Annotated in this window: 52 protein-coding genes (1 of these 52 cut by a window edge); 36 read left to right on the plus strand and 16 right to left on the minus strand. The window is 63.7% G+C overall.

The features are described from left to right. Positions 1–310 precede the first annotated feature (310 nt). The 8 genes from BVH01_RS02290 (at position 311) to BVH01_RS02325 (ending at position 7,307) form a co-directional block, all read left to right on the plus strand. Complete coding sequence (locus BVH01_RS02290; protein ID WP_075928772.1) at positions 311–1,969, plus strand: OFA family MFS transporter; 1,659 nt, start codon at positions 311–313, stop codon at positions 1,967–1,969. Positions 1,970–2,292: 323 nt separating this feature from the next. After that, on the plus strand, positions 2,293–2,886 hold the full coding sequence (gene hisB / locus BVH01_RS02295) for an imidazoleglycerol-phosphate dehydratase HisB (protein WP_013793001.1): 594 nt from the start codon (positions 2,293–2,295) through the stop codon (positions 2,884–2,886). Further along, a complete protein-coding gene (gene hisH, locus BVH01_RS02300) occupies positions 2,886–3,524 on the plus strand; it encodes an imidazole glycerol phosphate synthase subunit HisH (protein ID WP_075928773.1) in 639 nt (212 codons plus the stop codon). Before hisB ends, hisH begins: the two co-directional genes overlap by 1 nt. Further along, a complete protein-coding gene (locus tag BVH01_RS02305; RefSeq protein WP_013792999.1) occupies positions 3,525–3,779 on the plus strand; it encodes a DUF2164 domain-containing protein in 255 nt (84 codons plus the stop codon). 39 nt (positions 3,780–3,818) lie between these two features. Further along, entirely contained in the window at positions 3,819–4,556 is a 738-nt protein-coding gene (gene hisA, locus BVH01_RS02310) for a 1-(5-phosphoribosyl)-5-[(5-phosphoribosylamino)methylideneamino]imidazole-4-carboxamide isomerase (RefSeq protein ID WP_075928774.1), read from the plus strand. Between the two features lie 89 nt (positions 4,557–4,645). Continuing rightward, complete coding sequence (gene hisF / locus BVH01_RS02315; protein WP_075928775.1) at positions 4,646–5,416, plus strand: imidazole glycerol phosphate synthase subunit HisF; 771 nt, start codon at positions 4,646–4,648, stop codon at positions 5,414–5,416. Between the two features lie 203 nt (positions 5,417–5,619). Continuing rightward, the gene (locus BVH01_RS02320; RefSeq protein WP_075928776.1) at positions 5,620–6,375 is read left to right on the plus strand and encodes an ABC transporter substrate-binding protein; all 756 of its coding nucleotides are present in this window, start codon (positions 5,620–5,622) and stop codon (positions 6,373–6,375) included. Positions 6,376–6,551: 176 nt separating this feature from the next. Then, on the plus strand, positions 6,552–7,307 hold the full coding sequence (locus BVH01_RS02325; RefSeq protein ID WP_075928777.1) for an ABC transporter substrate-binding protein: 756 nt from the start codon (positions 6,552–6,554) through the stop codon (positions 7,305–7,307). A 505-nt stretch (positions 7,308–7,812) separates the two neighbouring features. Here BVH01_RS02325 and BVH01_RS02330 read toward each other — a convergent pair. From BVH01_RS02330 to gpmI, 3 genes are all read right to left on the minus strand, one after another. Further along, positions 7,813–9,126, minus strand: a complete 1,314-nt coding sequence (locus tag BVH01_RS02330) for a S41 family peptidase (protein ID WP_075928778.1) — start codon at positions 9,124–9,126, stop codon at positions 7,813–7,815. A 32-nt stretch (positions 9,127–9,158) separates the two neighbouring features. Beyond that, complete coding sequence (locus BVH01_RS02335; protein WP_075928779.1) at positions 9,159–10,409, minus strand: murein hydrolase activator EnvC; 1,251 nt, start codon at positions 10,407–10,409, stop codon at positions 9,159–9,161. Between the two features lie 150 nt (positions 10,410–10,559). Then, positions 10,560–12,095, minus strand: a complete 1,536-nt coding sequence (gpmI, locus tag BVH01_RS02340) for a 2,3-bisphosphoglycerate-independent phosphoglycerate mutase (protein ID WP_075928780.1) — start codon at positions 12,093–12,095, stop codon at positions 10,560–10,562. 214 nt (positions 12,096–12,309) lie between these two features. On the opposite strand from gpmI, the gene BVH01_RS02345 reads away from it, so the two are divergent. Genes BVH01_RS02345 through secB form a run of 3 tightly spaced genes read left to right on the plus strand, consistent with a single transcriptional unit; the run spans position 12,310 to position 13,489 of the window. Further along, positions 12,310–12,723 carry a rhodanese-like domain-containing protein gene (locus BVH01_RS02345; protein WP_075928781.1) on the plus strand — a complete coding sequence of 138 codons (414 nt, stop codon included), beginning with the start codon at positions 12,310–12,312 and terminating at the stop codon, positions 12,721–12,723. 1 nt (position 12,724) lies between these two features. Beyond that, positions 12,725–12,979: a glutaredoxin 3 gene (grxC, locus tag BVH01_RS02350; RefSeq protein WP_075928782.1), complete on the plus strand. Its 255-nt coding sequence runs from the start codon at positions 12,725–12,727 to the stop codon at positions 12,977–12,979. A 48-nt stretch (positions 12,980–13,027) separates the two neighbouring features. Beyond that, positions 13,028–13,489 carry a protein-export chaperone SecB gene (gene secB, locus BVH01_RS02355; RefSeq protein WP_075928783.1) on the plus strand — a complete coding sequence of 154 codons (462 nt, stop codon included), beginning with the start codon at positions 13,028–13,030 and terminating at the stop codon, positions 13,487–13,489. A gap of 144 nt (positions 13,490–13,633) precedes the next feature. Here the strand turns inward: secB and trmL are convergent, their stop codons facing one another. Next, a complete protein-coding gene (trmL, locus tag BVH01_RS02360) occupies positions 13,634–14,095 on the minus strand; it encodes a tRNA (uridine(34)/cytosine(34)/5-carboxymethylaminomethyluridine(34)-2'-O)-methyltransferase TrmL (protein ID WP_075928784.1) in 462 nt (153 codons plus the stop codon). On the opposite strand from trmL, the gene BVH01_RS02365 reads away from it, so the two are divergent. Continuing rightward, positions 14,094–14,534 (plus strand): hypothetical protein, encoded by a 441-nt coding sequence (locus BVH01_RS02365; RefSeq protein WP_075928785.1) that lies wholly within the window; start codon positions 14,094–14,096, stop codon positions 14,532–14,534. The two genes, trmL and BVH01_RS02365, sit on opposite strands and share 2 nt — an antisense overlap. Before the next feature lie 546 nt (positions 14,535–15,080). Here BVH01_RS02365 and ntrC read toward each other — a convergent pair. From ntrC to glnA, 5 genes are all read right to left on the minus strand, one after another. Next, entirely contained in the window at positions 15,081–16,517 is a 1,437-nt protein-coding gene (ntrC, locus tag BVH01_RS02370; protein ID WP_075928786.1) for a nitrogen regulation protein NR(I), read from the minus strand. Then, positions 16,514–17,599: a nitrogen regulation protein NR(II) gene (gene glnL, locus BVH01_RS02375; RefSeq protein ID WP_075928787.1), complete on the minus strand. Its 1,086-nt coding sequence runs from the start codon at positions 17,597–17,599 to the stop codon at positions 16,514–16,516. Before glnL ends, ntrC begins: the two co-directional genes overlap by 4 nt. Positions 17,600–18,352: 753 nt before the next feature. Beyond that, positions 18,353–18,976, minus strand: coding sequence for a DUF4124 domain-containing protein (locus tag BVH01_RS02380; protein ID WP_075928788.1), 624 nt, complete (start codon positions 18,974–18,976; stop codon positions 18,353–18,355). Between the two features lie 5 nt (positions 18,977–18,981). Beyond that, positions 18,982–19,512 carry a DUF4124 domain-containing protein gene (locus BVH01_RS02385; RefSeq protein WP_075928789.1) on the minus strand — a complete coding sequence of 177 codons (531 nt, stop codon included), beginning with the start codon at positions 19,510–19,512 and terminating at the stop codon, positions 18,982–18,984. A gap of 243 nt (positions 19,513–19,755) precedes the next feature. Beyond that, positions 19,756–21,162, minus strand: coding sequence for a glutamate--ammonia ligase (gene glnA / locus BVH01_RS02390; RefSeq protein ID WP_070880561.1), 1,407 nt, complete (start codon positions 21,160–21,162; stop codon positions 19,756–19,758). Positions 21,163–21,492: 330 nt separating this feature from the next. On the opposite strand from glnA, the gene thiI reads away from it, so the two are divergent. Together thiI and typA are read left to right on the plus strand one after the other, a co-directional pair. Further along, positions 21,493–22,947, plus strand: coding sequence for a tRNA uracil 4-sulfurtransferase ThiI (gene thiI, locus BVH01_RS02395; RefSeq protein WP_075928790.1), 1,455 nt, complete (start codon positions 21,493–21,495; stop codon positions 22,945–22,947). Positions 22,948–23,119: 172 nt separating this feature from the next. Further along, entirely contained in the window at positions 23,120–24,940 is a 1,821-nt protein-coding gene (typA, locus tag BVH01_RS02400; protein WP_075928791.1) for a translational GTPase TypA, read from the plus strand. A gap of 79 nt (positions 24,941–25,019) precedes the next feature. Here typA and BVH01_RS02405 read toward each other — a convergent pair whose 3' ends face one another. The 3 genes from BVH01_RS02405 to BVH01_RS02415 form a co-directional block, all read right to left on the minus strand. Beyond that, entirely contained in the window at positions 25,020–26,081 is a 1,062-nt protein-coding gene (locus BVH01_RS02405) for a serine hydrolase (RefSeq protein WP_083659409.1), read from the minus strand. A 10-nt stretch (positions 26,082–26,091) separates the two neighbouring features. After that, entirely contained in the window at positions 26,092–27,165 is a 1,074-nt protein-coding gene (locus BVH01_RS02410) for a serine hydrolase (RefSeq protein WP_075928792.1), read from the minus strand. A 95-nt stretch (positions 27,166–27,260) separates the two neighbouring features. Further along, the gene (locus tag BVH01_RS02415) at positions 27,261–27,653 is read right to left on the minus strand and encodes a YkgJ family cysteine cluster protein (protein WP_075928793.1); all 393 of its coding nucleotides are present in this window, start codon (positions 27,651–27,653) and stop codon (positions 27,261–27,263) included. A 352-nt stretch (positions 27,654–28,005) separates the two neighbouring features. Between BVH01_RS02415 and BVH01_RS02420 the strand changes: the two genes are divergently transcribed. From BVH01_RS02420 to BVH01_RS02440, 5 genes are read left to right on the plus strand one after another with little or no spacing between them, the layout of a single operon-like run. Next, complete coding sequence (locus BVH01_RS02420) at positions 28,006–29,694, plus strand: histidine kinase N-terminal 7TM domain-containing protein (protein ID WP_075929129.1); 1,689 nt, start codon at positions 28,006–28,008, stop codon at positions 29,692–29,694. Between the two features lie 35 nt (positions 29,695–29,729). Next, entirely contained in the window at positions 29,730–30,740 is a 1,011-nt protein-coding gene (locus tag BVH01_RS02425; protein ID WP_075928794.1) for a class 1 fructose-bisphosphatase, read from the plus strand. A gap of 3 nt (positions 30,741–30,743) precedes the next feature. Further along, a complete protein-coding gene (locus BVH01_RS02430) occupies positions 30,744–31,343 on the plus strand; it encodes a DUF924 family protein (RefSeq protein ID WP_075928795.1) in 600 nt (199 codons plus the stop codon). Between the two features lie 44 nt (positions 31,344–31,387). Next, positions 31,388–31,642 (plus strand): hypothetical protein, encoded by a 255-nt coding sequence (locus tag BVH01_RS02435; protein ID WP_075928796.1) that lies wholly within the window; start codon positions 31,388–31,390, stop codon positions 31,640–31,642. After that, positions 31,642–32,205 carry a lipocalin family protein gene (locus tag BVH01_RS02440; RefSeq protein WP_075928797.1) on the plus strand — a complete coding sequence of 188 codons (564 nt, stop codon included), beginning with the start codon at positions 31,642–31,644 and terminating at the stop codon, positions 32,203–32,205. Before BVH01_RS02435 ends, BVH01_RS02440 begins: the two co-directional genes overlap by 1 nt. Positions 32,206–32,263: 58 nt before the next feature. Here the strand turns inward: BVH01_RS02440 and BVH01_RS02445 are convergent, their stop codons facing one another. Then, on the minus strand, positions 32,264–32,698 hold the full coding sequence (locus BVH01_RS02445) for a hypothetical protein (protein ID WP_075928798.1): 435 nt from the start codon (positions 32,696–32,698) through the stop codon (positions 32,264–32,266). A gap of 100 nt (positions 32,699–32,798) precedes the next feature. On the opposite strand from BVH01_RS02445, the gene pip reads away from it, so the two are divergent. From pip to yegQ, 13 genes are all read left to right on the plus strand, one after another. After that, positions 32,799–33,770, plus strand: a complete 972-nt coding sequence (gene pip, locus BVH01_RS02450) for a prolyl aminopeptidase (RefSeq protein ID WP_075928799.1) — start codon at positions 32,799–32,801, stop codon at positions 33,768–33,770. After that, entirely contained in the window at positions 33,767–34,204 is a 438-nt protein-coding gene (dtd, locus tag BVH01_RS02455) for a D-aminoacyl-tRNA deacylase (RefSeq protein WP_075928800.1), read from the plus strand. Before pip ends, dtd begins: the two co-directional genes overlap by 4 nt. 204 nt (positions 34,205–34,408) lie before the next feature. Continuing rightward, the gene (locus BVH01_RS02460) at positions 34,409–35,200 is read left to right on the plus strand and encodes a transporter substrate-binding domain-containing protein (protein ID WP_075928801.1); all 792 of its coding nucleotides are present in this window, start codon (positions 34,409–34,411) and stop codon (positions 35,198–35,200) included. Positions 35,201–35,287: 87 nt separating this feature from the next. Beyond that, positions 35,288–36,250, plus strand: coding sequence for an amino acid ABC transporter permease (locus BVH01_RS02465; protein WP_075928802.1), 963 nt, complete (start codon positions 35,288–35,290; stop codon positions 36,248–36,250). Then, entirely contained in the window at positions 36,243–36,977 is a 735-nt protein-coding gene (locus tag BVH01_RS02470) for an amino acid ABC transporter ATP-binding protein (RefSeq protein ID WP_075928803.1), read from the plus strand. Before BVH01_RS02465 ends, BVH01_RS02470 begins: the two co-directional genes overlap by 8 nt. 284 nt (positions 36,978–37,261) lie before the next feature. Continuing rightward, a complete protein-coding gene (locus BVH01_RS02475; RefSeq protein ID WP_075928804.1) occupies positions 37,262–37,762 on the plus strand; it encodes an ATP-dependent zinc protease in 501 nt (166 codons plus the stop codon). Positions 37,763–37,867: 105 nt separating this feature from the next. Then, the gene (locus tag BVH01_RS02480) at positions 37,868–39,895 is read left to right on the plus strand and encodes a methyl-accepting chemotaxis protein (RefSeq protein ID WP_075928805.1); all 2,028 of its coding nucleotides are present in this window, start codon (positions 37,868–37,870) and stop codon (positions 39,893–39,895) included. A gap of 755 nt (positions 39,896–40,650) precedes the next feature. Continuing rightward, positions 40,651–41,328 carry a two-component system response regulator CreB gene (gene creB, locus BVH01_RS02485; RefSeq protein WP_075928806.1) on the plus strand — a complete coding sequence of 226 codons (678 nt, stop codon included), beginning with the start codon at positions 40,651–40,653 and terminating at the stop codon, positions 41,326–41,328. Between the two features lie 28 nt (positions 41,329–41,356). Continuing rightward, entirely contained in the window at positions 41,357–42,778 is a 1,422-nt protein-coding gene (creC, locus tag BVH01_RS02490) for a two-component system sensor histidine kinase CreC (protein ID WP_075928807.1), read from the plus strand. Between the two features lie 120 nt (positions 42,779–42,898). Continuing rightward, positions 42,899–43,336, plus strand: a complete 438-nt coding sequence (locus BVH01_RS02495; protein WP_075928808.1) for a CBS domain-containing protein — start codon at positions 42,899–42,901, stop codon at positions 43,334–43,336. A 148-nt stretch (positions 43,337–43,484) separates the two neighbouring features. Further along, positions 43,485–44,834: a cell envelope integrity protein CreD gene (gene creD / locus BVH01_RS02500; RefSeq protein WP_075928809.1), complete on the plus strand. Its 1,350-nt coding sequence runs from the start codon at positions 43,485–43,487 to the stop codon at positions 44,832–44,834. A gap of 45 nt (positions 44,835–44,879) precedes the next feature. After that, positions 44,880–45,182, plus strand: a complete 303-nt coding sequence (locus tag BVH01_RS02505; protein WP_075928810.1) for a hypothetical protein — start codon at positions 44,880–44,882, stop codon at positions 45,180–45,182. A gap of 212 nt (positions 45,183–45,394) precedes the next feature. Beyond that, the gene (gene yegQ / locus BVH01_RS02510) at positions 45,395–46,702 is read left to right on the plus strand and encodes a tRNA 5-hydroxyuridine modification protein YegQ (protein ID WP_075928811.1); all 1,308 of its coding nucleotides are present in this window, start codon (positions 45,395–45,397) and stop codon (positions 46,700–46,702) included. 108 nt (positions 46,703–46,810) lie between these two features. Here the strand turns inward: yegQ and BVH01_RS02515 are convergent, their stop codons facing one another. Both BVH01_RS02515 and BVH01_RS02520 read right to left on the minus strand, forming a co-directional pair. Next, complete coding sequence (locus tag BVH01_RS02515) at positions 46,811–47,518, minus strand: PolC-type DNA polymerase III (RefSeq protein ID WP_075928812.1); 708 nt, start codon at positions 47,516–47,518, stop codon at positions 46,811–46,813. Continuing rightward, positions 47,515–49,446 (minus strand): putative nucleotidyltransferase substrate binding domain-containing protein, encoded by a 1,932-nt coding sequence (locus BVH01_RS02520; protein WP_075928813.1) that lies wholly within the window; start codon positions 49,444–49,446, stop codon positions 47,515–47,517. Before BVH01_RS02520 ends, BVH01_RS02515 begins: the two co-directional genes overlap by 4 nt. A gap of 534 nt (positions 49,447–49,980) precedes the next feature. Between BVH01_RS02520 and BVH01_RS02525 the strand changes: the two genes are divergently transcribed. After that, on the plus strand, positions 49,981–51,024 hold the full coding sequence (locus tag BVH01_RS02525; protein WP_075928814.1) for a glycoside hydrolase family 5 protein: 1,044 nt from the start codon (positions 49,981–49,983) through the stop codon (positions 51,022–51,024). Between the two features lie 87 nt (positions 51,025–51,111). After that, positions 51,112–52,155: an acyltransferase gene (locus tag BVH01_RS02530; RefSeq protein WP_075928815.1), complete on the plus strand. Its 1,044-nt coding sequence runs from the start codon at positions 51,112–51,114 to the stop codon at positions 52,153–52,155. 73 nt (positions 52,156–52,228) lie between these two features. On the opposite strand, the gene BVH01_RS02535 is transcribed toward BVH01_RS02530, so the two are convergent. Then, the gene (locus BVH01_RS02535; RefSeq protein WP_075928816.1) at positions 52,229–54,406 is read right to left on the minus strand and encodes a malate synthase G; all 2,178 of its coding nucleotides are present in this window, start codon (positions 54,404–54,406) and stop codon (positions 52,229–52,231) included. A gap of 310 nt (positions 54,407–54,716) precedes the next feature. On the opposite strand from BVH01_RS02535, the gene BVH01_RS02540 reads away from it, so the two are divergent. Both BVH01_RS02540 and BVH01_RS02545 read left to right on the plus strand, forming a co-directional pair. Then, complete coding sequence (locus tag BVH01_RS02540; RefSeq protein ID WP_075928817.1) at positions 54,717–55,163, plus strand: GNAT family N-acetyltransferase; 447 nt, start codon at positions 54,717–54,719, stop codon at positions 55,161–55,163. Between the two features lie 22 nt (positions 55,164–55,185). Beyond that, a protein-coding gene (locus BVH01_RS02545; protein ID WP_075928818.1) for a glycine cleavage system protein R crosses the window boundary here: on the plus strand, positions 55,186–55,596 show its 5' portion. The gene runs 108 nt beyond the window's last position; the window shows 411 of its 519 coding nt (coding positions 1–411); it begins with the start codon at positions 55,186–55,188; the stop codon falls past the right edge of the window.

Raw genomic sequence — 55,596 nt, forward strand, 5'->3', positions numbered from 1 at the left:
ACCGTGCGTGAAACGGGAGCAGACCCTAGGGTGCGTGCTCGCGGCAGGATGTTCAGTGTGCTTCGGCGCGGTTGCCGATGACCGGTCGTCGCCAAAAGCGGCAGCCAAAGGTGAGAAATGGGCGACATATCCATAAAAGAGCGGCCTGGAAGGTTGCACAGGCACTGTGGCGATGTGACACAATGCCGCGGGGAGCTAGCGGTCAGCTAGAGCGAATGGATTCTCCCCGTACTTACTCGTTGTTTGGCGACGCCTCCACCGAGGTTTCGCCAGTAATTACCTGTTTGCCAACCTAATCAGAGAAGAAAACATGACTGACGCCACCGTGCAAAACGGTGCTTCAGCGACGCCTGCTTTCCTGTCCAAGGAGCGCATCATCGCTAAGCCCGGTTTCAACCGCTGGCTGGTTCCGCCAGCTGCCCTCGCCATCCACCTGTGCATCGGCATGGCCTACGGGTTCTCCGTATTCTGGCTGCCGCTGTCCAAGGCCATTGGTATCACCGCGCCAGTCGCGTGTGCGCCGGACATTGGTTTCTTCGAACAGATCTTCGCCAGCAACTGCGACTGGCAGATCTCCATGCTGGGCTGGATCTACACCCTGTTCTTCGTGTTCCTGGGTTGCGCGGCTGCCGTATGGGGTGGCTGGCTGGAACATGCTGGCCCGCGTAAGGCTGGCCTGGTATCGGCCGTGTGCTGGTGTGGCGGTCTGCTGATCTCCGCGCTGGGTATCTACACCCACCAGATCTGGCTGATGTGGGTCGGTTCCGGCGTGATCGGTGGTATCGGTCTGGGCCTGGGCTACATCTCCCCGGTATCGACGCTGATCAAGTGGTTCCCGGACAAGCGCGGCATGGCCACCGGTATGGCCATCATGGGCTTCGGTGGCGGCGCGATGGTCGGTGCTCCCCTGGCCGCAGCGCTGATGGGTCACTTCGCCAATGAAACCGGTGTCGGCGTATGGCAGAGCTTCGTGGTCATGGCGGTGATCTACTTCATCTTCATGGTCGGTGGCGCACTGGCCTACCGCGTTCCGCCAACCGGCTGGAAGCCTGCTGGCTGGGTCGCTCCGGCTGCCAAGGCCAACAACGCGATGATCACCAAGGGTCACGTTCACGTGAACACCGCGTGGAAAACCCCGCAATTCTGGCTGGTCTGGGCCGTACTGTGCCTGAACGTATCGGCCGGTATCGGCATCATCGGCATGGCCTCGCCCATGCTGCAGGAAGTCTTCGGCGGCAAGCTGATCGGCCTGAACGTGCCATTCAGTGAGCTGAGCGCTGCACAGCTGGGCCAGATCGCCGCCATCGCGGCCGGCTTCACCGGCCTGCTGAGCCTGTTCAACATCGGTGGCCGTTTCTTCTGGGCTTCGTTCTCCGACCTGATCGGCCGCAAGGCGACTTACTTCGTGTTCTTCGCGCTGGGCTTCACCCTGTACGCGCTGGTGCCGTGGACCGGCCACCTGGGTAGCATCGCCCTGTTCGTGTTCGCCTTCTGCCTGATCCTGTCCATGTACGGTGGTGGCTTCGCGACCGTTCCGGCTTACCTGGCCGACCTGTTCGGTACCCAGATGGTCGGTGCGATCCACGGTCGCCTGCTGACCGCCTGGGCCTTCGCTGGCGTGCTGGGCCCGGTGCTGGTCAATTACCTGCGTGAGTATCAGCTGAGCATCGGCGTCGAACGCGCTGCCGCTTACGACATCACCCTGTACATCCTCGCTGGCCTGCTGGTGCTGGGTTTCATCTGCAACCTGCTGGTCCGCCCTGTGGATCCCAAGTACTTCATGACCGAAGCAGAGCTGGCTGCCGAGCGCGCCCATGGCGAGAAATCCAAGCCGTCCGCTACCGAACTGGAGTGGGCTGCCGATCCGTCGAGCAAGCCGCTGGTGATCGCTGCCTGGCTGGCCGTGGGTATCCCGCTGGCCTGGGGTGTCTGGATCACTCTGCAGAAGACTGCCGTACTGTTCCAGTAAACACGATCTGCTGCGCGTCGGCCCTGCGGCGTTAAAAACAGGCTCGGAATGCTCATGTACAAAAGTACATTCCGCTTCCTCGCCTGTTTTTGCCTTGCAGGGCTCTAGCTCGCGATATCGTGAGTCACATTAAGATCCCGCTGACGCCCCGTGCGTCGGCGGGATTTTTTATGCCTGCGATTTGGCGGCGTAGGGGGAAGCGTCTTGTCACGTTTTGGTGCAACGTGCGCCTTCGCGGCATTTTTGCCGGACGGCTTTATAGCTTTGCCGCTTATCAGCCTATAATGTTCGCCCTTTCGCCCAACGATTTTGTGGAGCAGGTGATGGCCGAACGTACGGCATCCGTCGAGCGCAATACCCTGGAGACCCAGATCAAGGTCTCGATCAATCTGGATGGCACAGGCAAGGCCACCTTCGATACTGGCGTGCCGTTCTTCGAGCACATGCTCGACCAGATCGCCCGCCATGGCCTGATCGACCTGGACATCTTCTGCAAGGGCGACCTGCACATCGACGACCACCACACCGTCGAAGACGTCGGCATCACCCTCGGCCAGGCCTTCGCCAAGGCCGTCGGCGACAAGAAGGGCATGACCCGTTACGGTCACTCCTACGTGCCGCTGGACGAAGCGCTGTCGCGTGTGGTGATCGACTTTTCCGGTCGTCCCGGCCTGCAGATGCACGTGCCGTTCACCCGCGCGGTGGTCGGCGGCTTCGATGTCGATCTGTTCCAGGAGTTCTTCCAGGGCTTCGTCAACCATGCTCAGGTCAGCCTGCACATCGACAACCTGCGTGGCGTGAACACCCACCACCAGATCGAGACCGTGTTCAAGGCCTTCGGCCGCGCCCTGCGCATGGCGGTCGAGCTCGACCCGCGCATGGCCGGGCAAATGCCATCGACCAAGGGCGTGCTCTGATGCAGACGGTAGCCGTCATCGATTACGGCATGGGCAACCTGCACTCGGTGTCCAAGGCGCTGGAACATGTGGGCGCCGGCCGTGTGCTGGTGACCAGCGATGCCCAGGTGATTCGTGAGGCCGACCGCGTGGTGTTTCCCGGTGTCGGTGCGATCCGCGACTGCATGGCCGAGATCCGCCGCCTGGGCTTCGACGAACTGGTTCGCGAGGTCAGCCAGGATCGTCCGTTTCTCGGCATCTGCGTGGGCATGCAGGCGCTGCTCGAGCGCAGCGAAGAGAACGACGGCGTCGACTGCATCGGCCTGTTTCCCGGCCAGGTGCGCTTCTTCGGCAAGAGCATGGTCGAGGACGGTGAGCCGCTGAAAGTCCCGCACATGGGCTGGAACGAGGTGAGCCAGGCGGTCAAGCATCCGCTGTGGCACAACATTCCCGAGCAGGCGCGCTTCTACTTCGTGCACAGCTATTACATCGAGGCGGCCAAGGCGCAGCAGGTGGTTGGCCGTGGTCACTACGGCAAGGATTTCGCCGCGGCCCTGGCCGACGGTTCGCGCTTCGCCGTGCAGTTCCACCCGGAGAAGAGCCACACCCATGGCCTGCAGCTGCTGCAGAACTTCGCCGCCTGGGATGGCCGCTGGTAGATGGCGCGGCTCAAGAGCCCGATCCTGACGCTCACGCCCGAGCAGGAAAGCGATGCGGTGCACAAGCTGCAGCGCTTTCTGAGCGACCGTTTCGAGCTGGAGCTGGGCTCCTTCGAGGTGTTGGAGCTGCTCGAACTGTTCGGGCGCGACATCGCCCCGCATTACTACAACCGAGCGATCACCGATGCGCACAGTTTGCTGCGCGAGCGCTTCGAGAGCCTCGAAGTCGACCTGTGGGCGCTCGAGAAAGATTGATCCCGGCCCAGGCCGGCTGAACTAGACAAGGTGCTGCAGATGCTGATTATTCCCGCTATCGACCTCAAGGACGGCGCCTGCGTACGCCTTCGCCAGGGCCGCATGGAAGATTCCACGGTGTTCTCCGATGACCCGGTGAGCATGGCCGCCAAGTGGGTCGAGGGCGGCTGCCGTCGTCTGCACCTGGTCGACCTCAACGGCGCCTTCGAGGGTCAGCCGGTCAATGGTGAAGTGGTTACCGCCATCGCCAAGCGCTACCCGAACCTGCCGATCCAGATCGGCGGCGGCATCCGGTCGCTGGAAACCATCGAGCACTACGTCAAGGCCGGCGTCAGCTACGTGATCATCGGCACCAAGGCCGTGAAAGATCCGCAGTTCGTCACCGACGCCTGCAAGGCCTTCCCGGGCAAGGTCATCGTCGGCCTGGACGCCAAGGATGGCTTCGTCGCCACCGACGGCTGGGCAGAAGTCAGCACCGTGCAGGCCACCGATCTGGCCAGGCGTTTCGAGGCCGATGGCGTCTCGGCGATCGTCTACACCGATATCGCCAAGGACGGCATGATGCAGGGCTGCAACGTCGAAGCCACCGCCGCCCTGGCTGCCGCTAGCCGCATCCCGGTGATCGCTTCCGGCGGCATCCACAACCTGGGTGATATCGAGAAGCTGCTGCTGGCCCGTTCGCCGGGCATCGTCGGTGCCATCACTGGCCGCGCGATCTACGAAGGCACCCTGGACGTGGCGCAAGCGCAGGCGTTCTGCGACAACTTCAAGAATTAAGCACGCTCTGAAGTCCTCGCCAAGCGAGCGAGCCGCTTCAGACGCAACGCCGCGGATGTGCGGCGCAGCCGGTTAGAGAGGGTTTCAGCATGGCATTGGCCAAACGCATCATTCCTTGCCTGGACGTGGACAACGGCCGCGTGGTCAAGGGCGTCAAGTTCGAGAACATCCGCGATGCCGGCGATCCGGTGGAAATCGCCCGTCGCTACGACGAGCAGGGCGCCGACGAGATCACCTTCCTGGACATCACCGCCAGCGTCGATGGCCGCGATACCACGCTGCACACCGTCGAGCGCATGGCCAGCCAGGTGTTCATCCCGCTGACCGTGGGCGGCGGCGTGCGCAGCGTGGTGGACATCCGCAACCTGCTCAACGCCGGTGCCGACAAAGTGTCGATCAACACCGCGGCGGTGTTCACCCCCGAATTCGTCGGCGAAGCCGCCTCGCGCTTCGGCTCGCAGTGCATCGTCGTCGCCATCGACGCCAAGAAGGTGTCCGGCCCGGGCGAAGCGCCACGCTGGGAAATCTTCACCCACGGCGGCCGCAAGCCGACCGGCCTCGATGCCGTGCAGTGGGCGATGAAGATGGAAGGCCTGGGCGCCGGCGAGATCCTGCTCACCAGCATGGATCAGGACGGCGTGAAGAGCGGCTACGATCTGGGCGTGACCCGTGCCATCAGCGAAGCGGTGGGCATTCCGGTAATCGCCTCCGGCGGCGTCGGCAACCTGCAGCACCTGGCGGACGGCATCATCGAAGGCAAGGCTGCCGCGGTGCTGGCGGCGAGCATCTTCCACTTCGGTGAGTACACCGTGCCCGAAGCCAAGGCCTACATGGCCAGCCGCGGTATCGTGGTGCGCTGAGCCGCGCAGGCGCCAGTGGTGCGTCCAAACTGGTGCGATTGGCCTTTTGGATGCCCGCTAATGGCGCTAAGCTAGCACCCGTGTGACAAGGATCGGGTCAAGCCAGAGCGTCTAGCTCGCTACTTCTGCCCAGACGCCCGGTCACGCCGGGCGCTACCTTTCCGGCCGCCCGTCAACGCTTTGAATGACAGGTAGTCCAGTACATGTGCAAACGTCTGTGGTTGGCAGCGGCCAGTGCCCTGCTCTTGATGGCATCGGTGGCGCGCGCCGAAATCGACCCGAACTACAACGTGGTGTTGCTGACGGAAAACTTCCCGCCGTACAACATGGCGATCAACGGCAAGAACTTCGCCCAGGAAGACAATGTTGATGGAATCGCCGTCGACGTGGTGCGCGAAATGTTCAAGCGCGCCGGCATCAAGTACAGCCTCACCCTGCGCTTTCCCTGGGATCGTATCTACAAACTCGCCCTCGAGAAGCCCGGCTACGGCGTGTTCGTGACCGCTCGGCTGCCCGAGCGCGAAGCGCTGTTCAAGTGGGTCGGCCCCATCGGCCCGGACGACTGGGTGCTGCTGGCGCGCGGTGACAGCAAGCTGGTGGTCAACAACCTGCAGCAGGCCAAGCAGTACCGGATCGGCGCCTACAAGGGCGACGCCATCGCCGAGCACCTCGAAAAGGAAGGCCTGCAGCCCGTGACCTCGTTGCGCGACCAGGAAAATGCCAAGAAGCTGATGGCCGGGCAGATCGACCTGTGGGCCACTGGTGACCCGGCAGGGCGTTACCTGGCCCGCCAGGAAGGCGTCAGCGGCCTGAAGACCGTGCTGCGTTTCAACAGCGCGCAACTGTATCTGGCACTGAACAAGGACGTGCCGGACGAGGTGGTACAGAAGCTGCAGTCGGAACTGGACAAGATGCGCGCTGAGGGGATCGTCGACAGCATTCTCAACAGCTATCTTTAGCCCTGAAGGTCGTATGAAGGGCACGCCGAGGCGCTGAGGGGGCGCTGGCGTGGCGATGATTCGGCGTTCATGCTGCCGTGTGCCTTGTGCACGGCAGCCATTGCCAGGACGGTGGTGGTGCGAAGTTCGGCAGGAGGCCGCCAACCATAATCATAACCACGTGGCGGGGACGACAGATGTTGAGCAGTTTGAAGAGCATTGCACTACTTGGGCTTACCTTGATCGCCTGCACGGCCAGGGCCGAGCTGCCAGCCGACTACAAGATGGTATTGCTGACCGAGAACTTCCCGCCGTTCAACATGGCGGTGGACGACAAGAACTTCGCCCGTGACGACGGTATCGATGGCATCAATGCCGAAATCGTTCGCGAGATGTTCAAGCGGGCTGGCATCAAGTACAGCCTGACCCTGCGCTTCCCCTGGGATCGCCTCTACAAGCTGACCCTCGACAAGGCCAACTATGGCCTGTTCTCCACCACCTTCACCCCCGAGCGCCAGCCGCTGTTCAAGTGGGTCGGCCCGCTGGCCAAGACCGGCTGGGTGCTGCTCTCGGCGCCAGGCAACGAGGTCACCGTGAAGAGCCTCAAGGATGCCGGGCAATACACCATCGGCGCCTACAAGAACGATGCGGTGAGCCAGCACCTGGAAAGCCAGGGCCTGGCGCCGATCAACGCGCTGCGTGACCAGGAGAACGTCAAGAAGCTCACCGGCGGCAAGATCGACCTGTGGGCGACCACCGACCCGGTCGGTCGCTACCTGGCCAAGCAGGAGGGCGTCACGGGGCTCAACACCGTGCTGCGTTTCAACGAGGCTGAGCTCTACCTGGCGCTCAACAAGGACACGCCGGACGAAGTGGTGCAGCGCCTGCAGAAGGCGCTCGACGAGATGCGTAATGACGGCTTCATCGACGAGATGACCAATAATTACTTGTGACGGGCGCCTATTCGCCGTGATCCCGCGCAGTTCACCGACCGTGTAGGAGCGCCGACCTCAGCGCGAACGATTGTGGTCTTACCGCGCCCTCGGCGCTGCGGCCACCATTCGCCGCGGGTCGCGGCTCCTCGTGATCCCGTGCAGTTCACCGACCGTGTAGGAGCGCCGACCCCGGCGCGAACGATTGTGGCCTTGGCGCGGTATCGGCGGCGTGCCCACTGTTCGCCCCGAGGCGGGGCTCCCACGAGAACCCGCGCAGTTCACCGACCGTGTAGGAGCGCCGACCTCGGCGCGAACGATTGTGGGCTTAGCGCGGTATCGGCGGCGTACCCACTGTTCGCCCCGAGGCGGGGCTCCTACAAGATTCTGTGCAGTTCACGACCGTGTAGGAGCGCCGACCTCGGCGCGAATGCGGCCGGCCTTGTCGCGAGGGTGACAGCCATTCAGGCAATAAAAAGCCCCGGTGCAGTTGCCTGCGCCGGGGCTTTTCGGTGACGGCCGACGTTCAGTCGGCGCGCGTGACGTTCAGGCCCTTGAGCAGGTTCAGCGCCTGGCTCAGCTGGTAGTCGTCGTCCTGCGGGCGTGCCGGCTTGCCGGGCGCGCCCTGGCTCGGGCGATCAGCGCCGCCGTTGCCATTGCCCAGATGGCCTTGCAGATCGGCTTCCTTGAGGGTCGGATCGTCGCTCTCGCGTGTCAGCTTGGCGCGTGCCACTTCCACGTCCGGGACGATGCCCTGGGCCTGGATGGAACGGCCGTTGGGCGTGAAGTACAGTGCCGTGGTGATCTTCAGGGCGCGGTCGTTGTTCAGCGGCAGCACGGTCTGCACCGAGCCCTTGCCGAAACTGTCGGTGCCCATGACGATACCGCGCTTGTGGTCCTGCAGGGCGCCGGCGACAATCTCCGAGGCCGAGGCGCTGCCGCCGTTGATCAGCACCACCAGCGGCACACCTTCGCTGGCGTCCAGCGGGTCGGCGGAGAAGCGCAGTTCCGAGTTGGGGATGCGCCCCTTGGTGTAGACGATCAGGCCCTTCTTGAGGAAGTGGTCGGCCACTTCCACGGCCGATTGCAGCACGCCGCCGGGGTTGTTGCGCAGGTCGAGCACCAGGCCGCTGAGTTTCTTGCCGTTTTCCTTGCGCAGCTTGTTCAGCGCCTTGCCGACTTCCTCGCCGGTGTTGACTTGGAACTGGGTGACGCGAATGTAGCCGTAGCCCGGATCGATCATCTGGCTGCGTACGCTGGTGACCTTGATCACCGCACGGGTCAGCTCGACGTCGAACGGCTTGCCGCCTTCGCGCACCAGGGTCAGGACGATCTTGCTGCCGGCCTTGCCGCGCATTCTCTCCACGGCTTCCATCATCGACTGGCCCTTGGTGGGTTTGCCGTCGATCTTGACGATCAGGTCGCCGGGGTGGATGCCTGCCTTGGAGGCCGGGGTGTCGTCGATGGGCGAGACGACCTTGATGAAACCGTCCTCGGTGCCGACCTCGATGCCCAGGCCGCCGAACTCACCGCTGGTGCTTTCCTGCAGCTCGGCGAAGGCTTTCGGGTCGAGGTAGGCCGAATGCGGGTCGAGGTTGCTGAGCATGCCCTTGATGGCGTTCTCCAGCAGTTCCTTGTCGGTGACCGGCTCGACGTAGGCGGCCTTGATGCGGTCCATCACCTCGGCGAAGGTGCGCAGCTCGTCCAGGGGCAGCGGCGCTGCATTCTGGTCGGCGGCCGGCGGCGGGGTGATCGGAGCCTGGTCGGCATGCAGCACAGGTGCGCCACCGAGCAGGGCAATCGCCAGGGCCAGGGAGGTGAGGCGGGACAGATGCGGCATTCGAACTAACTCCTACGACAATGAGATGGCGCTTATCCTTGCGCCCGACACCATTGGGCCGGATCGCTGGCGCGGCCCTGCTGGCGAATCGCGAAATACAGTGCTGGGGTGTCCTGGCCGCCGCTGGTACCGACGGTGGCGATGGGTTCCCCGGCTTTGACGATGTCTCCGGCGTCCTTGAGCAGGCTTTGGTTGTGCCCGTAAAGGGTCAGATAACCATTGCCATGGTCGAGAATGACCAGAAGCCCGGAACCGCGCAACCAGTCTGCGAAAACCACTCGACCGCCATGCACGGCGCGTACCTGACTGCCGGCGGTGGCGCCGATCAGCACGCCGTCCCACTTAGTCCGAGCGTCTTCGCCCCGTGGGGTTCCATATCTTGCAACAACGCGGCCATTGACTGGCCATGGCAGCTTACCTTTGGCGTTGGCGAACGGCCCGCCATAGGTGGCGCCGGAGCTGACCAGCGGGCCACTTTCGGCACGCTTGCCGGTGGCTGCCGGTGCGCTGGGTTTCTCGCGCGCAGCGGCGAGTTCGCGCTGGCGCTGCGCCTCGGCTTCACGGGCCTGGCGGGCGAGGGTCTCCTCGATGGTCTTGAGCACGCGGCCGAGTTCGGCCTGCTCCTGCTCGCGGGCTTTGAGACGCTGGTCGCGGGCAGCGTAATCCTTGTTCAGCTTGGCCAGTGCCTGCTGACGCTCTTTGCGTACCTCGGCCAACTGGGCGCTGCGGCTGTCCAGCTCGCCTTTCTGCACCTGCAGCTGCTGCTGGTGATGGCTGATGTCCTGCTCGACGTTGGCCAGTTGGCGTAGCGTCTCGTTGAAGGCCGTCAGCTGACCCATGCGCGCTTCGGCGAGGTAATCGTAGTAGGTCAGGGTGCGGGAGAATTTTTCCGGGTTCTGCTGATTGAGCAGCAGCTTGATGTACTCCTGGCGCCCGCCCTGATAGGCCGCGCGCGCCTGGATGCCGATCAGCCGTTGCTGTTCAAGGCGCGCGCCCTGGAGTTTTTTTTTCTCCTGATCGAGGCGTTTGAGCTCTTCCTCGCTCTCCTGCAGCTCTTCGCGCAGGCCCTTGACCTGATTCTCCAGCTCGCCCATTTCGGTTTCGGTGGTCTTGAGCTGCTTCTGCACGCCGGATTTTTCCTGCTGCAGTTGCTCCAGCAGTTTCTTCAATTCGCTGACGTCGGCACGTGCCGCATCCAGCTGCTTTTGCGTATCGGCTTTCTGATCGGCGAAAGCTGGTGCCAGCAGGCTGGTCATGAGGATAAAGGTGAGGACACGGAGCATGGTGCAGGCGATACCTGGCGGGGAACCGGCTTAGTATGCCCTTGGTTCCGGGTAAAAAAAACGTCCCTGGTGCAGATGCCGACCCAAGGTGGCAGGCGGTCGACCTGTGGGGCAGCGCTGCTGCGCCGCCCCGAGCCTTCGCCTGTAGGGTCAGCCGAGGGTGACGATGCTGGTGCCGGTCATTTCCTTGGGAATCGGCAGGCCCATCAGGGTCAACAGGGTGGGTGCCACATCCGCCAGCACGCCGCCTTCGCGGATGCTCACCTGGCGCTTGCCGACATAGATGAACGGTACCGGCTCGCAGGTGTGTGCGGTGTGCGCCTGGCCGGTGCATTCGTCCTGCATCTGCTCGACGTTGCCATGGTCGGCGGTAATCAGTGCTTCGCCACCGACCTTGTCGAGGGCCTCGACGATGCGGCCCATGCAGGTATCCAGGCATTCCACCGCGGCGACCGCTGCCTCGAACACGCCGGTATGGCCGACCATGTCGCCGTTGGCGTAGTTGACCACTATCACATCGAAGCGCTGGTTCTCGATGGCGTCGACGATCTTGTCGGTCACTTCGGGGGCGTTCATCTGCGGCTGCAGGTCGTAGGTGGCGACGTTCGGCGACGGGATCAGGATGCGCTCTTCGCCCGGGAACGGCTCTTCACGGCCGCCAGAGAAGAAGAAGGTGACGTGGGCGTACTTCTCGGTCTCGGCGATGCGCAGTTGGGTCTTGCCGTTGTTGGCCAGGTATTCGCCGAACACGTTGACCAGCGGCTCGGGCTTGAAGGCGCTGGGCGTGTCGATGCTCGCCGCGTACTGGGTGAGCATGATGAAGCCGGCGGTCTGCGGCACACGGGCGCGTTCGAAGGCGTCGAAGCCCGGCTCGACGAAGGCGCGGGTAAGCTCGCGGGCGCGGTCGGCACGGAAGTTCATGAACACCACGGCGTCGCCATCCTCGACCCGGACCGGCTCGCCGATGCTGGTGGCTTTGACGAACTCGTCGCTTTCCTCGCGGGCATAGGCGGCTTGCAGGCCAGCCACGGCGGTATCCGCATGGAACTGGCTGTTGCCATCGGCGATCAGGTTGTAGGCCTGGGCGACGCGATCCCAGCGGTTGTCACGGTCCATGGCGAAGTAGCGGCCGATCAGCGAGGCGATGCGGCCCTTGCCGAGTTTGGCGAAGGTGGCGTCGAGCAGCTCGATGGAGCTCTGGGCACTTTTCGGCGCGGTATCGCGACCGTCGAGAAACGCGTGCAGGTAGATCTTTTCGGCGCCGCGGCGCGCGGCCAGCTCGGCCATCGCTACCAGGTGATCCTGATGGCTGTGTACGCCGCCGTCGGACAGCAGGCCAAGGATGTGCACAGCCTTGCCGGCACCCACGGCCTTGTCCACGGCGCCGGTGATGGCCGGGTTCTCGAAGAACTCGCCGTCACGGATCGCCTTGGTCACCCGGGTGAAGTCCTGGTACACCACGCGGCCGGCGCCGAGGTTCATGTGGCCGACCTCGGAGTTGCCCATCTGGCCATCCGGTAGGCCGACGTCCATGCCGCTACCAGAAATCAGCCCGTGGGGCTGGGTGGCACGCAGGCGGTCGTAGACCGGCGTGTTGGCGGCGAAAATGGCGTTGTGCTCGGGGGTTTCGCTGTGGCCGAAGCCGTCGAGAATGACCAGGACCAGGGGTTTGGGCGCTGCGCTCATACGGGGCTCGCTCTGCTTAGGGGACGCAATGAAGGCCGGCGGCGAGCGCGTACTCGCCCGCGGCGATCCGGAGGCGGTCGCCCGGCAAGACGACCCACTGAAATCGGTCTGACATTCTACGGCCCCGGAAAGATCCCGTCACCGCCGTGCGGCCTTTGGTGGACTCACCGGGCTGTGTATACTGGCCGGCATTTTACCGTCCCGGAACCGCGTGATGCTTGCCAACCTCATTGAATTCGCCACCAACCACTTCATCCTCAGCGGCCTGTTCGTCATCATCCTTTCGCTGCTGATCTTCACCGAACTGAGCAAGGGCGGCAAAAGCCTGAGCAGCCGTGAAGTGACGGCGCTGATCAACCGTGACGAAGGCGTGGTGGTCGACATTCGCAGCAAGAAGGATTTCGACACCGGCCATATCGTCGGCGCCCTGAACATCCCCAACGACAAGCTGGCCTCGCGCCTGGCCGAGCTGGAAAAGCACAAGGCCAAGACCATCATCGTCGTCGATGCCCTGGGCCAGCAGGCCGGCACCGCCGCCCGTGAATTGCAGAAGGCCGGCTTCACCGCCGCGCGCCTGGGCGGCGGCATCGCCACCTGGCGTGGCGACAGCCTGCCCGTGGTGAAGTGACATGGCCAAGGTCGTCATCTACTCCAGCGACTGGTGCCCCTACTGCATCCGCGCCAAGCAGCTGTTGACCAGCAAAAGCGTGTCGTTCGACGAGATCCGTGTCGACGGCAAGCCAGACGTGCGCGCCGAGATGACGCGCAAGGCTGGCCGCACCTCGGTGCCGCAGATATGGATCGGTGAAACCCATGTGGGTGGTTGCGACGACCTGTTTGCCCTGGAACGGGCCGGCAAGCTCGATGCGCTGCTCGATGCCTGATCGATTTAGAACCTTCCTTTACGTCCATACAGCAGAAGGCTTTGCCCCATGACCGAACAAGCTACCGGTGCCGTCCAAGACGAGCAGACTCCTCAGTTCTCTCTGCAGCGCATCTACGTGCGTGACTTGTCCTTCGAAGCGCCGAAGAGCCCCGAGATCTTCCGCCAGGAGTGGACGCCGAGCGTCTCGATGGACCTCAACACCCGTCAGAAAGCCCTGGAAGGCGACTTCCACGAAGTGGTACTGACCCTGTCGGTGACCGTGAAGAACGGCGAAGAAACCGCCTTCATCGCCGAAGTACAGCAGGCCGGCATCTTCCTGATCAAAGGTCTGGACGCCGCTTCCATGAGCCACACCCTGGGTGCGTTCTGCCCGAACATCCTGTTCCCGTATGCTCGCGAAACCCTGGACAGCCTGGTGGTACGCGGCTCTTTCCCGGCGCTGATGCTGGCCCCGGTGAACTTCGACGCTCTGTACGCCCAGGAGCTGCAGCGTCAGCAGGCCAACTGAGCCCGCGGTCGCTGCACGAAAAACGCCCTTCGGGGCGTTTTTTTGTGGGCCTGTCCTGACCTCGTAGCCTGCGGTTGAGCGAAGCGATACCCAGGGATGGCCTGCCCCGGGTATCGCTGCGCTACAAAGTCGCAATACCGCCGTTCAACTAGCGGCGAAGCCGTTCTGGCGCCAGGCTTCATACACCGCGACGGCCACGGTGTTGGACAGGTTCAGGCTGCGGCAGCCTTCGCGCATCGGCAGGCGCACGCGCTGCGATTCGGGCAGTGCATCACGAATCTCGGCTGGCAGGCCGCGGCTCTCCGGGCCGAACAGGAAGGCATCGCCCGGCTGGTAGGCCACTTCATGGAAAGGCTGCGAGCCCTTGGTGGTGAAGGCGAACACCCGCGGCTGGCCGAGGCTTTCCAGGCAGGCCTCCAGGCTGGCGTGGCGCTTGAGCGGCGCGTATTCGTGATAGTCGAGCCCGGCGCGGCGCAGGCGCTTGTCGTCCAGTTCGAAACCCAGCGGCTCGACCAGGTGCAGGTGGCAGCCGCTGTTGGCGCAAAGCCTGATAACGTTGCCGGTGTTGGGCGGAATTTCCGGTTGAAAAAGGATTACATGAAACATGCACGGCTCCAGGCCAGAAGACGGGCGCCATTCTACGCCGGATAAGCCGCCAAGGCCGCGTCCTTGGGTGCGCGTGATCGGCTCGCTGGCGATCTTCGGTTTCCTGGTCGGCCTGATGATCGGCCGGCTGTTCCACCCGGACGCCATGCACCTCAAAGACGTGGAAGTTCAGGGCGACCGCTTGCTGCTGTGGTTCAACGTCGAGCCGCACGTGCAGGTCAGCGACGCTCATGGCACCTTCGCGCTGCGCTTCGAGGGGCTGGGTCGGGAGCGCCAGGGCCAGTTGCAGATTGCCGGGCGCGCCGCCAACTGGCGCGTGGTGCGTGATGAGCGTGAGCTGGAGGTGCGCGTGGTGGCAGCTCGCCCGCTGCGCGCTGAAATGGATGCCGAAGAGGTGGAGGGCCGCTGGCGCCTGACGGTTCGTCTGGCGCCGCGCTAGGAAGAAAAGAGGGAGTTCCCGGCCTGCCTGTACCAGGGCTCCCGAAGAAAAGGGGGATTATCTGATCTGCCTGTATCAGAGTCCCCGAAGAAAGAAGGGAGGTCCCGGCCTGCCTGTACCGAGGCTCCCAAAGAAAGAGGGGAATCCCCGGCCTGCCTGTACCAAGGTCCCCGAAACTGGGTTGTCAGTACCATTGCAGTTGGCGTGCCAGTTTTCATGGATTCGTTGCAGGGCCCGTGAATGCTGGGCTCTGGCGGTTATTCCCAGGTTTTCACCCACCAGGTGTCGCTTCGTGAATGTTCCGCTCGGGTGCATGAATGCACCTGTCGTGCGCTGATGGCGTGCATTTGTAATGACCTTGAGGCAGTTCAGGCGCAGTAGCCCGGGTCGAGCGTAGCGACACCCGGGGGCATTTCCTGGGTTTCGCATTGCTCAACCGCAGGCTACGTTCACAGCGGCAGTGGTGCAGTGGAAGACGCGCGTTATCACCCACAAAAAACGCCGCGCCCTGGTAGGGACGCGGCGTCTGGGTGTCGCAGTGACGGCTTAGTTGTCGTCGCTGTCGTCGTCTTCGGAGCCGTCGACGTTCATGCCCAGCTCCTTGATCTTGCGGGTCAGGGTATTGCGCCCCCAGCCTAGCAGCAGGGCGGCATCGCGGCGTCGGCCGGCGGTGTGCTTGAGGGCGGTCTCGATCATGATCCGCTCGAAGGCCGGCACCGCGCTGTCGAGGAGGTTCGACTGGCCGCGGCCCAGCGCCTGGTCGGCCCACTGGCGCAGCGCCTGCTCCCAGTTGCTGACCGGCGCATTGTCCTGGGGCTGCACAAGCAGTTCCGGCGGCAGGTCATCGACATGCACTTCGCGCCCCGAGGCCATCACGGTGATCCACCGGCAGGTGTTCTCCAGCTGGCGCACGTTGCCGGGCCACTGCAGCTGCTGCAGGTAATCCTCGGTTTCGCTTTTCAGCAGCTTGGGCTCGACCGCCAGCTCGGTTGCCGCACGGCTGAGGAAGTGGCGGGCCAGCGTCGGGATGTCTTCGCGACGATCCGACAGGCGCGGAATATGGATGCGAATCACGTTGAGGCGGTGGAACAGGTCTTCGCGGAATTTGCCGGCGGTCACCAGGCTTTCCAGATTCTGGTGCGTGGCGGCGATGATGCGCACGTCGACCTTGACCGGCGTATGGCCGCCCACTCGGTAGAACTCGCCGTCGGCCAGCACGCGCAGCAGGCGGGTCTGGGTGTCGGCCGGCATGTCGCCGATCTCGTCGAGGAACAGGGTGCCGCCATCTGCCTGCTCGAAGCGCCCGCGACGCTGGTTGGCCGCGCCTGTAAAGGCGCCTTTCTCGTGGCCGAACAGCTCGGACTCCATCAGGTCCTTGGGGATCGCCGCCATGTTCAGCGCGATGAACGGCGAAGCGGCGCGGGGGCTGTGGCGGTGCAGGGCGTGGGCGACCAGCTCCTTGCCCGTGCCCGACTCACCATTGATCAGCACGGTGATGTTGGAGTGGCTCAGGCGGCCGATGGCGCGGAACACCTCCTGCATCGCCGGTGCTTCACCGATGATTTCCGGGGTGCGCGCCTGGGCGGCTGGCACGTGCAGGCCCTGCTGCTCCTTGGCGTGCTGGTTGGCACGCTTGACCAGCGATACCGCTTCGTCGACGTCGAAAGGTTTGGGCAGGTATTCGAACGCACCGCCCTGGTAGGACGCCACGGCGCTGTCCAGGTCGGAATGGGCGGTCATGATGATCACCGGCAGGCGCGGGTGCATTTCGCGGATGCTCGACAGCAGCTCCAGGCCGCTGGAGCCGGGCATGCGAATGTCGGAGATGATCACGTCTGGCTGCTGACGCGAGAGGCGGCCCAGCACGCCATCGGCGCTGTCGAAACTCTGGGTGCTCATGCCTTCCTGTTGCAGGGCCTTTTCCAGGACCCAACGGATGGAGCGGTCGTCGTCAACGATCCATACGGTTTCACTGCGGCTCATGTCGGAGTTGCTCCTTGTTCCAGCGGCAGAAAGATCGAGAACACGGTTTGCCCGGGATGGCTCTCGCACTCGATCAGGCCTTGATGCTGACTAATGATGTTCTGGGTAATCGCCAGGCCGAGGCCGGTGCCGTCGGCACGCCCGCTGACCATGGGATAGAAGATGGTTTCCTGCAGTTCCGGCGGGATGCCCGGGCCGTTGTCGATGATCTCGATCTTGGTCACCAGACGATGGCGGATGTAGCCGATGGTGAACTGACGCAGCGTGCGCGTGCGCAGGGTGATGCGCCCTGGGCGCAACTCGGGTTTGGAGGCCAGCGCCTGCATGGCGTTGCGCACGATGTTGAGTACCGCCTGGATCATCTGTTCGCGGTCGACGATCAGGTCGGGAATGCTCGGGTCGTAGTCGCGCACCAGTACCACGCTGCCCTGGCTTTCCGCTTCCACCAGGCTGGCGACGCGCTCGAGCACTTCGTGCACGTTGGTGATCGCCAGGGACGGCAGTTTGTTGGAGCCGAGCATGCGGTCGACCAGATTTCGCAGACGGTCGGACTCCTCGATGATCACGTTGGTGTAATCCTTCAGGCTCTCTTCCGGCAGTTCGCGGGCCAGCAGCTGGGCCGCGCCACGAATGCCGCCCAGTGGATTCTTGATCTCGTGGGCAAGGCCGCGTACTAGCAGCTTGGTGGTTTCCTGCTTGGACAGCTGGGCCTCTTCCTTAGTGATGCGCAGCAGCCGGTCACGCGGGTGCACCTCGAGCAGCAGCATGGTTTCGCCGCGGCTGAGTATCGGCGTCACCGCGTAGTCGACGGTCAGGCTCTGGCCGGTCTGCGTGGTCAGCACCGCTTCGCGCTTGTTGAACGGATGGGCCTCGGCCACCGCCTGGCGCAGGGCGCCGAGGGCCTCGCGGGTTTCGGTGAACAGTTCGCTGATGAACTGGCCATGACTACGTTGGCCGCTCACGGCCAGAAGCATTTCCGCGGCAGGGTTCATGTACTCCAGGCGCAGATCGGCGTTGAGCAGCAGGGTCGCCGTGGTCAGGTTGTCGAGCAGCAGGCGGTGCAGGGCGTCGTTGATGATCATCGCTCTGCGCCCGCCAGCATGCAGCTTGCCTGGAGCGCGGCAGGGCCGTTGTCTGGCAACGTGGCGCAGCGTGGCAAGTCTCGTTGCGGGTGTGGGCCAGCCAAAATTCGTTCCTCGTGCGGTATGGGCAGAAGGGCCGGCGAGGGAGCAGATGTTCCGGATCGCGGCGATGCTGGAGAAAATGCAAGAAGCAAACCAAAGCCCTGCAAAGAAGCGCATGCGGCGATAAAACCGCGCAATTGGCTTCTTTTCGGCGCAGTGGCGCTGATGCGCGTGTGCCAATTTGGGACGAGTATAGAAATCGGTGCGCCAGCGCGCACCTTAATGGTGCGAATGAATGAGCTGGGTTAGCCCAGGACGGGCCGTCTGGGCGTTGTTTGCATCTTTCAGGCGCCATCAAAGAGGCCGCTACAAGGCAGGAGCGGTCACTCAAACCAACCTGTGGGAGCCCCGACCTCGGGGCGAAACGATTGCAGCCTGACAGCCTATCGGCGGTGCCTGACTAATTCGCCGCGAGGTCGCGGCTCCCACAAAAACGGGCCAAGTTCTTAGGGTGGTTCAGGGTGCGTAGCTGACGCTTCGTCTGCGCGCCCCTATCCATCCCGAGGCCCACACCTACAGCCACGTAGGGTGGATGACGCTCTTTTCATCCACCGTTGCGATCACGAAGCGGTGGACGGATGAAGCGTCGTCCACCCTACAAATGTCCGCTCCCGCCCCTTTGCAGGCAGCGGCGCTGAAGTCGAGCCGCTCTTAAAGGAAAGGCAGGATACCGATGATGCCCTTGTCTTCTTCCTTGGGCTTGTCTTCGATTGGGCACTCGGGGCGTACGCCGTAATCATCCTTTTCGCAGGGGCGCACCTTGCGCTTCTGGGCCAGGGACACACGCTTCATGTGAAAGGGCTGGCTGGGCGTGCGTTCGACGATGATGCCGCCTGCGGTGATGATCTCCACGGCGATCTGATGGGTGCCGCGGTCGATGTTCTCCAGAGGAAACACCGGGCTGCGCCCGACGTTGCCGTAGGGCTCGCCATCGAGCAGCAGGCGGTAGCTGTGGCCTGGGTGCAGGGCCGGTTCGGCATTGACGGTGACGATCAGGTTGCCGGCGTTGTCGTTGATGGTCGCATCGGGCTGCGGAATGGTGATGCGCAGCAGCTCATAGCTGAGGATCGGCCCACTGGGCGCAGCGGGTGCCGGTGGGGAGAGGCGGCGGGTAGGCGGCTCGATACGGTTCGAGGGCGCCATCTGCACCTGCGTGGCATTGCCGTTGCGCGGGCTGTCGGTAAACACCCGGTTCCCGTCGGCATCCACGTAGGTGTAGACCTGGGCAACGCTTGGCAGGGTGATCAGCAACAGGGCGAAGAGCAGCGTGCGCATGGCGCTCAGTTACCCCGGGCCGGACTGTTGGTGCTGACTCGCTGCACCGTGAAGGTGCGCGTCTCGCTCTGCTGAACGATGTGCTCGCCCTGTATCACCGCCACGGCAATGCTGTGCTCGCCGCGGTCAAGTTCGGTCAGCTGCAGGCGCGGTACGTTGCTCGGCTGCCCGTAGGGCTTGCCGTCGACCAGCAGGCGCAGGCTATGACCAGGGCCCAGGCGCGGTTCGATGGTCACGCCCACGGAAAAAGTGCCATTGTTGGCGCGCAGCGCTTCTTCGCTGGGCAGGTCGCGCAGTTCGAGAATCTGATAGGGGTTCTGTGGCAGTTCGCTCAGGCGCGGTTCATTCGCGCGAGTGCTGGGTGGCGTCGGCTGGCTGCTGGTGTTGATCGGCTTGAGCTCGACGCTTTCCGCCTTGGTACCTTCCGGCGGCTGATTGGTGAACACCGTATTGCCGTTGGCGTCGGTGTACTTGTAGATCTGCGCGCTGACCGGCAGGGCCAGGATCAGCAGCAGGCAAGCGAGCGTGCGGCGCATCGGGCCGGTCTCCTGTCGGGTAATGTCGATAGCCTTGCACCGCCATCGCGTGCTGGCAAGCGCGCGTCGCCAAGGATTTGCACTGGCACCGAAAAATAGTCGGGCATGAAAATGGCCGAGAGCCATTTTCAACGTCCCTTGCGACTGCCCGCAGGGTAGTCGTCAGGGATGGCAGGCCATAAAAAAGCCTCCCCGGCAGAACCGGGGAGGCTTCGTCGCGCTACAAACTGTAGCGAGGCCAGCTTAGACGCTGTAGTACAGGTCGTATTCCAGCGGGTGTACGAAGGTACGTACCTTGATTTCTTCTTCCGATTTCAGCTCGATGTAGGCATCGATGAAGTCGTCGGAGAATACGCCGCCCTTGGTCAGGAACGCGCGACCCTTGTCCAGCTCTTCCAGGGCTTCTTTCAGGCTGCCGCAAACCTGCGGGATCAGCTTGCCTTCTTCCGGCGGCAGGTCGTACAGGTTCTTGTCCGCTGCGTCGCCAGGGTGGATCTTGTTCTGGATGCCGTCCAGGCCGGCCATCAGCAGTGCAGCGAAGGCCAGGTACGGGTTGGCAGCCGGATCCGGGAAGCGAGCTTCGATGCGGCGCGCTTTCGGGCTGGAAACGTACGGGATACGGATCGAGGCGGAACGGTTACGGGCCGAGTAGGCCAGCATGACCGGCGCTTCGAAGCCGGGAACCAGACGCTTGTAGGAGTTGGTCGACGGGTTGGTGAAGCCGTTCAGGGCCTTACCGTGCTTGATGATGCCGCCGATGAAGTACAGAGCGGTTTCCGACAGGCCGGCATAGCCTTCACCTGCGAAGGTGTTCTTGCCGTCTTTGGAGACCGAGATGTGTACGTGCATGCCCGAGCCGTTGTCGCCGTACAGAGGCTTCGGCATGAAGGTAGCGGTTTTGCCGTAGGCATCGGCTACGTTGTGCACGCAGTACTTCAGGGTCTGGGTTTCGTCAGCCTTGGCAACCAGGGTGTTGAACTTCACACCGATTTCGTTCTGGCCGGCAGTCGCCACTTCGTGGTGGTGCACTTCGATGACCAGGCCCATTTCTTCCATGGCATTACACATGGCAGTACGGATTTCGTGGTCGTGGTCGCACGGCGGAACCGGGAAGTAACCGCCTTTGACGGCCGGGCGGTGGCCCTTGTTGCCGCCTTCGACGTCCTGGTCGGTCATCCAGGAGCCTTGTTCGGAGTAGATCTTGAACATGGAGCCGGAGATGTCGGACTTGAACTTCACTTCGTCGAAGATGAAGAACTCGGGTTCCGGGCCCACGAAGACGGTGTCACCGATACCGGTGGTCTTCAGGTATTCCTCGGCGCGGCGAGCGATGGAGCGCGGGTCGCGGTCGTAGCCCTGCATGGTGCTCGGCTCGATGATGTCGCAGACCAGGATCAGGGTCGGCTCTTCGGTGAACGGGTCGAGCACGGCAGTGCTGTCGTCCGGCAGCAGGATCATGTCGGAGGCTTCGATGCCTTTCCAGCCATGGATGGAGGAGCCGTCGAACATCTTGCCGACTTCGAAGAATTCGTCGTCCAGGGCGTCACGGGCCGGCATGGTCACGTGGTGCTGCTTACCCTTGGTGTCGGTGAAGCGCAGGTCTACCCACTTCACGTCGTGTTCTTTGATCAGTTGAACAGCCTTAGACATGTTGTCCTCCAGGTGGATAGGGTCGTTCGTTGACCCTTCTTTGAGTTCGTGACGCCGGGCCAGATAGTCTGCCAGGACACCCTGCCTCACAAGGGAGCAATATGCATGCCAGTGCCCCGTCATGGACGCGAACCCCGGAAATCGGCGTTTTGGTGGGCGTGGAGGCCACAAAATTAATCTCCAAGGCACCTTGCTGGTGCGATTTCCATCGATTGTGTTCGATTTTGGTGCGCGCACAGATTGTTTGCGGATTTTTGATCAAAGGTTGAGCAATTTCCTTTATAATCCGCGCCCCTGTTTTTCAGGCCCTGGCCCCCGACATTTGCTCCCATGAAACTGATCGTCAAAGTCTTTCCGGAAATCACCATCAAGAGCCCGCCGGTTCGCAAGAACTTTATCCGGCAGTTGGCCAAGAACATCCGCGTGGTGTTGCGTGATCTCGACCCGCAACTGCAGGTGACCGGTGTCTGGGACAATCTGGAAGTGAAGACCGAGGTGGCCGAGCCCAAGGTCCAGCAGGACATCATCGAGCGCCTGAGCTGCGTGCCGGGCATCGTGCACTTCCTGCAGATCGACGAATACCCGCTCGGCGACTTCGACGACATCGTTGCCAAGTGCAAGCTGCATTATGGCGAGCTGCTGGCCGGCAAGATCTTCTCGGTTCGCTGCAAGCGCGGCGGCCGCCACGCGTTCTCCTCCATCGATGTGGAGCGCTATGTCGGCAGCCAGCTGCGCCAGCAGTGCGGCGCCGCCGGTATCGACCTGAAGAAACCCGAGGTCGAGGTGCGCATCGAGATTCGCGATCAGCGCCTGTACGTCATTCATCATCAGCACCCCGGCCTGGGCGGCTACCCCTTGGGTTCGCTGGAGCAGACCCTGGTGCTGATGAGCGGCGGCTTCGACTCCACCGTGGCGGCCTACCAGATCATGCGCCGTGGCCTGATGAGCCACTTCTGCTTCTTCAACCTCGGCGGTCGTGCCCACGAGCTGGGCGTGATGGAAGTCGCCCACTACTTGTGGAAGAAGTACGGCAGCAGCCAGCGCGTGCTGTTCATCAGCGTGCCGTTCGAGGAAGTGCTCGGCGAGATTCTCGGCAAGGTCGACAACAGCTACATGGGCGTCACCCTCAAGCGCATGATGCTGCGCGCCGCCAGCCGCCTGGCCGAGCGCTTGCAGATCGACGCGCTGGTGACCGGCGAGGCGATCAGCCAGGTATCCAGCCAGACCCTGCCGAATCTCTCGGTGATCGACTCGGTCACCGACAAGCTGGTGCTGCGCCCGCTGATCGCCAGCCACAAGCAGGACATCATCGACACCGCCGAAGCCATCGGCACGGCCGAGTTTGCCCGCCACATGCCCGAGTACTGCGGCGTGATTTCGGTGAACCCGACCACCAAGGCCAAGCCCCATCGCGTCGCCCATGAAGAACAACAGTTCGACATGGCGGTGCTCGAGCGCGCGCTCGAGCGCGCACGCCTGATCGCCATCGATCGGGTGATCGAAGAGCTGGGCCAGGACGTGCAGGTCGAGGAAGTCACTGATGCGCTGCCCGGCCACGTGGTGATCGACATTCGCCACCCCGACCAGGCCGAAGACGAGCCGCTGGAAATCGAGGGCGTGGAAGTCCAGGCGCTGCCGTTCTACGCCATCAACAATCGTTTCAAGGAGCTGGACGAGAACCGCCAGTACCTCCTTTATTGCGACAGGGGCGTCATGAGCCGCCTGCATGCCCATCACCTGCTGAGCGAGGGGCATGCCAATGTGCGCGTTTATCGTCCGGCATAAGACGCCCGGGCTCAATGGCGGCAGCATCCGCCATCGCCCTCCCGACCCGATTGGCGGCGAGTTTGCCGCCACACAGCCTTAACAGACTGCCTTTACCCTTAATCCCGATTTTTCGCGTTGGGCCCTCGAAGCAACTGCCGGGTAGCCCGACCCAACCTACGAGACCACTACTGTGATCGAGAATCTACGCAATATCGCCATCATCGCCCACGTTGACCATGGCAAGACCACCCTGGTCGACGCCCTGCTGCGTCAGTCCGGCACCCTGGAGCGCAGCGAGCTCAACGACGAGCGCGTGATGGACAGCAACGACCAGGAAAAAGAGCGCGGCATCACCATTCTGGCCAAGAACACCGCCATCAAGTGGAACGACTACCGCATCAACATCGTCGACACCCCCGGCCACGCCGACTTCGGCGGTGAAGTAGAGCGCGTGATGTCGATGGTCGACTCCGTACTGCTGGTCGTCGACGCCCAGGACGGCCCGATGCCGCAAACCCGTTTCGTGACCAAGAAGGCTTTCGAAGCCGGTCTGCGTCCGATCGTGGTGATCAACAAGATCGACCGTCCGGGCGCGCGCCCTGACTGGGTCATGGATCAGATCTTCGACCTGTTCGACAACCTCGGTGCCACCGAAGAGCAACTGGACTTCCAGGTCGTCTACGCCAGCGCCCTGAACGGCATCGCCGGTCTGGACCACACCGACATGGCCGAAGACCTGACCCCGCTGTATCAGGCCATCGTTGACCACGTCCCTGCACCGAACGTCGACGTCGACGGCCCGTTCCAGATGCAGATTTCGGCACTGGACTACAACAGCTTCCTGGGCATCATCGGTGTTGGCCGTATCGCCCGTGGCCGCGTCAAGCCGAACACCCCGGTCACTGCCATCGACACCGAAGGCAAGAAGCGTAACGGCCGTATCCTCAAGCTGATGGGCCACCACGGTCTGCACCGCGTGGACGTCGAAGAAGCCACTGCTGGCGACATCGTCTGCGTCAGCGGCATGGACGAGCTGTTCATCTCCGACACCCTGTGCGACCAGAACAACGTCGAGGCCATGAAGCCGCTGACCGTCGACGAGCCGACCGTTTCCATGACCTTCCAGGTCAACGATTCGCCGTTCTGCGGCAAGGAAGGCAAGTTCGTCACCAGCCGCAACATCAAGGAGCGTCTGGACAAGGAGCTGCTGTACAACGTGGCCCTGCGCGTCGAAGAAGGCGACTCGGCCGACAAGTTCAAGGTCTCCGGCCGTGGTGAACTGCACCTGTCGGTTCTGATCGAGAACATGCGTCGCGAAGGTTTCGAGATGGGCGTTGGCCGTCCGGAAGTGATCATCCGTGAAGTCGACGGCGCCAAGCACGAGCCGTACGAAAACGTCACCATCGACATCCCGGAAGAATCCCAGGGCAAGGTCATGGAAGAAATGGGTCTGCGTAAGGGCGACCTGAGCAACATGGTGCCGGACGGCAAAGGTCGCGTACGCCTGGAGTACAACATCCCGGCTCGCGGTCTGATCGGCTTCCGTAACGCCTTCCTGACCCTGACCAACGGTGCAGGCATCCTGACCTCGATCTTCGACCGTTACGACGTGATGAAGTCGGGCCACATGTCCGGCCGCCAGAACGGCGTACTGGTATCGATCGATACCGGCAAGGCGCTGACCTACTCCTTGGAAACCCTGCAGGCGCGCGGCAAGCTGTTCGTCGAGCACGGCCAGGAAGTCTACAACGGTCAGATCATCGGCCTGAACAGCCGCGACAACGACCTGGGCGTCAACCCAACCAAGGGCAAGAAGCTCGACAACATGCGCGCTTCGGGTAAGGACGAAACCATCGCCCTGGTTCCGCCCGTTCGCTTCACCCTGGAGCAGGCTCTGGAATTCATCCAGGATGACGAGCTGTGCGAAGTCACGCCGAAGTCGATCCGTCTGCGCAAGAAGATCCTCGACGAAGGCGAGCGTACCCGCGCTGCCAAGAAAGCCAAGAACTGATCCGGTTCTAGCTGCCTAGAAAGCCCCCGCCGGCGTGAGCCTGCGGGGGCTTTTTCATGGGCGCAGATTGATGGGGCGATCAGGCCGCTTCGGCTCTATCGCGATCGAGCACCAGTTCCTGAATCGCCTCGCCGACCTCCTCGAACAACTTGCCGGCCTCGGCATCCTCATCGAGCGCCTCGGCGCAGGCAAGGATCACCAGGGCGTCGTCACCTTGCGGGTTGGCGATGCCCATGTGGCAGGCGCGGTGCTGCTGGGTGCCGGTTTTCTGCACGAAGGGCACCTGTTCACTCAGGCCGGCTTCCAGCCGGTAGGCCTCGTAGCTGTCCAGGCCCATGATGTCGTAGAGCGCCCTGGTGCTCGCTTCGGACAGCAGTTCGCCTTTGGCCAGTTTGCCGAAGAGCTGGCCGTAGGCGACCAGTGTCGCGCTGTTCAGGCCGGTTTCGTAGTAGCGCCGGTAGGCTTCGTCGAGGTCGCGGGTCTCGAGCTGATCGGGTTTCATCTCCAGGGCATTGGCCACCGCTTCGACGCGCTGCGGGCCGAGCGGCGCGGCGGCGATCTCGACGATCTGGCGATTTTCCAATGAGCGCGCGTCGGAGTGCAGTTGCCCGTACAGTTCGCGGCGCACCTCGAGCAGGCGGGTCACCTTGCCGAAGTCGCGGCCGGCGGCTGCCGCAATGCGCTCGTTGATACGCTGCGCACCGGCTGCGCGAATCAGCATGTCGGCGGCGGTGTTATCGCTTTCCTGCAGCATCTCGCGCAGCAATTCGCTAATGCTGTAACGGGCGCCGGCGTCTTCCCACACCAGGCCGCCGGAGCCGTCGACCCGGTCGCCTTCCTCCAGGGTGATCGGCTGGTCGAGCTGCAGCTTGCCGTCATCTACCTCCTGCAGCACGGCGATGGCGATCGCCGCCTTGGTGGCCGAGGCCAGGTACCAGGTGCGATCAGCCTGATGGTTCAGCTCGCTGCCGTCGGCAGGGCGCAGCAGGTAAACGCCCAGTTGGCCGGGGGAGGCCTCGTCGAGTTCGCGCAACCGCTCGGCCAACGCTTCGAAGCGCTCGTCGCGCTGGGGCGTCGCCCATAGCCAGAGCGACAGCGCCGCGCAGCCGAGCAGGGCAAGGCCTGTGAGCAGAAATTTCATGGCCAATCCCTCAGTTGAGTGCGTTACGGGTCAGGACGCCCGATGCGCTCAGCGCTTCGCCAACCTGGCGCAGGGTGCGCTCGGCCTTGGCCAGCGACAGTTCGCCTTCTACGCAGGCGACGATCAGCACCGGCTCGGCAGCGCCGCGTTCGGGCGTGCGGATCAGCCCCGAGTCGCAGATGCGTGCGCGCTGGGTGCCGGTCTTGTGGGCGAAGTGGGCGTCTTTCGGCAGCCCGGCAATGATGCGTTTGCTGCCGGTCTTGACCCGGCCCATCACCTCCAGCAGGTAGGCCGTCTGCGCCTGGCCCAGCGCCTGGCCATCGGCCAGGCGTTCGAGCAGCTCGCCATAGGCCGAGAGCGTGGCGGCGTTGAGGTTGCTGCGGTAGTAGGCGTCGTAAGCGCTGCCCAGGCTGATGGGTGCCAGGGCCGAGCGTGGGACGCCGAGCAGCTCGGCCAGGCGGTCCAGGCGCGCGTCGTCCTGGCGTGCCTGGCGCAGGCGCAGCAGGTCGCGGCCACCCAGTTTTGCAGCGCCTGGGTGCAGTTCGGCATAGATATGCCGGCGCACGTCGCCCAGCGTGGTAATCGGCTCGAAGCCCTCGGGCGCCAGTTCACGTACCAGCGCATTCACGGCATCCAGGCTGACCAGGCGAATCAGCCGGTCGGTGGCGGTGTTGTCGCTGTAGATGATCATCTGCTCGAGCAAAAAGCGCACGCTCAGGCGCTCGCCGGGGCCGTACTGGTTGGTGCTGCCGGCACCGTCGACGAAATCGTTGGCGGCGAGCGGCAGGTGCGTATCGAGCTGCCAGTCGCCGCGCTCGACACCGCGCAGCACGGCGATGGCCACGGGCACCTTGATGCCGGATGCCATGTACCACAGCCGCTCGGCCTGCAGGGTCACCGCCAGGTTACTGTGCAGGTCCTTGACGTACACGCCGAGCTCGCCGTCCTGCTTGGCGGCTGTTGCCCGCAGGCGTTCGAGCAGCGGCTCCTGCCAGTCAGGTCGCCCGGTTTCGGCCGTGGCGGTGCCTGCCAGTGCCGCGGCGAGGGCGACGAACAGGGTGCTGGCGAGCAGTCTGGAGCGCATGCGAATCCTCCGGGTGGCGGTGCGGGCCGGTGTGGAGGATTCGAGGGATCAGCGAAGCGAGGTGTTCAGGCTCGCGGGTAACCAGACGTTGCAGACTATTTCGGCCGCCAGGCGCAATAGCCGGGGCGCGGGCCAATCTTGGGGTGATTGCGGCAGGTGTCCGGGCGCCGGTCGTAGATGGTGCACAGCCGGGTCTTGCGATCCAGGTAGTAGCAATCGTTGTTGCTCATGCGCGTCAGGGTGAAGATCCCGGACTTCTGATTGAAGCGCTCGACCAACCCATCCTTCTGCAGGCGTTTGGCGATGTTGCGAGGCGGTTCGCCGCGCTCGAACTCGTCGACCACGCCGATGCGGATCAGGTCATTGAGGCGCACCTCGACCGGCAACTGACAGCAGCTGGAAATGCAGCTATGGCACATGTCGGCGTTATAGCGCGCCCAGGTATCGAGGCGGTCTATTTCCGCGGCGGCGATCAGGTTGCTTTTCATCTTGGAGGGTTTCGCGTGGTTGGCGGCGCGCGATCATAGCGATGTTGCGGAAATTGTGAACAGCTATCCGCCGGCTGGCGCTCACCTACACCTGCCACAGTCATGAATGAGCAATAAAAACCTGCTGAAAATGTGATGAATTGCAGTATCGTAGCGGCGAAAATTCTTGCCTTACCTGTGCGCATCCTTCTTGGACTCGCGGCGCGGGTTGACTCTAGGCTGCCAGGTGCCCGCTCCTGGCCTTCTTTCCTGAGCCTGTTGCAATGGATGCGTCCGCCTTGCTTGCCTCCCTCTCGCGTTGCGCTGCACCGCGTCTGGCCTGTTCTCGCTTCCAGGCGGGCAGGGCGGCAGCATGAATTCGTGCCTGGTCAACGCCTGGCGCCTGGATTTCGCGGTACTGCTTACCGTGGTGGTCTGCGTGGGCGGCGTGCTGCTGGCCCGCTGGGTGATCAACCAGCGCGATTTCCCGGGGCGCGACACCTTCATCCTGATGCACCTGGCGAGCATGTGGTGGATGGCCATGGCCGGCCTGGAAGTCGCCTCCGTGGCGCCCGAGTGCAAGATGCTCTGGGCCACCATGTCGTGGCCGGGCATCATCAGCGTGCCGACGTTCTGGGCGGTGTTTCTCTGGCAATACGTCAGCAGCGTACGCAAGCCGCTGAGCCGCCGTTCGATGCTGGGCATGATCCTCATGCCGCTGCTGATCTGGCTGGTGGTGCTGAGCAATCCCTGGCACGGCCTGTTCTACGGCGCCGCCACGGGGCCGGTGTCTAACGAGCCGGGGGCGCCGATTCGCTACGACCACGGCCCGCTGTTCTACGCCACGGCGGTGTACGTCTATCTTTTCATGAGCTTCAGCCTGGGCGTGGTGCTGCGCGCAGCCTTGATCAGCCATGGCGTGCACCGTCGTCATTATCTGGCGTTCGTACTGGTCACGGCAGTGCCCTGGTCGGCCAACATCGCCTATGTCGGTTTTGGTTTCGTGGTATTTGGCGTCGACCCGACGCCGTTCAGTTTCGTCTTCACGTTGGCGGCCTTTTCCTGGCTGATCCTCGGCGTGCGGCTTTTCGACATGGTGCCGGTCGCCCGCCACCTGCTGCTCGAAGCGCTGCCCGATCCGGTGATGGTTGTCGACACCCAGTGGCGGGTGATCGAGGCCAACCAGGCGGCCCTCAAGCTCGGCGGGCTCGATCCCGATTGGCAGGGGCGCAGGCTGCAGGACTGGCCAGGCTTCGGCAGCGCCCTGCAGGCGCAACTGGTCGAGCAGGGCGAGCTGCGTGAGCCGTTGTTGATCCAGAGCGACGCCGACCACTACTTCGAAGTGCGCATGCGCCCCATCGAGCGGCTGACTCGCCACGGCATCCTGGTGCTGGGCCAGTTGCTCTACCTGCGCGACGTCACCCAGCGGCAGATCGCCAAACTCAAGCTCGCCGACGCGCTGGCGTTGAGCGAGGAGCGCCTGCGCACCATCACCAGCCTGCACGAGCAACTGCGCGAACAGGCGCTCTGCGACCCGCTGACCGGGCTGTACAACCGCCGCTACCTGGACGAACTGTTCGGTCGCGAACTGGCACGTTCGCGGCGCGAGAAGTCGCCGCTGGCGCTGGCGCTGATCGACCTCGATCACTTCAAACGGCTCAACGACGAGTACGGGCACCTGGATGGCGACGACGTACTCAAGAGCGTGGCCCAGTATCTGCTGGTGAACTTGCGCAGTTCCGATACGGTCTTTCGTATCGGCGGCGAAGAGTTCCTGCTCATCCTCCCCGGTGCCGATGCCCGCGAAGCGACCAAACGCCTCGAGACCATCTGCCAGGGGCTGGCGCAAAAACCGATCGAAACCCGCAGTGGCGTGCGCCACGTGACCCTCTCGGCTGGCCTTTCGCTGTGGCCCGAGCAGGGCAAGGCGCTCGACGAGCTGCTGCAGGCTGCCGACGCCGCCTTGTACGAAGCCAAACGTCGCGGACGTAACCGTGTGTGCAGCTTGCTGCCGCGCGTTGACACCACGGCGGCTGAGGCACCCGTTCCTGGAAAGGGTTAAACTCCTTTCGATTACCTTCCTTCCCGGAGTCCTTCATGTCCCGCGTTACCCTGAGTCGTTACCTCATCGAGCAGACCCGTAGTCAAAACACCCCGGCCGATCTGCGCTTCCTGATCGAAGTGGTAGCGCGTGCATGCAAGGAAATCAGCCATGCCGTTTCCAAGGGCGCCCTGGGCGGCGTGCTCGGCAGCATGGGCACCGAGAACGTGCAGGGTGAAGTGCAGAAGAAGCTCGACGTGATCTCCAACGACATCCTGCTCGAAGCCAACGAATGGGGCGGTCACCTGGCCGGCATGGCCTCCGAGGAAATGGACAACGCCTACCAGATCCCCGGCAAGTACCCCAAGGGTGCCTACCTGCTGGTATTCGACCCGCTGGACGGCTCCTCGAACATCGACGTCAACGTCTCGGTGGGCACCATCTTCTCGGTGCTGCGCTGCCCCAGCGAATACCTGAGCCAGAACGAAAGCCTCAACGAGAAGGCCTTCCAGCAGCCGGGCACCCAGCAGGTCGCCGCCGGTTACGCCATCTACGGCCCGCAGACCATGTTGATCCTGACCCTGGGCAACGGCGTCAAGGGTTTCACCCTGGACCGCGAACTGGGCAGCTTCGTACTCACCCACGACAACATCAGCGTGCCGGAAAGCACTGCCGAATTCGCCATCAACATGTCCAACCAGCGCCACTGGGAAGCCCCGGTCAAACGCTACGTGGACGAGCTGCTGGCCGGCAAGGAAGGCCCGCTGGGCAAGAACTACAACATGCGCTGGATCGCCTCGATGGTTGCCGACGTGCACCGCATTCTGACTCGCGGCGGCCTGTTCATGTACCCGCGTGACAGCCGCGAGCCGGACAAGGCCGGCAAGCTGCGCCTGATGTACGAAGCCAACCCGATGTCGTTCATCATCGAGCAGGCCGGTGGCGCCGCCACCGATGGGGTGCAGCGCATCCTCGACATCCAGCCCGACTCCCTGCACCAGCGTGTACCGGTCTTCCTGGGTTCCAAGGAAGAAGTCGAGCGCGTCACCGGCTACCACAAGGCCTGAGCGATGATGCCCTGGCAGCCGTTGCTCGACTGGTGGTTCGGCCCCGCGGGCGCGGCTGCGCAGAGCGCCGCCGAGAAGCACAAGCTGTGGTTCGGCAAGCGTGACGAGCAGGATGCCGAAGCGCGTGAGCGTTTCGGCGTGCTGGTCGAACAGGCGTTGGCTGGCGAGTTGCAGGGCTGGTCAGGCGACCCGCGTGGCTGGCTGGCCCATGTGCTGCTGCTCGACCAACTGCCTCGCATGATCCATCGCGACACGCCGCTGGCCTTCGCTGGCGATGCGCGAGCGCGCGAACTGGCCGAGGAAGGCATCACCCTGGGCTGGGATCGCGAGCTGTCGCCGCTGCAGCGGGTGTTCGTCTACCTGGTGCTGGAACACGCCGAGAACCCGCTTCAGCAGGCGCGCGCCGTGCAGCTGTTCGGTGAGCTGGCCGAAGGCGCAGGCGATGCGGAACGCGAGCTGTTCGCTGGCTTTCTCGATTACGCTCGGCGCCATCAGCAGGTCATCCAGCGCTTCGGGCGTTTTCCCCATCGCAACGAGATTCTCGGGCGCGTCAGCACCGCGGACGAGTTGCGCTTTCTCGAGGAACCGGGCTCGCGCTTCTGACGTCGAACCGGCATCTGGCATCCATCGCACTACGGAGATATCCCATGCGCCTGCGCTCTCTCGCGCTGCTGGCAGCTTTTGTCGTTGTGGCCGCCTGCGGTAAGGTCAATCAGGAAAATTATGCCAAGCTCTATTCGGGCATGAGCAAGGCCGAAGTCGAGAACCTGCTCGGCACGGCCACGGAATGCTCGGGCGCGCTGGGCATGTCCAGCTGCACCTGGGGCGACCAGGTGAGTTTCATCAGCGTCCAGTACGCCGGTGACAAGGTAATCATGTTTTCTGCAAAAGGACTGAAGTGATGAACAAACGTACCCTGGGTGTGATGGCGCTGGGCGCCTTGCTGCTGGTCGGCTGCGCCAACTCCGGCACTGGCGAGGCGCCGCCGAAGACCGTCGAGTCCGTCGACCTGCAGCGCTATCAGGGCACCTGGTACGAGGTGGCGCGCCTGCCGATGTTCTTCCAGCGCAATTGCGTGGAATCCGAGGCTCACTACGGCCTGCTGGATGACGGCAGCGTGTCGGTGACCAATCGTTGCCGCGAAGCCGATGGCGAGTGGACCCAGGTCGAGGGTCGCGCCGTGCCCCAGGTCGAGGGCAAGACCGACAAACTGTGGGTAACCTTCGACAACTGGTTCAGCCGCCTGCTGCCCGGCGTGAGCAAGGGCGAGTACTGGGTGCTGGATCTGGATGACGACTACCAGACCGCCCTGGTCGGCCACCCGAACCGCAAATACCTGTGGCTGCTGTCGCGCACGCCGACCATTTCCAACGAAGTGCGTGACGAGCTGCTGTCGGTGGCCCGCGCCCAGGGTTACGACACCAGCGAGCTGATCTGGCGCGACGGCGCCAAGCCCGCCGAGTAAGTCAGCCTTCGAGGGCGGATTCGGCCTGGCTGGATTCGCCCTCCGCCGTCGTTCGCTCTCACTGCCATTCCAGTCGCGCGAGTTTCCATTCTCCGTCGTCCTGCCACCATTCCAGTTTCACCGTGTAGTGCCGGGCACTATCGGGGATCAGCCCTTCGGCACCGGTCAATGCTACCTGTGCATCCGTGTAACCCTTGTCATGATAGGTCGTGTCCACGCGGCTGTTCTTGCTCAGGGCCAGCACCTTGACGGTGTTGTGGCGCAGAAACAACAGGGTCATGGTGCGCTTGGCCCAGTCCCGGTCATTGGTCTGCTGAGCGCGGAATTTACCGTGCAGCTGGTCGAGCACCGCGGATGTTTTCTTCGCTTCGAGGTTGTCCTGCAGCTGCTGCACGGCGGCTTCCAGCCTGGCCTGCGGGGTGTCCTTGGCGCCGCAGCCGCTCAGCAGTAAGGCGAGCAGCAACAGGGGCGTAGCAAATTTCCGTATCGACATGCCGAATTTCCTTTTCATGGTTATGATGCCCGAACGAGCGCAGTAGCCCGCGACGCGCGAGCGGCCCGAGCCTATCTCAATTCTTCCGCAGGAGGGCACCATGCAGACGCTGTATCCGGAGATCAAACCGTACGCCCGTCACGAGCTGGCGGTAGACGCCCCGCACGTTCTCTATGTGGACGAGAGCGGCTCGGCGGATGGTCTGCCGGTGCTGTTCGTGCACGGCGGCCCCGGCGCTGGTTGCGATGCGGCGAGCCGCCGCTATTTCGACCCGAACCTGTACCGCATCGTCACCTTCGACCAGCGCGGCTGCGGCCGCTCCACGCCCCATGCCAGCCTGGAAAACAACACCACCTGGGATCTGGTCGCCGACATGGAGCGCATTCGCGAGCAATTGGGCATCGACAAGTGGGTGCTGTTCGGCGGCTCCTGGGGCTCGACCCTGTCGCTGGCCTACGCCCAGAAGCATCCGGACCGCGTGCAGGCGCTGATCCTGCGCGGCATCTTTCTGTGCCGCCCGCAGGAGTTCAAATGGTTCTACCAGGAGGGTGCCAGCCGGCTGTTCCCCGATTACTGGCAGGATTACCTCGCGCCCATTCCCGCCGAGGAGCAGGGCGACCTGATGCAGGCGTTCTACAAGCGCCTGACCGGCGCTGACCAGATCGCCCAGATGCACGCCGCGAAGGCCTGGTCGTGCTGGGAAGGGCGCACCGCCACCCTGCGCCCCAACCCGCAGGTGGTCGAGCGTTTCGCCGAGAGCCTGCGCGCGCTGTCGATCGCCCGCATCGAGTGCCATTACTTCGTCAACGATGCCTTCCTCGAGCCCAATCAACTGCTGCGCGACATGCCCAAGATCGCCCACCTGCCAGGCATCATCGTGCACGGTCGCTACGATGCCATCTGCCCGCTGGACAACGCCTGGGCGCTGCACCAGGCCTGGCCCAACAGCGAGCTGCAGATCATCCGCGAGGCCGGCCATTCGGCCGCCGAGCCAGGTATCGCCGATGCGCTGGTGCGCGCCGCCGACGAGATCGCCCATCGCCTGCTCGACCTGGCGCCGGACGAAGCATGAAGGCACTGCTGCAACGCGTTTCCAGCGCCCGTGTGGATATCGCCGGCGAGAGCGTGGGCGCCATCGAGCAGGGCCTGCTGGTGTTGGTTGGCGTCGAGCCGCAGGACAACGAGGCCAGCTGCGCCAAGTTGCTGCACAAGCTGCTCAATTACCGGGTGTTCAGCGACGCGGCCGGCAAGATGAACCTGTCACTCAAGGACATCGGCGGCGGCCTGTTGCTGGTTTCCCAGTTCACCCTTGCCGCCGATACCCGCAGCGGCCTGCGCCCCGGCTTCTCCACTGCCGCGCCGCCCGCCTTGGGCGAAGCGCTGTTCGACCACCTGCTCGAACAGGCACGTGCGCAACACCCGCAGGTCGCCAGCGGGCGCTTCGGTGCCGACATGCAGGTACAGCTTGTCAACGACGGGCCTGTGACCTTTTTGCTGGAAACCTGATCGAGGCCGCTCACTGGCCTGCTTCTTGCCTTCCCGCAGACGGCTCTACGCTACTGTTTGTCGCTGATCCGGCGCGTATCTCTCGCCATCGGCGGCGATCACGGTTAGCATGCCGCGCCGCCTTATCGAAGGGCCAGCCACTTGCACCGTGCCGGTGCACGAGCCTGAGCCGGCCCCATAATCGTTTGCCTTTCAGGAGCAAGAATGAAAAAGCTTGTCGCCTCACTGCTGTTATCCGTCTGCGCCTTCACGGGCATCGCCCAAGCTGGCGTCATCGACGACGCGGTCAAGCGCGGTACCCTGCGCGTGGGCATGGACCCGACCTACATGCCCTTCGAGATGACCAACAAGCGCGGTGAGATCATCGGCTTCGAAGTCGACCTGCTCAAGGCCATGACCAAGGCCATGGGCGTCAAGCTGGAGCTGGTTTCCACGTCCTACGACGGCATCATCCCGGCCCTGCTGACCGACAAGTTCGACATGATCGGCTCGGGCATGACCCTGACCCAGGAGCGCAATCTGCGCATCAATTTCTCCGAGCCCTTCATCGTGGTCGGCCAGACCCTGCTGATCCGCAAGGAACTGGCTGACAAGGTCAAGAGCTACAAGGACCTGAACAGCGCCGACTACCGCATCACCTCGAAGATCGGCACCACCGGCGAGATGGTCGCCAAGAAGCTGATCGCCCAGGCCAAGTACAGCGGCTTCGACAACGAGCAGGAAGCGGTGATGGACGTGGTCAACGGCAAGGCCGATGCCTTCATCTACGACGCACCGTACAACGTCGTGGCGGTTAACAAGGCCGGTGCCGGCAAGCTGGTGTTCCTCGATGAGCCGTTCACCTTCGAGCCCCTGGCCTTCGGCCTGAAGAAGGGCGATTACGACAGCATCAACTGGATCAACAACTGGCTGCACCAGATCCGCGAAGATGGCACCTACGATCGCATTCATGCCAAGTGGTTCAAGAGCACTAACTGGCTGAAAGAGATGGAATAAGCGCGCTAGCGCTTCATCTCCGCTACCCCCGGCGCGCGGCTAGTCCGCGCGCTTTCATGTTGGCAACTCAACGGGTAGACACTCACCGTGGCTAAACAGAAGAAAGCCCAGTGGCCCTGGCACCTGCTGACCGGGCTGATCCTGGTCCTGGGTATCCTGGCGATCTGGTATTCCACCTCGCTGATCTCCTACGAATGGCGCTGGAATCGCGTTCCCCAGTACTTCGCCTACCACGCCGAAGAGGCGCAGCGCGCGGCCGACTATGGCAGCGTCGAGAGCATCAGCCGCGAGGGTAGCGACGCCCTGGTCACGCTGCTCGGCGAAGGCGGGGAACAGCAGCAGCTCACTGTGGCCGGCGACAGCCTGCAACTGAGCGAAGGCGACGACGTCGCCGAGGGCGATGTCATTGGCGTCAACCGCCATTGGGCCGCCGGGCCGCTGCTCTGGGGACTCTGGACCACCCTGTGGATTTCCGTGGCGGCGGGCGTGTTCGGCTTGCTGATCGGCCTGGTCACCGGCCTGTGCCGGCTCTCGGCCAACCCGACGCTGCGCCACCTGTCGACGATTTACGTCGAACTGGTGCGCGGCACGCCGCTGCTGGTGCAGATCTTCATCTTCTATTTCTTCATCGGCACGGTGCTCGATCTATCCCGCGAGTTCGCCGGCGTGGCGGCGCTGGCGTTGTTCACCGGCGCCTATGTCGGCGAGATCGTGCGCGCCGGTGTGCAGTCCATCGTTCGTGGCCAGGATGAAGCGGCCCGTTCACTGGGGCTGAGCGCCGCGCAGTCGATGCGCCATGTGATCCTGCCGCAAGCGTTCAAGCGTGTGCTGCCGCCATTGGCCGGGCAGTTCATCAGCCTGGTCAAGGACACCTCGCTGGTCTCGGTGATCGCCATCACCGAGCTGACCAAGAGCGGCCGCGAAGCCATCACCACCTCGTTCTCCACGTTCGAGATCTGGTTCTGCGTCGCGGCCCTTTATCTGGTGATCAACCTGCCGCTGTCGCAGATCGCCAACCGCCTGGAACGGAGGCTCGCGCAAAGTGATTGAAGTCCGTGATCTGATCAAGGTGTTCGACGCCCGCGGCCAGCAGGTGCGCGCCGTCGATGGCGTGACCACCCAGGTGGCACGCGGCGAGGTGCTGGTGGTGATCGGCCCGTCCGGCTCCGGCAAGTCGACCTTCCTGCGCTGCCTCAATGGCCTGGAAGAACTGGACGAAGGCTCGGTGAGCATCGATGGCCTCGATCTCGCCAACCCGAAGACCGACATCAATGCCTACCGTCGTGAAGTCGGCATGGTGTTCCAGCACTTCAACCTGTTCCCGCACATGACCGTGCTGGAGAATCTGTGCCTGGCGCAGAAGGTCGTGCGCAAGCGCGGCAAGGCCGAGCGTGAAGCCAAGGCCCGGGCGCTCCTCGACAAGGTGGGCATCGGCCAGAAGGCCGGTGAGTTTCCGTCGCGTCTCTCCGGCGGCCAGCAGCAGCGCGTAGCCATAGCCCGCGCCCTGTGCATGGACCCCAAGGTGATGCTGTTCGACGAGCCTACCTCGGCCCTCGACCCGGAAATGGTCGGCGAAGTGCTTGACGTGATGAAGCAGCTGGCGCTCGAAGGCATGACCATGGTCTGCGTCACCCACGAGATGGGCTTCGCCCGCGAAGTGGCCGACCGCGTGCTGTTCTTCGATCACGGCAAGCTGCTGGAAGACGCGCCACCTGCCGAGTTCTTCGCCCAGCCGAAGGATGCGCGTGCCCAGGCGTTCTTGCGGCAAGTGTTGTAGCGAGAAGTGTTGAGTCGCTTCGAGGCAAAAGCGGCCGCTCAAACCAACCTGTGGGAGCCCCGACCTCGGGGCGAAACGATTGCAGCCTGACTGCCTATTTCGGCGGTGCCTGAGCGATTCGCCGCGAGGTCGCGACTCCCACAGTGGATCGGGGAATGTCCGCTAACGCCACATCGCGGCCCCTCAGGCGTCGCTTCGAGCACGCATCGCTCCGGCAGTTTTCCAGAACCATTCACGCCTCCCCCAGTCCCAATGTTCTCAATTTCATACGAGGACGTTAAGGCGTGAAAACCGTTCTAGCCCTGCTGGCCGCTGCCATTACCCTGCCGGCGATGGCCGATCAGCCGACTCTCTACGGTCGCTACGAATACATTCAACTGCCCCAGCTCGGCCAGACCCTCAAGGCCAAGATGGACACCGGTGCGATGACCGCTTCGCTGTCCGCCCGTGACATCGAGCAGTTCGAGCGTGATGGCGAGGACTGGGTGCGTTTCCGCCTGGCCGTCGATGATGCCGACGATAAGGTCTTCGAGAAACCCCTGGCGCGTGTCACCGAGATCAAGAACCGCGCGGAGGAGGGCAGCTCTGCCAAACCGTCCTATTCCGCGCGCCCGGTGGTCAACATGGACATCTGCCTGGGCGAGGAGCTGCGTAACATCGAGGTCAATCTTACCGACCGCCGCCACTTCGACTACCCGTTGCTGATCGGTGCCAGCGCCATCCGCAAACTGGATGCGGCCATCGACCCCTCCAATCGCTATACCGCTGAGCGGCCCAGCTGTTGATTTGCAAAGACTGCGCTTCCCTTTCGCGCAGTCCGGTGTGATTCTTGCCTCGAAATGGCACATTGCCACGGCGTTTTTGGACTGTGGCGCGTTCCGAGGTGATGTATGTGGGGATTGCTCAAACCGGGTATACGCGTGCTGGAGCGCGTCAGCTTCGCCCGCAAGTTCCAACTGTTGTTCGTGCTGTTCGTCATCCCCCTGGGCTACGCGCTCTGGGTGATGATGAGCGGCAACCTCGAGCGCATCGAGGTGCTACGCAGCGAGGTAGACGGCATGCAGGGCGTGCAGGCGCTGGGTGCGGTCGAGCAGGAGCTGCATGAGCAACGCCTGTTGCTGGCACGCTGGAAGGGTAATGACAAGGCGGCCGAGGCGCTCCTGCGCGAGCGTAGCGGCAAGCTCGGCGAGGCTCTGGCGGCCGCGGCCGAGCAGGTAAAGCTCACGCCCAGCGAGGAAACCGGCCGGCAACTCGAGGCCTTGCAGGCTTCGGTGGCTGAGCTGGACCTAGCGGTTTTGGGTAAAATGGCACTGCTCGACGCACTCGAGCGTTACCAGAGCACACTCTCGCTGCTAACCGTGCTACGTGAGCAGGTCGCGACCGACAGTGGCCTGATTCTCGATCCCTTCCTCGACACCTACCTGATGATGGAGCAGCTGACGCTGACCCTGCCGCGCCTGTCCGAGAATCTGGGCAGCTTCGCCAGCCAGGGATATGGTTCGCTGGTGGCGCAGCATTTCACCCTGCAGAACCGGGTGGCGGTGCGTGACCTGCGCCGTTCGCTGGAACAAGCTGGTGCACAGATCGCCAAATCGCGCACCGCTTTGCAGCAGGCTTCGCCGCGGGTTTTGCGAACCCTGCAGCAGCCTTACGCCCAGGTCGAAGATGGCCTGCAGAAATTTTTCGCCGAAGTCGACCGCGACATGTTCGAGGCCAGCCCCATGGTGCTGCAGCCCGCGCAGTTCGTGCAGCAGGTTCAGGCGTTGCAGGAAAACCTCAAAGGCCTGCGCCAGGCGGTATACGAGCAGTTCAACTCCAACATCGGCGACTATCAGGGCAATGCCCGCCAGGACATGCTGCACACCACGTTGATCTTCGCCGTGCTGACCCTGCTGGCGCTGTATCTGCTGCTGTGCCTCAACGCCTCCATCCGTCGCAGCACCGCCGGCATCATCCAGGCCGCCGAGGGCCTGCGTGACGGCGATTTGCGGGTGTGCATGCAGGTGCATGGCGCCGACGACCTGGCGGCGATCTCCACCGCCCTGAACACCGCCGTCGCCCAGTTGCGCGACTCCATGCAGGGTGTCGGCCGCGAAGGGCGGAGCCTCGATGAGACCGTGCGTAGTCTGGGAAGCCAGGCGGCGGGCTCGCTGAACGCGGTCGAACAGCAGCAGGCACAGATGAGCCAGATCGCCACCGCTGCCACGCAGATGGCCGCCACCGCCCAGAGCGTTGCGCAGAGCTGCGAGCAGGCCGCCCAGGAAGCCGGGCAGACCCGCGAGATCGCCAACCAGAGCAACCAGCGCAGCGCCCGCACCAGCGCCAGCATGCGTGAGCTCAGCGGGCGTCTGGCCGGCAGCGCGCAGACCCTGCAGAAGCTGCGCCAGCAGACCGAGCAGATCACCCGGGTGGTCGACGTGATCAAGGGCATCGCCGAGCAGACCAACCTCCTGGCACTCAATGCGGCCATCGAAGCGGCGCGTGCCGGTGAGCAGGGGCGTGGCTTCGCGGTGGTCGCCGATGAGGTGCGCTCTTTGTCGCAGCGCACCCAGAACTCCACGGCGGAGATCGCCCAGACCGTTGGTGATCTGCACAAGGTGGTGGGCCAGTCCGTCGCCGAGATGGAGCAGGCCATGCATCAGGCCGAGGGCGATGTGGGTAACGTGCTGGCGATGAGTGCGGATCTCGACGGCATCGTCGAGTCGGTGCAACGCGTCAGTGACCGCTTGGCGCAGATCGCCACCGCTGCCGAGCAGCAGGCCGCGACCGCCGACGAGGTGAGCGGCAATATTCAGCAAGTCGATCAGGCGGCCAGCGAGCTGCTGGACGGCGCGCGCATGGTCAGCGACGCCAGTGAGCAACTGCGTCGCGGCAGCGAAACCCTGTCGCGTAACACCGGCCGTTTTCGCGTGGAATGAGAGCAGGGCGAAAGCTGGTCGATAAATGAACGATCCTTTGCAGGCCTCGATTTCACTGGCCTGCAGAGGATGATCTTCAGGTTGTCCACAGGCTCATGCACGGGCATTGTGCATGAATGCTCGTCTGCTGCCGCAGCCGGATTACAGGCCTGCAAAAGTCAGTAAAGTCAAGCGATACAATAGGTTGGAGCATCCCTGGATGGACCTGGTCAATAATTGATCAGGCGTCCAAATGCCACGCATGGCGTGGCCTCCACGGTTCGATACCAGGGTTATCCACAAAATCTTCCACGGCTATTGTGTATAGCGATCTGCCTTGACGAAGATTTTTGTGGATGGAAATGCCTCATCGCTCAAAGCGCGAATATTTTCATCACCTCTGATCATTGCTCAGGAAATGATCAGTGCGCTGGAGCGCCCGGTTGTCATGGTCTGTAGCCGGCCATGCAAAGGTTATCCACAAAGTGTTCCACTCAAGTTGTGTATTTTCCCCAGTGTGCCGACGTATCCACGTGTCTTGACAGAATTCCTTTAGTAAAAGCGGGTTGTCACGCTTTCATCTGTGAATAAGGCGCTGGTCAAATAATGATCGGTTGACCGGAAGGCGCGTTTCCAGTGGCGTTCAGCACTTAGCTCCAAGCTTATCCACAGAAAGATCCACTTGTTTTGTGCATGAGTACCGGCGCTTCATGCTATTGACGCTGACCACGGCCTCGCGCAGGCTCCGCACCCCACGTGCCGCAAGGATGCCAACCATGGCGACAATCCTGATCGTCGAAGATGAAGCCGCAATCGCCGATACCCTGGTTTATGCCCTGCAGGCCGAGGGCTTCGGCACCCGCTGGTCGACCCTCGGTGGCGAAGCGCTGGCACTGCTCGAGCGCGAGGGTTACGACTTGGTGATTCTCGACGTCGGCTTGCCCGACATCAGCGGCTTCGAGGCCTGCAAGCGGTTGCGGCGGTTTTCCGAAGTGCCGGTGATGTTCCTGACCGCGCGCAATGACGAGATCGACCGCGTGGTGGGGCTGGAGATCGGCGCCGATGATTACGTGGTCAAGCCCTTCAGCCCGCGGGAGGTGGCGGCGCGGGTCAAGGCGATTCTCAAGCGCGTGACGCCCCGCGAGCCTGTCACCAGGCCCAGCGAAGGCCCGTTTCATCTCGACAGCGAGCGGGTGCGCATCGACTACCACGGCCAGCCCCTGAGCCTGACCCGACTCGAATTCCAGTTGCTGCAATGCCTGCTCGGCCAGCCCGAGCGGGTGTTCAGCCGCGAGCAGTTGCTCGACGCCCTGGGCGTGCCGGCCGACGCCGGCTACGAGCGCAATATCGACAGCCATATCAAGAGCCTGCGCGCCAAGCTGCGCCAGGTCGCGCCCCAGGCCGAGCCGATTCAGACCCATCGCGGGCTTGGCTACAGCCTGCGGCTCGAATAGCGATGCTCACCGTTCAGGAGGCCTGCTGATGCCGCTTGGAGTCCGTATCTTTCTGGCCTACTTCCTGTTCGTCGGGTTGTCCGGCTGGTTCGTGCTGAGCACGGTGATGGATGAGATCCGCCCCGGCGTGCGCCAGTCCACCGAGGAGACCCTGGTCGATACCGCGCACCTGTTGGCGGTGCTGCTGCGCGAAGACGTGCGCGATGGCCGCCTCGCCCAGGGGCAGTTGCCCGAATTGCTCAAGGCCTACGGGCAGCGCCAGCCCGGTGCGCAGATCTGGGGCGTGGCGAAGAACCAGGTCAACCACCGCATCTACGTCACCGATGCCAATGGCGTCGTATTGCTCGATTCCAGCGGCTTGGCGGTAGGGCAGGACTATTCGCGCTGGAACGACGTCTACCTGACCCTGCAGGGGCGTTATGGCGTGCGCTCCACCCGGGAGGATCCGAACGACCCGGATTCCTCCGTGATGTACGTGGCCGCGCCCATCGTCGATGGCGAGCGGATTCTTGGTGTGGTGTCGGTGGCCAAGCCCAATCGCACGTTGCAGCCTTATATCGAGCGCTCGCAGCGGCGCCTGGGCTGGCTCGGTGCCGGGCTGATCGGCCTGGGCCTGCTGGTCGGCGGTTTGCTCAGTTGGTGGCTGAGCGGCTCGCTGCGTCGTTTGACCCGCTATGCACAGGCGGTCAGCGAGGGCCAGCGCGCCGAGTTGCCCCAGGTGCGCGGCGGCGAACTCGGCCAACTGGCCCAGGCGGTGGAGCGCATGCGCACCGAGCTGGAGGGCAAGGCCTACGTCGAGCGCTACGTGCACACCCTGACCCATGAACTGAAGAGCCCGCTGGCGGCGATCCGCGGCGCCGCCGAGCTGCTGGAAGGCGAGATGCTCGAAGCCCAGCGCCAGCGTTTCGTGGCCAATATCGGCGAAGAAGGCGAGCGCTTGCAGAACCTGATCGAGCGTTTGCTGCACCTGGCCCAGGTCGAGCAGCGCCAGGGTCTCGAAGAGCGTGTCGCCGTGCCGTTGCAGCCGATGATCGACGAACTGGTGCACGCCCAGATGGCGCGTATCGAACAGCGCCAGGTGCGGGTGGACAACCGCGTCGACGCCTCGCAGGTCCTGCTCGGCGAGCGTTTCCTGCTGCGCCAGGCGTTGAGCAACCTGCTCGACAACGCGTTGGATTTCACGCCGCCCGGCGGGCTGATCCGCTTTACCTGCGCAGCCGATGACGATGCCGTGCAATTGTGCCTGTTCAACCAGGGACCGACGATTCCCGACTACGCCCTGGCGCGCCTGACCGAGCGCTTCTACTCCCTGGCGCGACCGGCCACCGGGCGCAAGAGCACCGGCCTGGGGCTCAACTTCGTGCAGGAGGTGGCGCAGCTGCACGGGGCGACGCTGAGCATCGCCAACGTCGAGGGCGGTGTGGAGGTTGCATTGCGCTTCCCGCGTTGAGGCGTGGCTGCGACCTCGGCCATGCTGGCGGCGACTTGTGGCAAACACAATGCGTACAGATGCCGGCACTTTGGCTATTCTGAAGCCGTTCGCCAATCTACCGGGACAGGAAGAACGCGCATGAAAAAGACCGTGGCTGACGTGCTCAAGAGCAAGCCGATATCCAACGTATACAGCGTCACCCCAGACAGCAGCGTGTTCGCGGCGGTGAAACTGATGGCCGAGAAGGGCATCGGCGCCCTGGTGGTGCTCGAAGGCGAGCGCCTGGCCGGCATCGTCAGCGAGCGCGACTACGTGCGCAAGGTGGCGGTACAGGAGCGCTCGCCGGCTAACCTCAAGGTCAGCGAGATCATGACCAGCAAGGTCATTACCGTGACGCCCGAGGAAGACAGCCGCCACTGCATGGAGCTGATGACCACCGGACGCCTGCGCCACCTGCCGGTGATCAGTGACGGTCGGCTGGTTGGCCTGCTCTCCATCGGTGACCTGGTCAAGGACATCATCAGTCAGCAGGAAAACCTGATCCAGCACCTGGAGCAGTACATCCGCGGCGAATGAACGACGCACCAGGCGCGGCGGGTGACGCCTTGATCCACCCGCTGCGCTGACCTCTCACAATTCCCACATAATCTCCATCCGCGCTCCACGCTGCCTCCACCGGGCGTGGCCAGACTGCGTGCATCCCAACTGCACGGAGCGCTGTGCCATGAACCGAAGCCTGCTGTTCAAACTGGGCACTATCGCCCTGTTGATTCTGTTGTTGATGATTCCCCTGTTGTTGATCGATGGTTTGGTCGGCGAGCGCCAGGGCGCGCGCGACGAGGTGCTGCGCGACATCGCCCGTAGCTCGAGCTACGCCCAGCAGATCACCGGGCCGATCATGGTGGTGCCGTATCTCAAGAAGGTGCTGACCTGGAAAACCCGCAAGGACAGTGACGAGCGTTATCAGGAAGAGTCCATCGAGCAGGGCCGCCTGTACTTTCTGCCCGAGCGCTTCACCCTCGACGGCGACGTGCGTACCGAGCTGCGTTATCGCGGTATCTACCAGGCGCGCCTGTACCACAGCGATAGCCAGGTCAGCGGCGAGTTCACGGTGCCGGCCAACTACGGCATCAGCGATGTCGACGCCTACCGGTTCGGCGAGCCCTTCATCGCCGTGGGCATCAGTGATGTGCGTGGCATCGGCAACGACCTCAAGCTGCAGCTCAATGGCGCCAGCCTGAGCTTCGAGCCGGGCAGTGGCGACGACAACTTTGGCAGCGGCGTGCACGTGGCGCTGCCGCCTCGCGATACCCGCAACGAGCAGGTCTACAGCTTCGCCTTCGACCTCAAGCTGCAGGGCACCGAGCAACTGAGCATCACCCCGGTTGGCCGCGAGAGCCAGGTCACCCTGCGCTCGGACTGGCCACACCCAAGCTTCATCGGCGAGTTCCTACCCAGCCAGCGTGAGGTGACGCAGCAGGGCTTTACCGCCAAATGGCAGACCAGCTTCTTCGCCACCGATATGCAGGATGCCCTGAGCAGCTGCGTCAGCGGCTCCTGCGCCGCCATGCAGAGCCGCGCCCTCGGGGTCAGCTTCATCGATCCGGTGGACCAGTACCTCAAGGCCGATCGGGCGATCAAATATGCGCTGCTGTTCATCAGCCTGACCTTCGCCGTGTTCTTCCTGTTCGAAGTACTCAAGCGCATGGCCGTGCACCCGGTGCAGTACGCCCTGGTGGGCCTGTCCATGGCGCTGTTCTACCTGCTGTTGCTGTCGCTCTCCGAGCACCTGGGGTTCACCGTCGCCTACGGCCTGTCCGCCCTGGGCTGCGTGGCGCTGAATACCTTCTACGTCAGCAGCGTGCTGCGCAGCTGGTTGCGTGGGGCGGCCTTCGGCGGGCTGCTGGCTGCCCTGTACGGGCTGCTCTACGGCCTGCTCAGCGCCGAGGACTACGCCCTGCTGATGGGCTCGCTGCTGGTATTCGGCGTGCTGGGCTGCGTGATGGTGCTGACCCGCAAGCTCGACTGGTACGGCGTCGGCCGCCCGGCCACCAGCGACACCTTCACGTCCTGACCCTTTGCCGGGGCGTGCCGCAACGCCCGCCCCATGGAGATCGCCATGCGAGTCTTGATGCAATTTTCCGCCTGCTTCGCCCTTGGCCTGTGCATCGCCGGTGTACTGCTGATCGGCATGATGTTCGTCGGCCGCTTCGACTGGATCGAGGCGCTCATGCTCAGCGGCTGGCCGGTCGCAACCCTGGGCCTGCAACTGTTGCCAGCGGCGTTCTGGAATGGCCTGACGGGCGTTACCGATGCTGCGGCCAACAGCACCGTGCAGTCGTTCCTGCAACTGTGCGTGGCCATGGCGCAGATCGCCCTGTTGTTCGCGACTGGCCTCTTTCGCCTGTGGTACCGGCGATGAGCGGGCGTGTCGGGCTGCGAGAGGAGCGCAGGGCAGGGCAGAAACTGGCACGTTGCATCGCCCGGTTGTTCCCTGCGCCGTGCCCGGTGCGCTGCGATGGCCGCCGGTCGCTGGAACAGGTCGGGCCGGCGTCGTCATAGACCTGGATCAATGGCTGGGCGGGCCGGGGTCTCTAGAATCGCCGGCCCCGTTTTTCGCGAGTGCGTTGCTCCATGTCCAGCCAACCGTTTCGCCCCGAACTGCTGTCACCGGCCGGCAGCCTGAAGAACATGCGCTACGCCTTCGCCTACGGCGCCGATGCGGTGTACGCCGGGCAGCCCCGCTACAGCCTGCGGGTGCGCAACAACGAGTTCGATCACGGCAACCTGGCCCAGGGCATTCGCGAGGCGCACGTGCTGGGCAAGCGCTTCTACGTGGTGGTCAACATCGCCCCGCACAACGCCAAGCTGAAGACCTTTCTCGACGACCTGCAGCCGGTCATCGACATGGCGCCGGACGCGCTGATCATGTCCGACCCGGGGTTGATCATGCTGGTGCGCGGCCGTTATCCACAGATGCCGATCCACCTCTCGGTTCAGGCCAATGCGGTGAACTGGGCCAGCGTGGCGTTCTGGCAGGGGCAGGGCCTGGAGCGGGTGATCCTGTCGCGGGAGCTGTCGCTCGGTGAGATCGAGGAAATCCGCACCCAGGTGCCGGAGATCGAGCTGGAAGTGTTCGTCCACGGCGCCCTGTGCATGGCCTATTCGGGGCGCTGCCTGTTGTCCGGCTACCTGAACCGCCGCGACCCCAATCAGGGCGCCTGCACCAATGCCTGCCGCTGGCAGTACGACCTCAAGGCGGCAGGCGAGAACGAGCTGGGTGAGATCGTCCGGGTGGTCGAGCCGACGTTGGGTATCGGCGCGCCGAGCGACCAGGTATTCGTGCTCGAGGATGGCGAACAGCAGATGCCGGTATTCGAGGACGAGCACGGTACCTACATCATGAACTCCCGGGACCTGCGCGCCGTGCAGCACGTCGAGCAGCTGGTGAAGATGGGCGTGCATTCGCTGAAGATCGAAGGGCGCACCAAGAGCCATTACTACTGCGCCCGCACCGCCCAGGTGTATCGCCAGGCCATCGACGATGCGGTGGCAGGTCGGCCGTTCGACCGCGGCCTCATGGCCAACCTGGAGTCGCTCGCCAATCGCGGCTACACCGAAGGCTTCCTGCGCCGCCACGTGCATGATGAATATCAGAATTACGGGCACGGCAGCTCGGTCTCCGATCGCCAGCAGTTCGTCGGCGAGCTGAGCGGCGATCGCCGTGGTGAGTTGGCCGAAGTGCGGGTGAAGAACCGCTTCACGGTGGGGGACGGCATGGAGCTGATGACGCCCAAGGGCAACCTGCGTTTCACCCTGGAGCATCTGCAAAATCGCGCGGGCGAACCGATCAGCGTGGCGCCCGGCGATGGCCATGTGGTGTACCTGCCGGTGCCGCCCGAGGTGGATCTGCGCTTTGCGCTGTTGATGCGCGATGTTTAGTTAGGCGTTGCCCTTCCTGGGTATCGCTACGCTCAACCGCAGGCTACGGGACTGCGAGCAATTTCGTAGCCCGGGTTAGCCGAAGGCGTAACCCGGGACGGTCCACGACTAGAGCGAAGGCCCCTGCAACCGCTGCCGCCAGCTCTTCAGCCGTTGCTCCAGTGCCTTGAGGCTGTCGGCCTGTTGCTTGCGCGCGCGGCTGAACAGGATCAGTGCCAGTTCGGCGGTCACCAGGGCGTCGGCGCTGGCGTGGTGGCGCTGGCCGACCTGCAGGCCGAAGTGCGCGGTCCAGTCGTCCAGGCCGCCGTTGCGGATCTCTGCCTGTGGGCAGAGCATGGGTGCCAGCTCGGCGACATCATAGAAAGGGTGGCGCAGGCGCAGGTTGAGGGTGTCCTTGAGGGCGCGGGCCAGCATGCGCTGGTCGAAGCCGGCGTGAAAGGCCAGCAGCGGGCTGTCGCCGAGAAACTCCATGAACGCCAGCAACGCTTCGGCGGGCTCGATGCCGGCGGCGATGTCGCTGGGCGCCAGGCCGTGGATCAACACGCTGGCGCTGACGGTGTGGCCATCGCGGTGCAGGGTGCATTCGAATTGTTCACCGAGCTGGATGGCGCCGTTGTCGATGACCACGGCGCCAATCGACAGCACTTCGTCGCGCTTGAGATCCAGGCCACTGGTTTCCAGGTCGAGCACCACCAGGCGTTGCTGCGCCAGGGGCGTGTCATCCGCCGGCCGTGGTGCCGGCAGGGCGGTGCAGCGGCGCTGCTGGTCGTCGGGCAGGGCAGTGCGGCGGCGGGTCAGCCAGGCCAGTGCGTTCATAGTTGGTAACGTAGCCCCAGGCTGGTTTGCAGACGCTGGGCCTGACGGAAGGATTCACGCAGGATGCGCCGGTCCAGGTGGTTGAGGCTGTCCGGGTCGAGGCGGTTGGAGTAGGGCTGGGCCTGGCGGGCCTGCAACTGATGCTGCTGCAGGCGCGTCTGCTGGATGAAGTGGTAGGCCTCCTCATAGGCGGCGCCATCCAGCTTGTCGATGATCCCGCGGGCACTCAGCTCGCGTAGGCGCTGCTGGGTATTGCAGGCCTTGATGCCGTTGGCCAGCGCCAGCAGGCGGGCGCCATCGACGAAGGGCGTAAGGCCCTGGGATTTGAGGTCCAGGGTGTCCTTCTCGGCGCCGCGCCGGGCCACCACGAAATCCCGGAAGCGGCCTACCGGCGGGCGCTGGCGTAAGGCGTTGTCGGCCATCATGCGCTGGAACAGGCGGTTGTCGGCGATCTGCCCGAGCAGCTCGTCACGCAGGGTTTCGCAACCACTGGCATCGCCCCACACGGTGCGCAGGTCGAAGTAGATGGTCGAGGCCAGCAGGTTTTCCGGTGAGGCTTCGCGGATGAAGCCGGCGAAGCGCCGCGACCATTCCTGGCGCGACAGGCACAGCTGCGGGTTGCCGGCCATGATGTCGCCCTTGCACAGGGTGAAGCCGCAGCGCGCCAGGCGTTGGTTTATCTCCATGGCCAGCGGCAGCAGGCGGCCACGAATTTCCGCCGCCTGCACATTGTCGCGGGCTTCGAAGAGGATGCCGTTGTCCTGGTCGGTGTGCAGGGTCTGCTCGCGCCGGCCCTCGCTGCCGAAACACAGCCAGGCGAAGGGCACGCCCGGATCGCCCAGGTCCTCGATGGTCAGCTCGATCACCCGGCACACGGTGTGGTCGTTGAGCAGGGTGACGATATGGGTGATCTGGCTGGCGCTGGCACCGTGGGCGAGCATGCGGTCGACCAACTGGCGGATGTCCTCGCGCAGCGCGGCCAGGGTTTCCACCCGGCCGGCATGTCGAATGGTGCGCGCCAGATGCACCAGGTCGACGCGCTGCAGGGAGAACAGGTCGCGTTCGGAGACCACGCCGCACAGCTTGCCCTGTTCCACCAGGCAGACGTGGGCGATATGTCGCTCGGTCATGGCGATGGCGGCGTCGAAGGCGCTGGCGCCTGGTGGCAGATGGAACGGCGCCTGGGTCATGAGGCTGCTGATCGGTTGCTCCAGGGAGCTGCCGTCGGCCACCGCGCGGCGCAGGTCGCGCAGGGTGAAGATGCCCTGGGGGCGCAAGCCCGGGTCGACGATGACGATGCTGCCGACCTGCTGTTCGTGCATCTGCCGCACCGCGTCGCGCAGCGGCAGGTCGGGCGCACAGGAGATCGGTTGGCGCATGGCCAGATCGCCCAGGCGGGTGTCGAGCGAATACTGCGAACCGAGGGTTTCCACGGCGCGCATCTGCACCTGCTGGTTGACCTGGTCGAGCAGGCTGCTGACGCCGCGCAGGGCGAAGTCGCGCAGCGGCGTGGACTGGCCGAACAGCCGGGCGAAGGCGGCCTTGTCGAGCAGCAGGCAGAAGGTATCTTCAGCGGCCAGGTGGGCGGTGCGGGTAGCGCGTTCGCCGATCAGCGCGGCCATGGGAAAGCATTCGCCGCTGGTGATCTCGAAGGTGGTTTCCGTGCCGCGCCGTGCCGAGTGCGGGCGCTGACCGTGCACGCGGCCCTGCTTGACGATGTACAGGTGCTGTACCGGGCCATCGTCCGGGTGGATGATCACCTCGTCTTCGCCATAGAAGCGCAGCTGGCAGTGCTCGACCAGATACGCGAGATGGGCAGCATCCATCTGATTGAAGGGCGGGAATTTCTGCAGAAATTCCATGGTGCCGTGGACGTTCTGGCGTACCGCTGTCTTGCCGGCCTGAACGAAATCGTCGGCTGGTTTCATTGCGCGCGTTCCTTTTGTTCTTGTAGCGGCATGGTGGCGAGCCGTGCCGTGAATCGACATAGGACGTAAGTCTAGGGTCTGTTCCCGTTTCAGCGCGAGCCGCGTTGCCGCGAGAAATGGCCTCCGATTAGGCGCAGGACGAAGGGAATGGACTAGCCGTCCGCGTCTTCCCTTGCACGACAGCGGAGGTCATTTCCCGCGCAACCTAGGCGGCCCCACCCGGAGGGCCGGGCCAGTTCTTGCGCGATGCGGCGTTACTCGATGGCTCATTTGGCCTGCCAAACTTCGCATCTGTGTGACCCACATGGATGTGGGAAATGCCGCAAGCCCGCCGGGAGCGGGCGCGGCCCTTGCCTCGCGCAAGAACTGGCTCCGGCGCGGCCGTGCGTGAAACGGGAACAGACCCTCGGCCAGGCGATTGGCGGACGAATATGCCGGCCTACGGTGAACCTCTCAACTTCATTGACGTCCTGATGTGTCTGAGACGCGTTTTTCAGGCAGTCATCCCTTCCAGGCACAGAGGAGACATCATCTATGAATGGCAGCATTCTGCGTCACGCCGTGGCGCTCGGCACCAGCATCCTGTTGAGCTGCGGCGTCGCCAGCGCACAACAGAAGCCCGTCGAACTGATCGGCATCAACGTCGCGGGCGCGGGATTCGCCAGCTCGGTGCTTCCCGGCAAGCACGGCACCAACTTCTTCTTCCCGCCCAAGGGCTATTACGAGAAGTGGCAGCAGAAGGGCATCAGTTGGGTGCGCTTCTCCTTCATTTGGGAGCGGCTGCAGCCAGAGGCCAATGGCGAGTTCGACGAGGCCTACGCCAAGCTGATCGACAAGACCCTCGATGAAGCGCAGCAAGCGGGTATCGAGGTGATGCTCGACGTGCACAACTATGGCCGCTACTACGGCAAGGTGATCGGCACCGACGACGTACCGATTTCCGCCTATCAAAACCTGATGGAGCGCATCGCCAAGCGCTGGGGCAAGCACCCGGCCGTGTATTCCTACGATCTGATGAACGAGCCCTATGGTGCGGCCAACAAGTTCTGGCCGCAGGTGGCCCAGGCCGGTATCGACGGTGTGCGCAAGTTTGACTCGAAGAACGATATCTACGTCGAGGGTGCCGAGTATTCGTCGTCGCTGCGCTGGCCCAAGCTCAACGACGACCTGCTCGACCTGAAGGACCCGGCGGACAAGCTGATCTATTCGGCGCACATGTACATCGACCCGGATGCCAGCGGTACCTACAAGACTGCGCTGGCCACTGACCTCGATCCGCAGATCGGCGTCAAACGCATCGAGCCATTCGTCAACTGGCTGATCAAGCACAACAAGAAGGGCCATATCGGTGAGTTCGGCGTGCCGGCCGAAGACGAGAGCGGCCTCAAAGCGCTGGATCAGACGCTCGCCTACCTGCAGAAACACTGCATTCCGTTCACCTACTGGGCAGCCGGGCCGTCGTGGGGCAAGAACAAGCTGTCCGTCGAGCCGGTCAAGGGTGTGGATCGTCCGCAATGGGCGGTGCTGCAGAAGTACCTGGGGGGTGGCAACTGCACCAGTATCGGGCCGGGAACCTGAAGCGCGGGTTGACGCTCTGATCAGCGTGGCGGCGCTCAAGTCGCCGCCATCGCCCCCTCCGCCGTACCCGATCTCAAGGATGCTCGCATGACAAACCGCAATCTATGGGTGGATTACGCCAAGGCCATCGGCATCCTCCTGGTGGTCTATGGCCATGTGGTGCGTGGCTTGCTCAACGGCGGCATCATCACCGAGAACGTGGACTTTCACTGGCTGGTGGACAGCATCATCTACACCTTCCATATGCCACTGTTCTTCTTCCTGTCCGGGCTGTTCTTCTGGCACTCGCTGAACAATCGCGGCAGTGCCGGACTGTTCTGCAACAAGATCGACACCATCTTCTATCCGTTCGTGCTCTGGTCGCTGCTGCAAGGCACCATCGAAGTGGTGCTGGCGCGCTACACCAATGGTGGCGTGGGCATGGGCGAGGTGCTGGCGTTGCTGTGGTCACCGCGGGCGCAGTTCTGGTTCCTGTATGCGCTGTTCGCCGCGTTCTGCCTGGCGATCCTCCTTTACCGCAGCTTTTCCACACGGGCTTTCCTGCCGCTGCTGGTGCTCAGCGCGTTGTTCTACCTGCTGCAGCAATGGACGCCGCGCGTGGCGGCATTGGTGTTCCTTGCCCAGAACTTCGTGTTCTTCGCCCTGGGCATCTGGTTCAACCAGATCCGCGGCAGCATCGAGCCCCGTGCCTCGGCTGTGGCGCTCGGCAGTGGCTTGGCCTTCGTTGTGGCGCAATACGTGTTCCATGGCTTACTCGGGCTGACCTATGCCGACCGTGGTGCGGCGTCGCTGGTGGTGGCCTTCATTGGCATCCTGTTCACCGTCAGCCTGTGCATGGTGCTGGCGCGCCGACCGATGGGCTGGATGCTGACCCTGGGCGCGCTGTCGATGCCGATCTTCCTGATGCACATCCTGGCTGGCAGCGGTGCGCGGGTGATCCTCAGCAAGTTCCTGGGCATCAACGACGACACCTTGCATATCGTCGTGGGTTGCCTGGCCGGCGTGCTGCTGCCGATCATCGCAGCGAAGATTCTCCAGGCGCTGGGCATCAACTGGCTGTACGAGATGCCGGAGCGCTTCTCGGTCTATCGCTGGCAGCAACGTCGGGTGGCGGCGCAGCCGGCAAGATGAAAACCCAGGGTCGATGTTTGATCCCGCCCAAAAGAAAACCGCCTTTCGGCGGTTTTCTTCTTTGCGTTGACGCTTAGCGCGCCAGGCTGGCCTTCAGTTCGCGGCGACGGCGGTGCAGCACCGGCTCGGTGTAACCGTTGGGCTGCTTGGCGCCTTCGAGCACCAGCTCCACGGCCGCCTGGAAGGCGATGTTGCCGTCGAAACCAGGTGCCATCGGGCGATACAGCGGGTCAGCGGCGTTCTGCCGATCCACCACTGGCGCCATGCGCTTGAGGCTTTCGAGCACCTGCGCCTCGCTGACCACGCCGTGGCGCAGCCAGTTGGCCAGCAGTTGACTGGAGATACGCAGGGTGGCGCGGTCTTCCATCAGGCCGACATCGTTGATGTCCGGCACCTTGGAGCAGCCGACGCCCTGGTCGATCCAGCGCACCACGTAGCCGAGGATGCCCTGGGCATTGTTGTCCAGCTCGTTGCGGATTTCCTCGTCGCTCCAGTTGGTGTCTGGCGCCAGCGGAATGCTGAGGATTTCATCCAGCGAGGCCGGGGTGCGCTTGGCCAGCTCGGCCTGGCGAGCGAACACGTCGACCTTGTGATAGTGCAGCGCGTGCAGGGTGGCGGCGGTCGGCGAGGGCACCCAGGCGGTGTTGGCGCCGGCCAGCGGGTGGCCGATCTTCTGTTCGAGCATGGCGGCCATCAGATCGGGCATCGCCCACATGCCCTTGCCGATCTGCGCACGGCCCTGCAGGCCGCTGGCCAGGCCGACGTCGACGTTGTTGTTCTCGTAGGCGCTGATCCACTTCTCACTCTTCATGGCGGCCTTGCGCACCATGGCGCCGGCTTCCATGGAGGTATGGATCTCGTCGCCGGTGCGGTCGAGGAAGCCGGTGTTGATGAACACCACACGCTCGCTGGCCGCGGCGATGCAGGCCTTGAGGTTGACGGTGGTGCGCCGTTCCTCGTCCATGATACCGACCTTCAGGGTGTTGCGTGCCAGGCCCAGCACCTGCTCGACACGGCCGAACAGTTCGCTGGTGAACGCCACTTCTTCGGGGCCGTGCATCTTCGGTTTGACGATGTACACCGAGCCGGTGCGGCTGTTGGCGCGGCTGCTGCTGCCATTGAGGTTGTGCAGCGCAGCGAGGCTGGTGCACAGCGCATCGAGGATGCCTTCGGGCAGCTCGTTGCCGCTGGCGTCGAGCACCGCCGGGTTGGTCATCAGGTGGCCGACGTTGCGCACGAACAGCAGGCTGCGCCCGTGCAGGGTCAGCTCGCCGCCATTGGGCCGGGTATAGACGCGATCCGGGTTCATGGTGCGGGTGAAGGTATTGCCGCCCTTGCTTACCTCTTCGCTGAGATCGCCCTTCATCAGGCCCAGCCAGTTGCGGTAGACCAGGGCCTTGTCGTCGGCATCCACCGCGGCCACCGAGTCTTCGCAGTCCATGATGGTGGTCAGCGCCGACTCCATCAGCACGTCCTTCACGCCAGCGGCGTCGGTGCTGCCGATCGGGCTGGCGGCGTCGATCTGGATCTCGAAATGCAGGCCGTTGTGCTTGAGCAGGATGGCGATGGGCGCGGCGGCCTCGCCCTGGAAGCCGACCAGTTGATCGGCGTCGCGCAGGCCGCTGATGTCGCCATTGGCCAGGGTAACCAGCAGTTTGTCGCCTTCGATGCGGTAACCGGTGACCTCGGCGTGGGAGCCGGTGGCCAGCGGCGCGTTTTCATCGAGGAAGGATCGCGCGGCAGCGATCACCTTGTCGCCGCGTACGCGGTTGTAGCCCTTGCCCCTTTCGGCGCCGCCTTCCTCGCTGATCGCATCGGTGCCGTACAGCGCGTCGTACAGCGAGCCCCAGCGGGCGTTGCTGGCGTTGAGCGCGAAACGTGCGTTCATCACCGGCACCACCAGCTGTGGGCCGGCCATGCGGGCGATCTCGTCGTCGACGTTTTCGGTGCTGGCCTGCACGGTTTCAGGCTGTGGTTGCAGATAGCCGATCTGTTCCAGGAAAGCTTTGTAGGCCGCTGCATCGTGAGGTTTTCCGGCCCGCTCGCGGTGCCAGCCGTCGATCTGCGCCTGCAACAGATCGCGCTTGTCGAGGAGGGCCCGGTTCTTCGGCGCCAGGTCGCCGAATACGGCATCGGCGCCGGCCCAGAATGCATCGGCTGTCACGCCGCTGCCGGGAATGGCTTCGTTGTTGATGAAATCGAACAGCACCTTGGCGACCTGCAGGCCACCGACTCGAACACGCTCAGTCATCTCTCGCCTCTCTGCTTCGCTTAGCCTCTGTAACGGCGGGAACCCTCGGTGCTGCGCAGGCAGACCGCCTCGGGGCCGTGGTCGACGGCTACCCGCGTTGCGGCGGTGTGTCTGGAGGTGCTTCGTGAGCGGGGTTTTCCACAACCAGCAGGACTGGGTTTTGGTTCATGTAGTGGGTTTTGTCCGATACTACATGAACGAATCGGGAAAAACAGTCCAGAAATGATCGACGCGATCTTGGTCGTATCTCTGGGCGCCACTTGCCGTCGAGAGCTGCCTATACTCCAGGCTCCTGACGAGGAACACCACCATGCCCACACGCATCGCCACCGCCGCGGATCTGGATGACCTGATACCGATGTTCGCCGCCTATCTGGATTTCTATGACGTCGGCAAGCCCGAGCGCCAGGTTCGTGCTTTCCTGGCCGAGCGCCTGGAACGCGACGATTCGACCCTGCTGATCGCCAGAGACGATGGGGCGAACGCCCAGGGCTTCGTGCAACTCTATCCCCTGTATGACTCGCTGGCGCTGCGCCCCAGCTTTCTGCTCAGCGACCTGTACGTGGCCGAGCACGCGCGCCGCCAGGGTATCGGCGAGCGGCTGCTGGAAGCAGCCCGCGAGCACGGGCTGCGTAACGGCGCCTGCGGGCTGCATCTGGAAACCGCACGTACCAACGAAGTGGCACAGTCGCTCTACGAGCGCCTGGGCTACGTGCGTGATGCGATCTACCTGACCTACCGGCTCGACCTGAGTTGAGCGCCATAGAGGAGAACGGCACATGGATCACCTGATACTCACCGTCATCGCTCAGGACCAGCCGGGCCTGGTCGAGCGCGTCGCTCAATGCGTGGCCAGGCACGGTGGCAACTGGCTGGAGAGCCGCATGTCGCGGATGGCCGGGCAGTTCGCCGGCATCCTGCGCGTGGACGTGCCAGCGGCCTCCCATGGTGCGCTGATGGAGGCCCTGAACGAGCTCAGTGCCCAGGGCATCCGCGTGCAACTCGCCTCCGCCGGAGCCGAGCCGGACTGCACCTGGAAATCGATTCACCTCGATCTGCTGGGCAACGATCGCGCCGGTATCGTGCGCGACATCACCCGATTGCTGGCCGCCAATGGCGTCAACCTGGAGAACCTGGTCACCGAGGTGACGCCCGCGCCCATGAGCGGCGAGCCGCTGTTTCACGCCCAA

This window comes from Pseudomonas sp. PA1(2017) (assembly GCF_001945375.1).
Classification (GTDB): Bacteria; Pseudomonadota; Gammaproteobacteria; order Pseudomonadales; family Pseudomonadaceae; genus Aquipseudomonas.

What these genes read in the sequence shown, in the direction of transcription:
- BVH01_RS02290 (WP_075928772.1), top strand. Translation starts at nt 311, where the DNA reads ATGACTGACGCCACCGTGCAAAACGGTGCTTCAGCGACGCCTGCTTTC.
- hisB (WP_013793001.1), top strand. Translation starts at nt 2,293, where the DNA reads ATGGCCGAACGTACGGCATCCGTCGAGCGCAATACCCTGGAGACCCAG.
- hisH (WP_075928773.1), top strand. Translation starts at nt 2,886, where the DNA reads ATGCAGACGGTAGCCGTCATCGATTACGGCATGGGCAACCTGCACTCG.
- BVH01_RS02305 (WP_013792999.1), top strand. Translation starts at nt 3,525, where the DNA reads ATGGCGCGGCTCAAGAGCCCGATCCTGACGCTCACGCCCGAGCAGGAA.
- hisA (WP_075928774.1), top strand. Translation starts at nt 3,819, where the DNA reads ATGCTGATTATTCCCGCTATCGACCTCAAGGACGGCGCCTGCGTACGC.
- hisF (WP_075928775.1), top strand. Translation starts at nt 4,646, where the DNA reads ATGGCATTGGCCAAACGCATCATTCCTTGCCTGGACGTGGACAACGGC.
- BVH01_RS02320 (WP_075928776.1), top strand. Translation starts at nt 5,620, where the DNA reads ATGTGCAAACGTCTGTGGTTGGCAGCGGCCAGTGCCCTGCTCTTGATG.
- BVH01_RS02325 (WP_075928777.1), top strand. Translation starts at nt 6,552, where the DNA reads ATGTTGAGCAGTTTGAAGAGCATTGCACTACTTGGGCTTACCTTGATC.
- BVH01_RS02330 (WP_075928778.1), bottom strand. Translation starts at nt 9,126, where the DNA reads ATGCCGCATCTGTCCCGCCTCACCTCCCTGGCCCTGGCGATTGCCCTG.
- BVH01_RS02335 (WP_075928779.1), bottom strand. Translation starts at nt 10,409, where the DNA reads ATGCTCCGTGTCCTCACCTTTATCCTCATGACCAGCCTGCTGGCACCA.
- gpmI (WP_075928780.1), bottom strand. Translation starts at nt 12,095, where the DNA reads ATGAGCGCAGCGCCCAAACCCCTGGTCCTGGTCATTCTCGACGGCTTC.
- BVH01_RS02345 (WP_075928781.1), top strand. Translation starts at nt 12,310, where the DNA reads ATGCTTGCCAACCTCATTGAATTCGCCACCAACCACTTCATCCTCAGC.
- grxC (WP_075928782.1), top strand. Translation starts at nt 12,725, where the DNA reads ATGGCCAAGGTCGTCATCTACTCCAGCGACTGGTGCCCCTACTGCATC.
- secB (WP_075928783.1), top strand. Translation starts at nt 13,028, where the DNA reads ATGACCGAACAAGCTACCGGTGCCGTCCAAGACGAGCAGACTCCTCAG.
- BVH01_RS02365 (WP_075928785.1), top strand. Translation starts at nt 14,094, where the DNA reads ATGCACGGCTCCAGGCCAGAAGACGGGCGCCATTCTACGCCGGATAAG.
- trmL (WP_075928784.1), bottom strand. Translation starts at nt 14,095, where the DNA reads ATGTTTCATGTAATCCTTTTTCAACCGGAAATTCCGCCCAACACCGGC.
- ntrC (WP_075928786.1), bottom strand. Translation starts at nt 16,517, where the DNA reads ATGAGCCGCAGTGAAACCGTATGGATCGTTGACGACGACCGCTCCATC.
- glnL (WP_075928787.1), bottom strand. Translation starts at nt 17,599, where the DNA reads ATGATCATCAACGACGCCCTGCACCGCCTGCTGCTCGACAACCTGACC.
- BVH01_RS02380 (WP_075928788.1), bottom strand. Translation starts at nt 18,976, where the DNA reads ATGCGCACGCTGCTCTTCGCCCTGTTGCTGATCACCCTGCCAAGCGTT.
- BVH01_RS02385 (WP_075928789.1), bottom strand. Translation starts at nt 19,512, where the DNA reads ATGCGCCGCACGCTCGCTTGCCTGCTGCTGATCCTGGCCCTGCCGGTC.
- glnA (WP_070880561.1), bottom strand. Translation starts at nt 21,162, where the DNA reads ATGTCTAAGGCTGTTCAACTGATCAAAGAACACGACGTGAAGTGGGTA.
- thiI (WP_075928790.1), top strand. Translation starts at nt 21,493, where the DNA reads ATGAAACTGATCGTCAAAGTCTTTCCGGAAATCACCATCAAGAGCCCG.
- BVH01_RS02405 (WP_083659409.1), bottom strand. Translation starts at nt 26,081, where the DNA reads ATGAAATTTCTGCTCACAGGCCTTGCCCTGCTCGGCTGCGCGGCGCTG.
- BVH01_RS02410 (WP_075928792.1), bottom strand. Translation starts at nt 27,165, where the DNA reads ATGCGCTCCAGACTGCTCGCCAGCACCCTGTTCGTCGCCCTCGCCGCG.
- BVH01_RS02415 (WP_075928793.1), bottom strand. Translation starts at nt 27,653, where the DNA reads ATGAAAAGCAACCTGATCGCCGCCGCGGAAATAGACCGCCTCGATACC.
- BVH01_RS02420 (WP_075929129.1), top strand. Translation starts at nt 28,006, where the DNA reads ATGAATTCGTGCCTGGTCAACGCCTGGCGCCTGGATTTCGCGGTACTG.
- BVH01_RS02425 (WP_075928794.1), top strand. Translation starts at nt 29,730, where the DNA reads ATGTCCCGCGTTACCCTGAGTCGTTACCTCATCGAGCAGACCCGTAGT.
- BVH01_RS02430 (WP_075928795.1), top strand. Translation starts at nt 30,744, where the DNA reads ATGATGCCCTGGCAGCCGTTGCTCGACTGGTGGTTCGGCCCCGCGGGC.
- BVH01_RS02435 (WP_075928796.1), top strand. Translation starts at nt 31,388, where the DNA reads ATGCGCCTGCGCTCTCTCGCGCTGCTGGCAGCTTTTGTCGTTGTGGCC.
- BVH01_RS02440 (WP_075928797.1), top strand. Translation starts at nt 31,642, where the DNA reads ATGAACAAACGTACCCTGGGTGTGATGGCGCTGGGCGCCTTGCTGCTG.
- BVH01_RS02445 (WP_075928798.1), bottom strand. Translation starts at nt 32,698, where the DNA reads ATGTCGATACGGAAATTTGCTACGCCCCTGTTGCTGCTCGCCTTACTG.
- pip (WP_075928799.1), top strand. Translation starts at nt 32,799, where the DNA reads ATGCAGACGCTGTATCCGGAGATCAAACCGTACGCCCGTCACGAGCTG.
- dtd (WP_075928800.1), top strand. Translation starts at nt 33,767, where the DNA reads ATGAAGGCACTGCTGCAACGCGTTTCCAGCGCCCGTGTGGATATCGCC.
- BVH01_RS02460 (WP_075928801.1), top strand. Translation starts at nt 34,409, where the DNA reads ATGAAAAAGCTTGTCGCCTCACTGCTGTTATCCGTCTGCGCCTTCACG.
- BVH01_RS02480 (WP_075928805.1), top strand. Translation starts at nt 37,868, where the DNA reads ATGTGGGGATTGCTCAAACCGGGTATACGCGTGCTGGAGCGCGTCAGC.
- creB (WP_075928806.1), top strand. Translation starts at nt 40,651, where the DNA reads ATGGCGACAATCCTGATCGTCGAAGATGAAGCCGCAATCGCCGATACC.
- creC (WP_075928807.1), top strand. Translation starts at nt 41,357, where the DNA reads ATGCCGCTTGGAGTCCGTATCTTTCTGGCCTACTTCCTGTTCGTCGGG.
- BVH01_RS02495 (WP_075928808.1), top strand. Translation starts at nt 42,899, where the DNA reads ATGAAAAAGACCGTGGCTGACGTGCTCAAGAGCAAGCCGATATCCAAC.
- creD (WP_075928809.1), top strand. Translation starts at nt 43,485, where the DNA reads ATGAACCGAAGCCTGCTGTTCAAACTGGGCACTATCGCCCTGTTGATT.
- BVH01_RS02505 (WP_075928810.1), top strand. Translation starts at nt 44,880, where the DNA reads ATGCGAGTCTTGATGCAATTTTCCGCCTGCTTCGCCCTTGGCCTGTGC.
- yegQ (WP_075928811.1), top strand. Translation starts at nt 45,395, where the DNA reads ATGTCCAGCCAACCGTTTCGCCCCGAACTGCTGTCACCGGCCGGCAGC.
- BVH01_RS02515 (WP_075928812.1), bottom strand. Translation starts at nt 47,518, where the DNA reads ATGAACGCACTGGCCTGGCTGACCCGCCGCCGCACTGCCCTGCCCGAC.
- BVH01_RS02520 (WP_075928813.1), bottom strand. Translation starts at nt 49,446, where the DNA reads ATGAAACCAGCCGACGATTTCGTTCAGGCCGGCAAGACAGCGGTACGC.
- BVH01_RS02525 (WP_075928814.1), top strand. Translation starts at nt 49,981, where the DNA reads ATGAATGGCAGCATTCTGCGTCACGCCGTGGCGCTCGGCACCAGCATC.
- BVH01_RS02530 (WP_075928815.1), top strand. Translation starts at nt 51,112, where the DNA reads ATGACAAACCGCAATCTATGGGTGGATTACGCCAAGGCCATCGGCATC.
- BVH01_RS02535 (WP_075928816.1), bottom strand. Translation starts at nt 54,406, where the DNA reads ATGACTGAGCGTGTTCGAGTCGGTGGCCTGCAGGTCGCCAAGGTGCTG.
- BVH01_RS02540 (WP_075928817.1), top strand. Translation starts at nt 54,717, where the DNA reads ATGCCCACACGCATCGCCACCGCCGCGGATCTGGATGACCTGATACCG.